At 28.7% G+C, this 57,671-nt stretch carries 56 protein-coding genes (2 of these 56 cut by a window edge); 52 read left to right on the forward strand and 4 right to left on the reverse strand.

What is annotated here, in order from left to right:
* The 4 genes from pknB to BM027_RS07300 all read left to right on the forward strand — a co-directional run.
* A protein-coding gene (gene pknB, locus BM027_RS07285) for a Stk1 family PASTA domain-containing Ser/Thr kinase (protein WP_090090220.1) crosses the window boundary here: on the forward strand, positions 1 to 1,224 show its 3' portion. The gene continues 693 nt to the left of window position 1, outside the view; the window shows 1,224 of its 1,917 coding nt (coding positions 694-1,917); its start codon lies beyond the left edge, outside the window; its stop codon occupies positions 1,222 to 1,224.
* A gap of 116 nt (positions 1,225 to 1,340) precedes the next feature.
* Positions 1,341 to 2,213, forward strand: coding sequence for a ribosome small subunit-dependent GTPase A (gene rsgA, locus BM027_RS07290; RefSeq protein ID WP_090090223.1), 873 nt, complete (start codon positions 1,341 to 1,343; stop codon positions 2,211 to 2,213).
* Positions 2,207 to 2,851, forward strand: a complete 645-nt coding sequence (gene rpe, locus BM027_RS07295; RefSeq protein ID WP_090090226.1) for a ribulose-phosphate 3-epimerase — start codon at positions 2,207 to 2,209, stop codon at positions 2,849 to 2,851. The genes rsgA and rpe overlap by 7 nt, the downstream gene beginning before the upstream one ends.
* Before the next feature lie 7 nt (positions 2,852 to 2,858).
* Positions 2,859 to 3,494, forward strand: coding sequence for a thiamine diphosphokinase (locus BM027_RS07300; RefSeq protein WP_090090229.1), 636 nt, complete (start codon positions 2,859 to 2,861; stop codon positions 3,492 to 3,494).
* 296 nt (positions 3,495 to 3,790) lie between these two features.
* Here BM027_RS07300 and rpmB read toward each other — a convergent pair whose 3' ends face one another.
* On the reverse strand, positions 3,791 to 3,982 hold the full coding sequence (gene rpmB / locus BM027_RS07305) for a 50S ribosomal protein L28 (protein WP_090090232.1): 192 nt from the start codon (positions 3,980 to 3,982) through the stop codon (positions 3,791 to 3,793).
* Between the two features lie 199 nt (positions 3,983 to 4,181).
* Between rpmB and BM027_RS07310 the strand changes: the two genes are divergently transcribed.
* The 6 genes from BM027_RS07310 (at position 4,182) to BM027_RS07335 (ending at position 9,990) form a co-directional block, all read left to right on the forward strand.
* Entirely contained in the window at positions 4,182 to 4,532 is a 351-nt protein-coding gene (locus BM027_RS07310) for an Asp23/Gls24 family envelope stress response protein (protein WP_090090235.1), read from the forward strand.
* A gap of 13 nt (positions 4,533 to 4,545) precedes the next feature.
* Positions 4,546 to 6,180 carry a DAK2 domain-containing protein gene (locus BM027_RS07315; RefSeq protein ID WP_090090237.1) on the forward strand — a complete coding sequence of 545 codons (1,635 nt, stop codon included), beginning with the start codon at positions 4,546 to 4,548 and terminating at the stop codon, positions 6,178 to 6,180.
* Between the two features lie 121 nt (positions 6,181 to 6,301).
* A complete protein-coding gene (recG, locus tag BM027_RS07320) occupies positions 6,302 to 8,335 on the forward strand; it encodes an ATP-dependent DNA helicase RecG (RefSeq protein ID WP_090090240.1) in 2,034 nt (677 codons plus the stop codon).
* Positions 8,336 to 8,397: 62 nt separating this feature from the next.
* Positions 8,398 to 8,955, forward strand: coding sequence for a 16S rRNA (guanine(966)-N(2))-methyltransferase RsmD (rsmD, locus tag BM027_RS07325; RefSeq protein WP_090090243.1), 558 nt, complete (start codon positions 8,398 to 8,400; stop codon positions 8,953 to 8,955).
* A gap of 1 nt (position 8,956) precedes the next feature.
* Positions 8,957 to 9,436 carry a pantetheine-phosphate adenylyltransferase gene (coaD, locus tag BM027_RS07330; protein ID WP_090090246.1) on the forward strand — a complete coding sequence of 160 codons (480 nt, stop codon included), beginning with the start codon at positions 8,957 to 8,959 and terminating at the stop codon, positions 9,434 to 9,436.
* An 11-nt stretch (positions 9,437 to 9,447) separates the two neighbouring features.
* Entirely contained in the window at positions 9,448 to 9,990 is a 543-nt protein-coding gene (locus tag BM027_RS07335) for an ATPase (protein ID WP_090090249.1), read from the forward strand.
* On the opposite strand, the gene ylbJ is transcribed toward BM027_RS07335, so the two are convergent.
* Together ylbJ and BM027_RS07345 are read right to left on the reverse strand one after the other, a co-directional pair.
* Positions 9,970 to 11,142 carry a sporulation integral membrane protein YlbJ gene (ylbJ, locus tag BM027_RS07340; RefSeq protein WP_090090252.1) on the reverse strand — a complete coding sequence of 391 codons (1,173 nt, stop codon included), beginning with the start codon at positions 11,140 to 11,142 and terminating at the stop codon, positions 9,970 to 9,972. The genes BM027_RS07335 and ylbJ overlap by 21 nt on opposite strands.
* A 351-nt stretch (positions 11,143 to 11,493) precedes the next feature.
* Positions 11,494 to 12,690: a nucleotidyltransferase gene (locus tag BM027_RS07345; RefSeq protein WP_090090255.1), complete on the reverse strand. Its 1,197-nt coding sequence runs from the start codon at positions 12,688 to 12,690 to the stop codon at positions 11,494 to 11,496.
* 300 nt (positions 12,691 to 12,990) lie between these two features.
* Here BM027_RS07345 and pta point away from each other — a divergent pair, with 300 nt between their 5' ends.
* From pta to BM027_RS07440, 20 genes are all read left to right on the forward strand, one after another.
* On the forward strand, positions 12,991 to 13,992 hold the full coding sequence (gene pta, locus BM027_RS07350; protein ID WP_090090258.1) for a phosphate acetyltransferase: 1,002 nt from the start codon (positions 12,991 to 12,993) through the stop codon (positions 13,990 to 13,992).
* A gap of 22 nt (positions 13,993 to 14,014) precedes the next feature.
* Entirely contained in the window at positions 14,015 to 15,217 is a 1,203-nt protein-coding gene (locus BM027_RS07355) for an acetate kinase (RefSeq protein WP_090090261.1), read from the forward strand.
* A 143-nt stretch (positions 15,218 to 15,360) separates the two neighbouring features.
* Positions 15,361 to 15,867: a YceD family protein gene (locus tag BM027_RS07360; RefSeq protein WP_090090264.1), complete on the forward strand. Its 507-nt coding sequence runs from the start codon at positions 15,361 to 15,363 to the stop codon at positions 15,865 to 15,867.
* Positions 15,868 to 15,869: 2 nt separating this feature from the next.
* Positions 15,870 to 16,052 (forward strand): 50S ribosomal protein L32, encoded by a 183-nt coding sequence (gene rpmF, locus BM027_RS07365; protein WP_090090266.1) that lies wholly within the window; start codon positions 15,870 to 15,872, stop codon positions 16,050 to 16,052.
* Between the two features lie 109 nt (positions 16,053 to 16,161).
* Positions 16,162 to 17,163, forward strand: a complete 1,002-nt coding sequence (gene plsX / locus BM027_RS07370) for a phosphate acyltransferase PlsX (protein ID WP_090090268.1) — start codon at positions 16,162 to 16,164, stop codon at positions 17,161 to 17,163.
* 273 nt (positions 17,164 to 17,436) lie between these two features.
* Positions 17,437 to 17,667 carry an acyl carrier protein gene (gene acpP / locus BM027_RS07375; protein ID WP_090090271.1) on the forward strand — a complete coding sequence of 77 codons (231 nt, stop codon included), beginning with the start codon at positions 17,437 to 17,439 and terminating at the stop codon, positions 17,665 to 17,667.
* Positions 17,668 to 17,833: 166 nt separating this feature from the next.
* Entirely contained in the window at positions 17,834 to 18,532 is a 699-nt protein-coding gene (gene rnc / locus BM027_RS07380; protein ID WP_090090274.1) for a ribonuclease III, read from the forward strand.
* Positions 18,525 to 19,547 (forward strand): elongator complex protein 3, encoded by a 1,023-nt coding sequence (locus tag BM027_RS07385; protein ID WP_090090277.1) that lies wholly within the window; start codon positions 18,525 to 18,527, stop codon positions 19,545 to 19,547. The genes rnc and BM027_RS07385 overlap by 8 nt, the downstream gene beginning before the upstream one ends.
* 177 nt (positions 19,548 to 19,724) lie before the next feature.
* Complete coding sequence (locus BM027_RS18355; protein WP_207647594.1) at positions 19,725 to 19,823, forward strand: DUF4044 domain-containing protein; 99 nt, start codon at positions 19,725 to 19,727, stop codon at positions 19,821 to 19,823.
* A 12-nt stretch (positions 19,824 to 19,835) separates the two neighbouring features.
* Positions 19,836 to 23,393, forward strand: a complete 3,558-nt coding sequence (gene smc, locus BM027_RS07390; RefSeq protein ID WP_090090280.1) for a chromosome segregation protein SMC — start codon at positions 19,836 to 19,838, stop codon at positions 23,391 to 23,393.
* Positions 23,394 to 23,411: 18 nt separating this feature from the next.
* Positions 23,412 to 24,320 carry a signal recognition particle-docking protein FtsY gene (ftsY, locus tag BM027_RS07395; RefSeq protein WP_090090283.1) on the forward strand — a complete coding sequence of 303 codons (909 nt, stop codon included), beginning with the start codon at positions 23,412 to 23,414 and terminating at the stop codon, positions 24,318 to 24,320.
* A gap of 105 nt (positions 24,321 to 24,425) precedes the next feature.
* Positions 24,426 to 24,755 (forward strand): putative DNA-binding protein, encoded by a 330-nt coding sequence (locus BM027_RS07400; protein WP_090090286.1) that lies wholly within the window; start codon positions 24,426 to 24,428, stop codon positions 24,753 to 24,755.
* Between the two features lie 13 nt (positions 24,756 to 24,768).
* The gene (ffh, locus tag BM027_RS07405) at positions 24,769 to 26,118 is read left to right on the forward strand and encodes a signal recognition particle protein (protein ID WP_090090288.1); all 1,350 of its coding nucleotides are present in this window, start codon (positions 24,769 to 24,771) and stop codon (positions 26,116 to 26,118) included.
* Positions 26,119 to 26,159: 41 nt separating this feature from the next.
* Positions 26,160 to 26,405 carry a 30S ribosomal protein S16 gene (gene rpsP, locus BM027_RS07410; RefSeq protein WP_090090291.1) on the forward strand — a complete coding sequence of 82 codons (246 nt, stop codon included), beginning with the start codon at positions 26,160 to 26,162 and terminating at the stop codon, positions 26,403 to 26,405.
* A 49-nt stretch (positions 26,406 to 26,454) separates the two neighbouring features.
* Positions 26,455 to 26,682 carry a KH domain-containing protein gene (locus BM027_RS07415; protein ID WP_090090293.1) on the forward strand — a complete coding sequence of 76 codons (228 nt, stop codon included), beginning with the start codon at positions 26,455 to 26,457 and terminating at the stop codon, positions 26,680 to 26,682.
* A gap of 441 nt (positions 26,683 to 27,123) precedes the next feature.
* Positions 27,124 to 27,621: a ribosome maturation factor RimM gene (gene rimM / locus BM027_RS07420; RefSeq protein WP_090090296.1), complete on the forward strand. Its 498-nt coding sequence runs from the start codon at positions 27,124 to 27,126 to the stop codon at positions 27,619 to 27,621.
* Positions 27,611 to 28,324 (forward strand): tRNA (guanosine(37)-N1)-methyltransferase TrmD, encoded by a 714-nt coding sequence (gene trmD / locus BM027_RS07425; protein ID WP_090090299.1) that lies wholly within the window; start codon positions 27,611 to 27,613, stop codon positions 28,322 to 28,324. The genes rimM and trmD overlap by 11 nt, the downstream gene beginning before the upstream one ends.
* A gap of 124 nt (positions 28,325 to 28,448) precedes the next feature.
* A complete protein-coding gene (gene rplS, locus BM027_RS07430) occupies positions 28,449 to 28,799 on the forward strand; it encodes a 50S ribosomal protein L19 (RefSeq protein WP_090090303.1) in 351 nt (116 codons plus the stop codon).
* A gap of 468 nt (positions 28,800 to 29,267) precedes the next feature.
* Positions 29,268 to 30,134: a ribosome biogenesis GTPase YlqF gene (gene ylqF, locus BM027_RS07435; protein ID WP_090090305.1), complete on the forward strand. Its 867-nt coding sequence runs from the start codon at positions 29,268 to 29,270 to the stop codon at positions 30,132 to 30,134.
* Complete coding sequence (locus tag BM027_RS07440) at positions 30,118 to 30,945, forward strand: ribonuclease HII (RefSeq protein ID WP_090090308.1); 828 nt, start codon at positions 30,118 to 30,120, stop codon at positions 30,943 to 30,945. The genes ylqF and BM027_RS07440 overlap by 17 nt, the downstream gene beginning before the upstream one ends.
* Positions 30,946 to 31,124: 179 nt before the next feature.
* Here BM027_RS07440 and BM027_RS07445 read toward each other — a convergent pair whose 3' ends face one another.
* A complete protein-coding gene (locus BM027_RS07445; protein WP_090090310.1) occupies positions 31,125 to 31,493 on the reverse strand; it encodes a YraN family protein in 369 nt (122 codons plus the stop codon).
* A gap of 208 nt (positions 31,494 to 31,701) precedes the next feature.
* Here BM027_RS07445 and BM027_RS07450 point away from each other — a divergent pair, with 208 nt between their 5' ends.
* From BM027_RS07450 to BM027_RS07555, 22 genes are all read left to right on the forward strand, one after another.
* Positions 31,702 to 33,219 (forward strand): YifB family Mg chelatase-like AAA ATPase, encoded by a 1,518-nt coding sequence (locus BM027_RS07450; protein WP_090090313.1) that lies wholly within the window; start codon positions 31,702 to 31,704, stop codon positions 33,217 to 33,219.
* A 16-nt stretch (positions 33,220 to 33,235) separates the two neighbouring features.
* Complete coding sequence (gene dprA / locus BM027_RS07455) at positions 33,236 to 34,294, forward strand: DNA-processing protein DprA (protein WP_090090315.1); 1,059 nt, start codon at positions 33,236 to 33,238, stop codon at positions 34,292 to 34,294.
* A gap of 49 nt (positions 34,295 to 34,343) precedes the next feature.
* Positions 34,344 to 36,431: a type I DNA topoisomerase gene (gene topA / locus BM027_RS07460; protein WP_090090318.1), complete on the forward strand. Its 2,088-nt coding sequence runs from the start codon at positions 34,344 to 34,346 to the stop codon at positions 36,429 to 36,431.
* A 193-nt stretch (positions 36,432 to 36,624) separates the two neighbouring features.
* Positions 36,625 to 37,401, forward strand: coding sequence for a GTP-sensing pleiotropic transcriptional regulator CodY (gene codY / locus BM027_RS07465; protein ID WP_090090321.1), 777 nt, complete (start codon positions 36,625 to 36,627; stop codon positions 37,399 to 37,401).
* Positions 37,402 to 37,682: 281 nt separating this feature from the next.
* Positions 37,683 to 38,384 (forward strand): 30S ribosomal protein S2, encoded by a 702-nt coding sequence (gene rpsB, locus BM027_RS07470; RefSeq protein ID WP_090090324.1) that lies wholly within the window; start codon positions 37,683 to 37,685, stop codon positions 38,382 to 38,384.
* Between the two features lie 243 nt (positions 38,385 to 38,627).
* Positions 38,628 to 39,539, forward strand: a complete 912-nt coding sequence (tsf, locus tag BM027_RS07475; protein WP_090090326.1) for a translation elongation factor Ts — start codon at positions 38,628 to 38,630, stop codon at positions 39,537 to 39,539.
* 89 nt (positions 39,540 to 39,628) lie between these two features.
* Entirely contained in the window at positions 39,629 to 40,342 is a 714-nt protein-coding gene (pyrH, locus tag BM027_RS07480; RefSeq protein ID WP_090090328.1) for a UMP kinase, read from the forward strand.
* Positions 40,343 to 40,352: 10 nt separating this feature from the next.
* Positions 40,353 to 40,910, forward strand: coding sequence for a ribosome recycling factor (gene frr / locus BM027_RS07485; RefSeq protein WP_090090331.1), 558 nt, complete (start codon positions 40,353 to 40,355; stop codon positions 40,908 to 40,910).
* 138 nt (positions 40,911 to 41,048) lie between these two features.
* The gene (locus BM027_RS07490; protein WP_090090334.1) at positions 41,049 to 41,807 is read left to right on the forward strand and encodes an isoprenyl transferase; all 759 of its coding nucleotides are present in this window, start codon (positions 41,049 to 41,051) and stop codon (positions 41,805 to 41,807) included.
* 16 nt (positions 41,808 to 41,823) lie between these two features.
* On the forward strand, positions 41,824 to 42,618 hold the full coding sequence (locus tag BM027_RS07495; RefSeq protein ID WP_090090336.1) for a phosphatidate cytidylyltransferase: 795 nt from the start codon (positions 41,824 to 41,826) through the stop codon (positions 42,616 to 42,618).
* 718 nt (positions 42,619 to 43,336) lie between these two features.
* A complete protein-coding gene (locus BM027_RS07500) occupies positions 43,337 to 44,308 on the forward strand; it encodes an AI-2E family transporter (protein WP_090090339.1) in 972 nt (323 codons plus the stop codon).
* Between the two features lie 67 nt (positions 44,309 to 44,375).
* On the forward strand, positions 44,376 to 45,533 hold the full coding sequence (gene dxr, locus BM027_RS07505) for a 1-deoxy-D-xylulose-5-phosphate reductoisomerase (RefSeq protein ID WP_090090342.1): 1,158 nt from the start codon (positions 44,376 to 44,378) through the stop codon (positions 45,531 to 45,533).
* Positions 45,534 to 45,549: 16 nt separating this feature from the next.
* Complete coding sequence (locus tag BM027_RS07510; RefSeq protein ID WP_090090345.1) at positions 45,550 to 46,560, forward strand: M50 family metallopeptidase; 1,011 nt, start codon at positions 45,550 to 45,552, stop codon at positions 46,558 to 46,560.
* Between the two features lie 12 nt (positions 46,561 to 46,572).
* On the forward strand, positions 46,573 to 47,622 hold the full coding sequence (gene ispG, locus BM027_RS07515; protein ID WP_090090347.1) for a flavodoxin-dependent (E)-4-hydroxy-3-methylbut-2-enyl-diphosphate synthase: 1,050 nt from the start codon (positions 46,573 to 46,575) through the stop codon (positions 47,620 to 47,622).
* Positions 47,623 to 47,740: 118 nt separating this feature from the next.
* The gene (locus BM027_RS07520) at positions 47,741 to 52,090 is read left to right on the forward strand and encodes a PolC-type DNA polymerase III (RefSeq protein ID WP_090090349.1); all 4,350 of its coding nucleotides are present in this window, start codon (positions 47,741 to 47,743) and stop codon (positions 52,088 to 52,090) included.
* 264 nt (positions 52,091 to 52,354) lie between these two features.
* Positions 52,355 to 52,816: a ribosome maturation factor RimP gene (gene rimP / locus BM027_RS07525; RefSeq protein ID WP_090090354.1), complete on the forward strand. Its 462-nt coding sequence runs from the start codon at positions 52,355 to 52,357 to the stop codon at positions 52,814 to 52,816.
* A gap of 17 nt (positions 52,817 to 52,833) precedes the next feature.
* On the forward strand, positions 52,834 to 53,991 hold the full coding sequence (gene nusA / locus BM027_RS07530; RefSeq protein WP_090090357.1) for a transcription termination factor NusA: 1,158 nt from the start codon (positions 52,834 to 52,836) through the stop codon (positions 53,989 to 53,991).
* Between the two features lie 13 nt (positions 53,992 to 54,004).
* The gene (gene rnpM, locus BM027_RS07535) at positions 54,005 to 54,271 is read left to right on the forward strand and encodes an RNase P modulator RnpM (RefSeq protein WP_090090360.1); all 267 of its coding nucleotides are present in this window, start codon (positions 54,005 to 54,007) and stop codon (positions 54,269 to 54,271) included.
* Entirely contained in the window at positions 54,264 to 54,584 is a 321-nt protein-coding gene (locus tag BM027_RS07540; protein WP_090090362.1) for a ribosomal L7Ae/L30e/S12e/Gadd45 family protein, read from the forward strand. The genes rnpM and BM027_RS07540 overlap by 8 nt, the downstream gene beginning before the upstream one ends.
* A gap of 19 nt (positions 54,585 to 54,603) precedes the next feature.
* Entirely contained in the window at positions 54,604 to 56,679 is a 2,076-nt protein-coding gene (infB, locus tag BM027_RS07545; protein ID WP_090090365.1) for a translation initiation factor IF-2, read from the forward strand.
* 15 nt (positions 56,680 to 56,694) lie between these two features.
* A complete protein-coding gene (gene rbfA / locus BM027_RS07550; protein ID WP_090090368.1) occupies positions 56,695 to 57,045 on the forward strand; it encodes a 30S ribosome-binding factor RbfA in 351 nt (116 codons plus the stop codon).
* On the forward strand, positions 57,045 to 57,671 hold the 5' portion of the coding sequence (locus BM027_RS07555; RefSeq protein WP_090090370.1) for a DHH family phosphoesterase. It continues 351 nt past the right edge of the window; the window shows 627 of its 978 coding nt (coding positions 1-627); the start codon lies at positions 57,045 to 57,047; the stop codon falls past the right edge of the window. The genes rbfA and BM027_RS07555 overlap by 1 nt, the downstream gene beginning before the upstream one ends.

Below are 57,671 nucleotides of genomic sequence, written 5' to 3' on the forward strand. Positions count from 1 at the left end.
CTTAATTCTAAAATACCAGATAGTTTGAATAAATTAATATTAAAGTGTATGGAAAAGGATCCTAATAAAAGATATCAAAGCGCAAAAGAAGTTATAAAAGATCTTCAAAAAATAAAGGAAAATCCAAATGCAATTATAGATAAAGTGGTTGATGATCAACATACAATAATAATGTCGGCAGTAACTGAAGAGATATCAAAGCAGTCTAGTAAGAAAGATTCTAAAAATGAAGAGTCAGAGTTTTATGATGATGATTATGATGACGAAGAGTATGATTATGATGACGAAGAAGCACCAAAAAAGAGTGTTAATAATAAAAAGGCTATGAAACTTATAATAGCAATTGGAGGAGTAGTTCTTTTAATAGCTTTAGTAGTTGGTATAGTTACATTTTTCAGTGCCACAGGTATTGGAAAAGAAGTAGAAATACCAGATATAGTAGGGAGTACTATAGAAGATGCAAAAACTAAACTTACCAATATAGATTTAGTTTTAGTAGAAGCGGGTACTGATAAGAGTGATAAACCAGAGGGTACAATTCTTGAAATAGACCCAAAAGCTGGAACTAAGGTTAAGACAAAAAGCAAGGTTAGAGTTATTGTAAGTTCTGGAGAAACAAAACTTAAAATGCCTGACTTACGAGAAGATGATCTAGATACAGCTAAAAAGAAATTAGAGTCACTTAAATTAAAAATAGATAGTAGTACAGAAGAATATAATGATGATATATCAAAGGGACAAATAATAAAACAACAACCAAATGCAGATGCAGAAATAACTACATCTACAAAGATTACAGTAGTTGTAAGTAAAGGACCTCAAATTAGATTATCAACTGTTCCTAATGTAACAGGATTAAGTTCAGATGAAGCAAAAACTGGATTGGAAAAGGCTAGATTAAGAGTTTCAACAGTAGAAAAAGTAACTGAAAATGAAGCGGAAGATGGTAAGGTATTAGCCCAATCTATTGATGGCAATAGTAAAGTGGAACAAGGTACCACTGTTAATATTACAGTGGGAAAATATGTAAAACCTAAAGAGAATCCAGTTGTAAAACCAGAGGAAACTCCAGGAACTACTACACCTAATACTCCAGGAGGAACTACACCTAATACCCCAGGAACTACTCCACCAACTAATCCTAATGAACCTACTCCACCAGTAGATAGTAACAATAAAGATAAGCCTGTTCAAGGACAGATTACACCTAAGAAACCACAGTAATGATAAAGGAGAGGCACTGGTTATAATACCACCTCTCTTTTTTTAATAAAAAAGTTGAATTTATAATATAATTTTGTTTATTATAGTAAATAGGAATTTGAATTATGGAGGAATGTATGAAAGGAAAAATAATAAAAGGAATAGCTGGATTTTACTATGTAAAAGTTGATAAAGATTTAATAGAATGTAAAGCACGTGGAAAGTTTAGACATAAAGATATTAAGCCAATGGTTGGAGATAACGTTACTATTAAAATTGAAAATGGAAAAGGTGTTATTGAAGATATTAGTGAAAGAACTTCTAAATTAACTAGGCCAGCTGTTGCTAATATATCTTTAGCATTTGTTGTATTTGCAGTTAAAAACCCAGATATAAATTTTGATTTGTTAAATAGATTTTTAGTCTTATGTGAATATAATAATATTGAGGCTATAGTTTGTTTAAATAAAGTAGATTTAGTATCTGAAGAAGAAAGGGAAGACATTAAAAAGAAAATTAATGATATTGGATATGAGGTTTTATACATAAATGCCAAAAAAGGCTTGGGAATAGAAAGTCTTAAAGAAAGAATTAATGGAAATATAACAGTCTTGTGTGGACCTTCAGGAGCAGGAAAATCAACGCTAATTAATAATCTTGTAAATAAAGAACACATGTTAACTGGAACTGTTAGTGAAAAGATAGGAAGAGGAAAACATACGACAAGACATAGTGAACTTATAGATGTAGCAAATGGATATATTGTAGATACTCCTGGATTTTCAACATTAGAAATAAAGGATTTAATGGACAAAGAAGATCTTAAATATTGTTTTCCAGAATTTGAAGAGCATAATGAATGTTGTAAATACAGAGGATGTTTACATTATAAAGAGCCTAAATGTGTTATAAAAGAAGATGTTGAAGACGGTAAAATTAATAAATATAGATATCAATTTTATATAAGAACATTAGAAGAAATAATAGAGGGGGAGAAAAATAAATGGTAAAAGTTGCACCATCAATATTATCAGCAGATTTTTCAAAGTTAGGAGAAGATATAGAAAGAATAGATAAGGCAGGAGCAGAGTTCATACATATAGATGTTATGGATGGATGTTTTGTACCGAATATATCATTTGGATTTCCTGTAATAAAATCAATAAGAAATAGAACTACTAAAGTTTTTGATGTACATTTGATGATAGAGAATCCTTCAAAGTACATAGATGAATTTATTGGATCAGGAGCAGATCTTATAACTGTTCACTATGAAGCAGATAAACATATAGACAGAACAATTCAATATATTAAATCACAAGGTAAAAAAGCTGGAGTTTCTTTAAATCCAGGTACTCCAACCATGGTGTTAAAAGATTTAATACCTCAATTAGATATGGTATTAATAATGAGTGTAAATCCAGGATTTGGAGGACAAAAATTTATACCATATACTTTAGAAAAAATTAAAGAGGTAAAAGAGTTAAGCGAAAAATTGAATCCATCATTATTAATAGAAGTTGATGGTGGAATTGATCAATACAATGTTAAATCTGTCATTGAAGCTGGAGCAAATGTAATAGTTGCTGGATCAGCAGTGTTTAGAGAAGGCAAGATAGAGGGAAATATAGAAGCTTTAAGGGGGTAAGTACACATTGAGAGTAATAATTGTAAGTGGAGGAAATCCACCTTTAAAAAAGCTTTTATGTAAGTATATTAAATGTGATGATTTTATTATAGCTGCAGATAAAGGGGGAGAGTGTCTTTATAATTACAAAATCACCCCTAATGTGCTTCTTGGAGATTTTGATTCTATGAGTAAAGAAGTTTTAGAAAAACTTAAAATTAAAGTAGATGAAGTTATGGAATTTGCACCAGAAAAGGATTTCACTGATACAGAAATTGCACTTATAGAAGCAATTAAAAGAGGTGGAGATGAAATATATTTATTTGGTGCAACTGGTACAAGAATTGATCATATGCTTGGTAATGTAGGACTTCTTTTAAGTGCTAAGAAAAAGGGAGTGCATTTAGAAATCATAGATAACAATAATAGAATATATTTATCAAATAAGAAAATGAAATTATTTGGGAAGTGTGGTGAAAATATATCATTCCATGCTTTATCTGATGTAGTAAAATCGCTTAAGATAAGTGGGGCTAAATATATGTTAGATGCATATGATATGACATTATTAGATCCAAGAGCTATATGTAATGAATTTTTAGATACGCCCATTGAAATTGAGTATGAAGAAGGAGAATTGTTAATTTTACATTCTTTTGATTAAGAGATTATAAAAAATAATAAATTTGTATTCTTGTATATTTGAAGTATTATTTTAAATGTTAAAATAATAGGAACATTTTTAGGTGTGATTGAATATTAATATAGTAAGATAAAAATTTACTTTATAGTAATGTTCAGGAGGGCTAAAATGAAAATAGTAGCATTTAAATTACCTAGGTTTTTTTCAAGTATAATAAAATTTTTTAGAAAAAAAAAATAGAGTATACATATGACTCTAAGGCATATGAAAGAAAATAAAAAATGCAATTGGGATAACAATTGCATTTTTTATTTGAACTATATTGCTCTTTGAACCTTACCGGATCTAAGGCATCTTGTACATACATGAACAGTTTTTGGTGTTCCGTTAACTAAAGCCTTTACCTTCTTTATGTTAGGAGCCCAAGTTCTCTTTGATTGACGATGTGAATGGCTAAATTGTACACCTGATACAACACCTTTATCACAAATTTCGCATCTTCTTGCCACTAGAAAACACCTCCTTATATTGTAAACATAATTATCTTCAATAGGACAGAATGAATTATATCATATAAAGTATAAAATATGCAAGTTAATTTTATAAAGAAAAGATATTATTTGTGTTATTTTTAGATATATTTCTTGAATAAAATACCTTTCTAATATAGAATATATAATAAGCATATAATGTTTAGGAGGAATAGCAATGGTTGGATTTTCAAATGAAAATGGTAATATAAATTATTCTGAAGAAGTCTTAGCTAAGATTGTTGGATTATCAACAATGGAATGCTATGGTGTAGTTGGTATGGTTTCTAAAAATGCTACTGATGGATTTTGGGAACTTATTCGTGTAGAAAATTTAAGTAAAGGTGTAAAAATAAAATTAGTAGAAGATGATAGATTACAAGTAGAGTTATTTGTTATGGTTGAATATGGAACAAAGATATCTGTTATATCTAATAACATAATTCAAAAAGTTCGTTATAGTGTTGAAAATTACACAGGACTAAAGGTTTCATCAATAACAGTAAATGTGCAAGCGGTAAGAGTCTAGGAGGTTAAATTAGATGGAATTTAAAAAAATTAATGGCCATGATTTTTATAACATGGTTGTAAATGCTAGTAATAGGTTATTAGAACAAAGTGATTTTGTAAATGCTTTAAATGTTTTTCCGGTGCCTGATGGAGATACTGGAACAAATATGTCAATGACTTTTAAAGCAGCGGTTAAGGAAATAGAGAATGTATCGTCTAATTCTATTGGAGAAATGTCTAAAAAATTAGCTAAGGGTGCTTTGATGGGAGCTAGAGGAAACTCTGGAGTTATTCTATCCCAAATATTAAGAGGTATTTCTAAAGGATTGGAAGGCAAAGAAGAAGTTGATGCTACCGAATTTGCAATTGGATTTTATGAGGGATCAAATGCTGCATATAAGGCAGTTATGAGACCGACAGAAGGTACTATACTTTCAGTAATAAGAGCAGCTTCAGAAGCAGCTGTTGCATCAGATGCTGAAGATATAATATCTTTAATGGAAGAAATAAATAAAGAAGCAAAAATAATGCTTGATAGAACTCCAGAATTACTACCAGCTTTAAAGAAGGCCAAAGTAGTTGATTCAGGTGGAATGGGTCTTTATATCATACTTAAAGGTATGCTTGAAGCTTTAAAAGATGGAATTCAAGCAGAAATACAAGATATAAAGATAGGTTTAGCAGATACAAAAGTTGGAGCGCAATCTACTGAAGAAGTTGACATTAAATTCGGATATTGTACTGAATTTATAATACTTGGAGATTCAAAAAAATCAAATGAGTTTAGAGACAAAATTGAACCTCTTGGAGATTCTATGATTGTTGTAGGATATGAGGATGTAATTAAAGTTCATATTCATACCAATGATCCAGGATTGGTTTTATCTCATGCAGTAGCTGTAGGTGAGTTATCAAAGATTAAGATTGATAATATGAGAGAAGAACATAGAGAATTGCTAAGTGACTTAGATTCAACTGAAAATATAGAAGAAGCTTCAGAAGTTGAACATAAAAAGTATGCATTTATAACAGTTGCAATGGGTGATGGAATTGTAAAGATATTCAAGGATTCTGGCGTTGATTATGTCATAGAAGGTGGGCAAACAATGAACCCATCAACTCAAGATATATTAGATTGCATAGAAAAAATAAGTGCAGATCATATTTTTATAATGCCAAATAATAAAAATATAATTATGGCAGCTAATCAAGCATCAGAAATCTCAGATAAGAATATAATAGTAATACCTACAACAACTATTCCTCAAGGAATTGCATGTGTTACTATGTTTAATCCAGAATCGGAAGTAGATCAAAATGTTGAAGAACTAAATGATGTTATCAATTCAGTTAAAACTGGATCTGTAACTTATGCTGTGCGAGATACTGAAATTGATGGAATAGAAATTAAAGAAGGAAATATGTTAGGTCTAGTAGAAGGTAAAATAAAACACGTAGGAGAAGATACAATATCTGTTACAAAAAAAGTTTTACAAGATATGTTAGATGATGAAAGTGAATTAGTTACCATTTATTATGGGGAAGAAATGGAAGAAGATAAGGTTAATGAATTTGTAAGTGAGCTAGAAAACGAATATCAAGATTTAGATATTCAATGTTACAAAGGAAATCAACCTTTATATTATTTTTTAATGTCAGTAGAGTAATATAATTAAATTTAAATTATTTGATGATTTTGTTTAAATATGAAATTAAATAGAGAAAATATAGATATTAGAGAATTTTTAAAAGCACCTTAATTGGTGCTTTTTTTGGAGGATAAATTTAATGGATATATATAGCAATATTTCTTCATTGAAGGGAGTAGGACCAAAACTAACAGAAAAATTAAATAAATGCAGTATTTTTAACATTTTAGATCTTTTATTATATTTTCCAAGAGATTATGAATTTGTTAATGGTAATATGTCATTTGATGAAATAATAGATGATGAGAAGCAGATATTAAGATGTAAGGTTGCAAGAATAAAAGGTGATATTAGAACCAAAACAGGTAAAACTTTAACTGTAATAGAATTTGATTATTGTGAGCATAAAATTTATGGGAAATGGTTTAATCAACAGTATATAAAGAATACTATTTATAGAGGAAATATTTATAATTTAATGGGTAAATTTAAGAAAATTGGAAAAACTCTCGAAGTAATTAATCCAACTATAGTATGTGAGGAAGCATTGGAAAATAGAATTTTACCTAAGTATCCACTCAAAGGAGACATAAGCAACAAATTAATTGAGAAATTAATTAATAGCATTATTTCTTCTATAGAAATAAAAGAAAATTTACCAAATCAAATACTAAACAAATATGCATTAATATCATTAAATGATGCAATAAAAGATATACATTTTCCAAATGATAAAAATAGTTTGGAAAAAGCCAAACTTAGGCTTAAATTTCAAGAGTTATTTACTTATTCTTTAAAATTATTGTTAATAAAATATAAACTTAAGGGAAACAAAGATGGTATATCTTTTGAATGGACGAATGAACTAAGGAATTTTAAAGAGAAAATACCATATAAGCTTACTAGTGCTCAAACAAAAGTAGTTAGGGAAATTTTAAGAGATCAAAAATCTGAAAGTTCAATGAATAGATTAGTTCAAGGTGATGTTGGAAGTGGTAAAACGATAGTTGCGCTAATTGCAATATTTAATATTATAAAAAATGGATATCAATGCGCATTCATGGCACCAACAGAAATTCTGGCAACCCAACATTATGAAGAATCTATTAAACTTTTTGAAGGCTTTAATATAGAAATAGAAATATTGACAGGAAGTACTTCTTTAAAAGAAAAGAAGAGAATCAAGCAAAGAATTAAAGATGAAAAACCAATATTAATCATAGGTACTCATGCACTTTTCCAAGATGATGTTGAGTTTAGTAAATTAGGACTTATAATTACTGATGAGCAACATCGCTTTGGCGTGGAACAAAGGAGTAAATTAATCAATAAAGGGAAGCAAGCAGACTGTTTGGTAATGACAGCTACTCCAATTCCTAGAACATTAGCTCTTTATTTATATTCTGATTTAGATGTATCTATAATTGATGAATTACCACCAGGCAGAAAGAAAATAGAAACAAGATTTTATCAAGATAATAATAGAGATATAGGATATGAACTAGCACTTAAAGAAATAGAAAAAGGAAGACAAATATATATTGTTTGTCCACTTATTGAAGAAGACGAAAAAGAGCAATTAAATTCTGTTGAGACTTTATATAATAAGCTAAATCAAGGGATATTTAAAAATTCAGGCGTTGAAATACTTCATGGAAAGATGAAAGCAATTGAAAAACAAGATATTATAACTAGATTTAAAAATAATGAATTTAAAGTTCTAATTTCTACAACAGTAATTGAAGTAGGCGTTAATGTACCGAATGCATCAGTAATGATAGTGGAAAATGCAGAAAGATTTGGGCTAGCACAACTTCATCAATTAAGAGGAAGAGTTGGAAGAGGAGAGTATGCTTCATATTGCATTTTGATAGCTAAAGCAAAGAGTAATATAACTAAGAAAAGAATGATGATAATGACAGAGTCTTGTGATGGCTTTTTTATATCAGAAGAGGATTTAAAGTTAAGAGGTGCTGGAGAAATGTTTGGAAGAAAACAAAGTGGTGATGAAGGCTTTATATTAGCTGATTTATATGAAGATATAAATATATTGAGAGCTGCAAAAGCTGAAGCCACTAATATACTAAAAAGTAATTCTAAAGATAATTTTGAACTAATAAATGAAATGCAAAAAAACTTAGAAAAAAGCAGTAAATACATTTGTTTTAATTAAATTGAATTATTATATACAAATGTGTTAATATATTTAGTATATACCGTTAAGGAGGAATACTTTTGAGAATAATATCAGGAAAAGCAAGAGGACGTAAATTAATACCTCCAGCAACAATGGAAACTAGACCTACATTAGACAGAGTAAAAGAAGCTATGTTTAGTATGATTCAAGGATACATACCTAATGCAGTTGTTGTTGATGTGTTTGCAGGGACTGGCAGTTTAGGATTAGAGTCAGCAAGTAGAGGATCGAAGGAAGTTTATTTAATAGATAAAAGTTCCGTAACATTTCCACTTTTAAAACAAAATATAGATAATCTTAAGTTTCAAGATTTTTGTTTTCCATTAAATATGGATTCATATGAGGCTTTAAAAAGATTAGCTAAAAAAGGAATAAAATTTGATATAATTTTTATAGATCCACCATATTGCAAGGAAATGATTCCAGAAGCTATGAAAATAGTTAAAAAAGAGGATATGTTAAGTAGAGATGGCATAATTGTAACTAAAATTGATACAATAGAAGAAATTTATGATGGATATGAAGATATAATGTTAACAAGAAGTAAAAAATATGGAAATACAACTATATGTTTTTATAAGTATAAGGAGGACTAACATGAAAGTGGCTGTTTACCCAGGAAGCTTTGACCCTGTGACGAATGGACATCTGGATATTATACAAAGAGGATCAAAGGTTTTTGATAAACTTATCATAGGTGTTTTAGTCAATGTTGAAAAAAAAGGACTTTTTGAAATAGAAGAGAGAGTAGAATTAATAAAGAGAGTAACAAAGCACTTAAGCAATGTGGAAGTTATTAGTTTTAATGGACTTTTAATAGATTTTCTAAAAAAAAGCAAAGCACAAATTATTTTAAAAGGACTTAGAGCTGTATCTGATTTTGAGTATGAATTTAAGATGGCTCTTATGAATAATAAGTTAGATCCTAATATTGAAACTGTTTTCATGATGACATCAGCAGAATATTCATATTTAAGCTCTTCATCAGTAAAACAAGTAGCTAAATTTGGAGGATGTATTGAAGGTCTTGTACCGAAAGAAATTATTTCAGATGTAATTATTAGGAGTAAAATTTAAGGAGTGGTATTATGGAAAAAATGGATGTAAATATTATGGAGCTGTTAGAATATTTACAAGATTTAGTTGATAATTCACCTAAAGTACCTATAAGTGGAAAAATAATGGTTGATAAGAAAGAAATTCTTGAAGTAGTTGATCAAATAATAAATTATTTACCAGACCAATTTAAAAAGGCACAATGGGTTATGAATGAAAGAGAAAGAATTCTTGGAGAAGCTAAAAAAGAATATGATTCAGTTAAAAAAGAAACTATGGTAATTATGAGACAAAATGTTGAGAGTCATGATATCGTTAAAGAAGCTAAAATAAGGGGACAAGAAATCATAGCCTCAGCACAAAGAGATGCTAAGGCAATAAGATTAGGTTCAAGAGAATATTCAGATGAAATTTTATCCCAACTTGATAGAGAGATAGAAGCTCAAAAAGAAATATTAATAAAGGGACTTCAAGGTAGTTTTGAAACAGTAGCAAAAGATGTAGATGGAACTTTAACAAGTGCATGTACAACAATAAGGGATAATATAAAAGAATTAAGAGGAATGAAAAAATAAAGAATATAACATTTTAAATATTAAAGTTAAAAATATTAATATAAATACTGGCAAAAAGTATATATATGCATTTGTGCCTGAAGTTATTCCTAAAGTAGAGGTTGTAATACTTGTTGGTATAATTTTTACAAGTAAATATGTTATTATGAAACTAAAAATTCCTTGAACAAACTTTAAAAATATATATTTAGAATAGGAGATTTTAAAGTTATTCATAAAAGCGCTTATTTGTGCAATTCCAGATAAGCCTGAAAAAGAGCATAAAAAGCTGATTATACCTAATTTGATAGGGATTGAAATATTTAAATTAGAAACTAGACTACATCCGTTAGTCATTTCTATGCTACCTAAAAATAATGAAAATAAAGTTCCAGCTTTTATGTTTAGTAAGGTTTCAATAAACTTAAATATATAATTTATATAGGAATTATTTTTTATAAGAGATATTATAACGGAAAACATGACTATAAAGCCTCCTATTGTTATAGTTGTAGTTATTCCGTTTTCAATTGCATTTTTTATCGCTTGACCAAAATTTACTTTTTTTTGTTTTATAGAACTAGAGGTTTCAATTTGCCTTGATGTTCTATTTTTTTTTGTTATAAGTGCTATAAAAATAGCAGATAAATAATTGCCTGCAAGCAATAAATAACCTAAACTAGGATTACCTAAAAGAGCTGAACCTACAGAACCAATTAAAAATAATGGCCCAACATTTGATGCTACATTTAAAAGTCTTTGGCATTCATCTTTATTAATATGACCTAAAGAATATAGATCAACTGAATACTTTGCACCTAATGGATAGCCACATAAAAAACTAGCAACAATAGGAAAGGAACAAGCTTTTGATAATCCTAATGGCTTACAAATCAATGGACCAAGAATCTTTGAATAAAGTGTTATACCATCATAGAATATTAGCAAATTACAAGTCACTAAAAATGGAAATGTAGATGGAACTATAGCTGTATACCATAATTTACAGCCAACTATAGCGGCAGCTGTACATTGCTTTATATTTAGGATGAAAAGTAATATAAATATAGAACAGAGTATACATAATATGAAATTTTTTTCGATATTTAGCTGTTTTATGAAAAGAACAATAAGTGCAATAATTAAAAACCATAAGATAATAATACAATTCATGAAATCACTCCAATCTTTAGTATTTATCTGATAGCTAGTATCCTGTAACACTATTTTGATATAAAATTATATTTTCAATGGCTACACAATCCTAGATAAGTTCTTCTAAGAACAGTAGAGTAATCATTATGGATGAATTACAATTGAATTTAAGAAGAACTTTAGGCATTTCCCAAGAAATAACTAGTCAATTTTCTTGTCTTTTTTGTACTATATTGCGTCAGTAAAGGCAGTTAATAACAGTAGTATTAATTGCCTCCACTTCTTTGTCTAGTTCAAAAAATCCTAAGAATTTTTGACTAGTTATTTATTTTGCAATGCCTTATATCCTTATAGTTATGTTAAATATTGTTATATTATGATAGGGCTAGTTAAATAATCTTGCATAGGATTTATTTTATTATTTAAAATGGAATAAGCTTTTGTTCCTAAAATATCAATTTTCATATGATCATTTATATTTTTTTTAGGGAGTTTAGTAATTATATCAATAGAACTACTCTTTTTTATTCTTTTTAAAATTTTTTTACCATTAGAATTGAATCCAAGCACTCTGCAATAAGGAGTTGATTTTTTTGATAATTTCAATAAATCATATTCTTCAAGATTTAAAAATGATTGAGTTAGTATTCTATTTATTCTAGTATACGTATATCTTTTACTTTTAGATTTTAATATTAATTCATTTAAAGAATTTGAATTTATTACTTCTTTTAAAATTTTATTATCTAAACCTTCTGATATGTCAGGTAGATTGCTAAGAGAATTGCCATTCATCAATAATTTATACTTAATATACTTAAACATATCCTCTTCAAATACAAAGCTATAATGTGAAGAAGATAAATCATTTAAAATATCATAACTTTCTTTAGGAAGATCCTCTTTTAAATCTCTTATATCTCCTTTTTTTAAATGATTTCGTATTGAGGTTGCTGATGAAAATGTAGAACTTAAGCACTTGTCATTATATTTTGAACCTTCTCTTTTTAAAGTAATAGGGATTATTGAACTATGTAATGACTTTAAAGCTTTAATATATTCAATACCTAAAATGTTATTTGAGTTTGAAATTATCTTTAAGATATCATCACATTTCAAATATTCACTTAAAGCATTAGCCCTACTTGAATGAAAAGGAAGGCCTAAACTTAAATAATTTTTTAACAAAAATTTATATTTTTCTGGTTCAAATGCCAATACATTTGATATATCTTCCAAGATTTTGACATTTCCTTCTTCGCTTCCAAAGTATATATTGTCAATTATATTTAATGAATTTAACAAAGATATACCTCCAAAAGCAAAATGTTCAGCAGATGACAATGAATACACTAATGGAAGTTCAATTATTAAATCGATACCATTTCTAAGAGCCATTTCAGTCCTCTTCCACTTATCTATAAAAGCAGGAACACCTCTTTGCATAAAATTACCACTCATAACACAAACAATACCATCTGATTGAGTATCTAATTTACATTTATTTAAATGATATTCATGTCCTTTATGAAAGGGATTATATTCTGTAATTATTCCTGTAATCATAATTTAAACACTCCTTATAAAAGATAATATAAAAATATTATATCATATGAAAGTTAATGAATTTTTTTTCGTTAAATAATTATCAATAATAAAAAGCAATATTACATAGAATAAAAATATTAATAAAATAAAAAATAATATTATCAGATAATTTTGAGTATTTCAAATCAAATAACTTCTATTTTATAATCAAATTTAGTTGAAAAAACTAGTGATAAAGTAGTATATTAAGATAATAAAGGAAAGTAGTGTATTAATATAATTAAAAAAGATAAGACACTTGAAAGGGGAATGTTTTATATGGAACTTATGGAAAAGATATGGAGTAGAGCTAAATCTGATAAGAAAAATATAGTATTAGCGGAAGGAAATGAGCAAAGAAATATTACTGCAGCACAAAAAATAGTTGAATTAGGTTTAGCTAACCCGATTTTAATTGGAGATAGAGAAGAAATATTAAAAAAAGCAAATGAAATAAATGTAGATATATCTAAGGTTCAAATAATAGACCCTAATGACTCAGACAAGCTACAAGAATATATAGAGAGTTTTTATGAACTTAGAAAAAATAAAGGAATGACAATGACAAAGGCAGAAAAGATAGTTAGAGATCCACTTTACTTTGCAACAATGATGGTAAAATTAGATGATGCAGATGGAATGGTATCAGGAGCGGTACACACCACAGGAGATTTACTTAGACCAGGATTACAAATTATAAAAACAGCACCAGGTGTATCTGTTGTTTCAAGTTTCTTTATAATGAATATTCCAGGATCAAATTATGGGGTAGATGGTACTTTAATATTTGCAGATTGCGCAGTTAATCCAAATCCTGATGAGGATCAATTAGCGGCAATAGCAATAGCAACAGCTGAAACAGCTGAAAGACTTTGCAAAATAGAACCTAGAGTAGCAATGCTATCATTTTCTACAATGGGAAGTGCCGATAACGCTATGGTAGATAAAGTTAGAAATGCAACAGAAAAAGCAAAAGCATTAAGACCAAATTTATTAATAGATGGAGAATTACAATTAGATGCTGCAATAGTTAAAAAAGTAGCAGATCAAAAAGCTCCTAATAGTGAAGTAGCTGGAAGAGCTAATGTACTAGTGTTTCCAGATTTACAGTCAGGAAATATAGGATATAAATTAGTTCAAAGATTTGCTAATGCAGATGCTATAGGACCTGTTTGTCAAGGATTTGCAAAACCAATAAATGATTTATCAAGAGGATGTAGTGCAGATGATATAGTAAATGTTGTTGCATTAACAGCAGTTCAAGCACAAAATGTTAAATAATTTAAAAGGAGATAGAACAATTATGAAAGTATTAGTTATAAATTGCGGAAGTTCTTCATTAAAGTATCAACTTATTGATATGACTACAGAAGAAGCGCTAGCAGAAGGTCTTGTTGAAAGAATAGGAATTGAAGGATCTATATTAACTCAAAAGGTGACAGGGAGAGATAAGTATATTGTTAAAAATCCACTTAATGATCACCAAGATGCAATTGAACTTGTTTTAAAGAGCTTAGTTGATGAAAAATTTGGAGTTATAAAATCAATGAATGAAATAAGTGCAGTTGGTCATAGAGTTGTTCATGGAGGAGAAAAATATTCTAACTCAGTATTAGCTGATGAGACAGTTATGAAGAATATAGAAGAATTTATTAAATTAGCACCCCTTCATAATCCACCAAATATAATTGGAATAAAGGCTTGTAAAGAACTTATGCCAAATACTCCTATGGTTTGTGTATTTGATACAGCATTCCATCAAACTATGCCAGAAAAAGCATATATATATCCATTACCTTATGAATTTTATGAACAAGATCATATAAGAAGATATGGTTTCCATGGAACATCACATAAGTATGTAGCAAATAAAGTTGCAGAAGTTATGAAAGAAAAGATTGAAGAATTAAAGATTGTAACTTGTCATTTAGGAAATGGAGTTAGTATTACAGCTGTTGATGGTGGAAAATCAGTAGATACTACTATGGGCTTTACTCCTCTTGCAGGAACTATAATGGGCTCTAGATGCGGAGATATTGATCCTGCAATAGTTACTTATTTAGTTAAAGAAAAAAAATATAGTATTGATGAAGTTAATGAAATATTAAATAAAAAGTCAGGTATTTTAGGAGTTTCTGGAGTTGGAACTGATTTTAGAGATATAAGAAGTGCTATTGGAAATAATAATGATAGAGCAATTCTTGCAACAGATATTTTTGGATATCACATAAAGAAACAAATAGGTGCATATGCAGCAGTTATGGGTGGAATAGACGCTATTGTATTTACAGCTGGAATAGGAGAACACGCACCGGAAGTTAGAATAAGAGCATTAACAGGACTTGAATTTATAGGTATAAAACTTGATGAAGAAAAAAATGATAATCAAAATGTTGGAAATGGACTTGTGATTTCAAGTGAAGATTCTAAAGTGAAAATATTTGTGATTCCTACTAATGAAGAATTAATGATTGCAAAGGAAACTTTAGCATTAATACAAAAGTAATTTAATAATAAATACCTTGACTTTTTAAGGCACAGTTTATATAATAAATTGTGTTTGCTTAACAAATATATGTGCTAAGGAGTGAAGTAAGGGCTTGTTACATAATCATAATTATTTGTATTATGTAGAGAAGTTCTATAATTATGAAAGTACGCGTTTCAGATCTTATTTCAAGAAAAGAAAGAAGCAAAGAAATTGATTACAAGTTTCAAATACATAAATTTGAATTTGAAGGAGATGTAATTAATGCAGTAGATCCTTGTGAAGTACTGGGAGCTATTACATCAGATAAAGACATAGTAACGATGAAAGCTAAAGTGAAAGTTACTTTAGAAATGATTTGTTCAAGGTGTTTAGATACCTTTATCTATCCAATAGATATTGATATAGAGGAGAGGTTTACAAATAATAAAGATCTTCAAAATGAAGATGTTATTATTGTACTTGATGACGTTTTAGACATCACAGAAATTGTTGAAACTAATATAATTTCAACCTTACCGATTAAAAGACTTTGTAAGGACGACTGCAAGGGACTTTGTCAAGAATGTGGTACTAACCTTAATTCAGGAAATTGTTCTTGTGATAAAGGTAATGTAGATATTCGATTCGATGTCCTAAAAGGTTTGTTCAACAATAAGGAGGTGTAATTATGGGAAATCCTGCAAGAAAGTGTTGTAGTGCAAGAAGAGATTCAAGAAGAGCTCAAACTTTTAAAGCTAGCTTACCTGGTATAGTTGAGTGCCCTCAATGCCATGAAATGAAGCTTGCTCATAGAGTATGTAAAAACTGTGGATTCTACAAAGGTAGAGAAGTTGTATCTTCAGAAAAATAAAAAGAAAGTCTTATGACTTTCTTTTATTTATATATAAGACATTTTAAAGAAAATATTAATTTAGTATTTTCTTTAAAGTGCCTAATGAAATAGAAGAGAGGTTGTGCTTATGAAGATAGCTATTGATGGAATGGGTGGAGATAATGCACCTTCAGCTGTTATAGATGGGATTATACAGGCAGCAAAGGAATATAATGAAATTACATTTTATATTACTGGTCCTAAAGAACAAATTATCTCAGAACTCTCAAAATATGATTATCCAAAAGATAAAGTAATAATAGTTGATGCAAAAGAAATAATATCAACAAATGAACATCCTGTAATGGCCTTAAGAAAAAAGAAAGACTCTAGTATAGTTAAGGCTTTGAACTTAGTTAAGGATGGTACATGTGATGCAATAATTTCAGGTGGAAGTACAGGAGCCTTTTTAGCAGGATGTACATTAATTATAGGAAGAGTTAAGGGGGTAGAAAGACCAGCTTTAGCACCTATAATGCCAGGTAGAAGGGGCAACTTTATGATTGTGGATGTAGGAGCAAATGTAGATTGCAAACCGGAATATTTAGTTCAATTTGGTAAAATGGGAAAAATATATTATAAAAATGTTTTTAATAAAGAAAATCCAACATTAGGACTTATAAATATTGGAGCAGAAGAAGAAAAAGGTAATGAACTTACAAAGGCTACTTTTAAACTTTTAAAAGAAGATCATTCTATTAACTTTAAAGGAAATGTAGAACCTAGGGATATACCAACAGGAGATACTAATGTTTTAATAAGTGATGGGTTTGTAGGGAATACAGCTTTAAAAATGTATGAAGGATCAGCTTCTAATCTTTTAGAAATGATAAAAGATGAAATATTAAAGGCAAATATTATTCCTAAAATAGGAATAATATTTTTAAAACCTCTACTTAAAAATATTATGAAAAAATTTGATTATAAAGAATATGGTGGAGCACCCTTTCTTGGAGTTAATGGTATTTGCATAAAAGCTCATGGGAGTTCTGATGGGAAAGCTTTTAAAAATGCTATTAGGCAAACAAAGATTTTTCATGAAAAAGGTGTATTAGAAGATATAAAAAAAGAATTTTCTAATCAAACATAAATTTTATTGATATAAGGTATCTGCCAATAAATAACTAGTCAGTCTTCTTGCCTTTTTTGTACTATACGGTATCAACAAATGTAGCTAATAACAGTAGTATTAACTGCATTCAATTCCTTGTCTAGTTCAAAAAATTCTAAGGATATTTGACTAGTTATTTATTTTATAATACCTAAAGTATTATAAAATAATAGACTTAAATACCTAAATTCATGTTGACGAGTAGGATAATATATAATATTATCTAAATGTAGAGTTTTGGAGGTGAAATAAATGTTTGAAAAAATTCAAAAAATTGTAGCAGATAAGTTAAGTGTCGATTTACAAAGTATTACCATGGACTCATCATTTATTGAAGATTTAAATGCTGATTCATTAGACATAGTTGAGCTTATAATGTCTTTAGAAGATGAATTGGATATGGAAATACCAGATGAGGATGTTGAAAACTTTAAAACTGTTGGAGATGTCGTTAACTATGTAAAATCTAATCACGAAGAATAAAATAATCCCGCATATACGCGGGATTTTATTTATAAATAGTTTATTCTTGAATTTGTTACATTAGGAATTATAAAGAGCTAATACACCAGTAGTACTGAATGTTTGGCTTATTATTTTTTTAATATCTTAGCAAATTGAAGAATAAACTTCAAGGAGTGTATATATAATGAACAAATACAAAATTAATGATATAGAAGAAAACTTAGGAGTTTATTTTAACAATCCATCATTGATAAAGACTGCATTAACTCATAGTTCGTTTGGAAATCAATTTAAGGATGCTAAATATAATGAGAGACTTGAATTTTTAGGAGACGCTGTACTGCAACTTTGTATTACAGAACATCTTTTTAATAAGTTTAAAGATAAGTCAGAAGGTGAATTAACAAAGATAAGAAGTTTAATAGTTTGTGAAAATTCACTTTATGAAATCGCAAAAAAGTTAAATCTTGGTGAGTATATACGTATGAGTAAAGGCGAGGAACTTACTGGAGGAAGAGAAAGAATTTCTATACAAGCTGATGCTGTTGAAGCTGTAATTGCTGCCGTTTATTTAGATAAAGGTAATGGATTTGCACAAGATTTTATATTACTTCACTTTGAACAAATAATAAATAAAGCAATAAATAATGAGATAATATTAGATTTTAAGACAAAACTTCAAGAATTTCTTCAAAAAGATGGAGAAATTTTAATTCAATATGAAGTGGTTAATCATGAAGGACCACCGCATAGAAGAAAATTTTTTACTAACGTGAGCATAGATGGAAAAGTGATGGGAGAAGGTTCTGGATATAGTAAAAAAGAAGCAGAACAAAATTCAGCGAAAGAAGCTTTGAGAAGATTAGGAAATATTGATGAGTAAAAATTATTATATTATACCTATATTTGTGCCACATGAAGGGTGCCCTCATAACTGTGTATTTTGTAATCAAGATAGAATAACAGGAGTTACGGATACAGTTACACCAGATATAGTAAGAACAATAATAAATGAATATTTAGAAACTATAAAGAATAAACAAGCAACTATAGAAGTTTCATTTTTTGGTGGAACCTTTACAGCTATAAAAGAGCAAAAGCAAAAAGAACTTTTAGCTATTGCTAAAGAATATAAAAGCAATGGGCTTATAAATAAGATAAGGCTTTCTACAAGGCCAGATTATATTGATGATTATATTTTAAGTTATTTAAAGGAGTATGGGGTTGATATAATAGAATTAGGAGTTCAGTCATTAGATGAAGGAGTTTTGAAAAAATCTGGAAGAGGTCATGGAGTGCTAGATGTTAAAAATGCATCACTTTTAATAAAAAAGTATGGTTTTACTTTAGGGCATCAAATTATGCCAGGATTACCAGGAGATACATTTGAAAAAGATATAAAAACAACTAAGTTATCTATTGAAATGAAACCAGATATTTGTAGAATATATCCAGCCTTAGTTATAAAAGATACTCCGATGGAAGAAATGTATAATAGAGAAGAGTACATACCTTATTCATTAGATGATGCTGTTGAAGTAAGTAGAGGCATGTATGAGTTATATAAAAATAATAATATAAATGTAATTAGAATAGGACTTCAACCAACTGAAAGTATAAATGAAGGAGCTGATATAATAGCAGGACCTTTCCATCCAGCTTTTAGAGAACTGGTTGAAGGAAGTTTAATTTCGAATTTAATTGTTAAAAACATAGGAGAGCAAAACAAATTACAAATTGATGTAAATCCTAGAGATTTAAGCAAGCTTTACGCAAATAAAAAGAAATATTTCAATATGCTAAGAAATAAAGAAATTATAGTAAAGCAAAATCCAGAAGTACCAAGAGGCAAGATACATCTATTAACTAATGATAAAAATTTAATTATACAATATTAGCGAGGGGAAACTCTCGCTTTTTATTTAAATGAAAATAATAATGCATATTCAAAAAAACAAAGAATGTAAGAATAGTTCTTTATAATATTTGGATAATTGCTTAATCAAAATATGATCATTTATTGATATTTTATTATGTTTAATATAAAATTAATAAGAAATAAGGAGTGTTGTTATATGAAGAAAAAGACTAGAGAAAAGATGAAGGTTGCAATGGTTATTTTTATTGTTTTAATTTTCATTATAGGATTATTACCTGCAGTACTTTTGCTATAAGGAGTGGGATGAGTGTTTTTAAAATCACTAGATATAAGAGGATTTAAGTCCTTTGCTGATAAGACGGAATTAAAGTTTAACAACGGAGTAACAGCAGTAGTAGGACCAAATGGTAGCGGTAAGAGTAATATTTCAGATGCGGTAAGATGGGTTCTTGGAGAACAAAGCATTAAGATATTAAGAGGAGGGAAAATGGAGGACGTAATCTTTGCAGGGACACAGTTTAGAAAACCTGTAGGATTAGCACAAGTATCTCTAACTCTAGATAATAGTGATCAAAAACTTACAATGGAATATAATGAAGTTACTGTATCTAGACGAATATTTAGATCAGGAGAATCTGAATATTTAATTAATAATAAAAAATGTAGACTTAAGGATGTAACAAATCTTTTTATGGATACAGGTATAGGTAAAGAAGGATATTCTTTAATTGGGCAAGGGAAAATTGAGTCTATATTAAGTGGAAAACCTGAAGAAAGAAGAGCACTCTTAGAAGAAGCGGCAGGAATTGTTAAGTTTAAAACTAGAAAAGAAGAAGCCGAAAAAAAGTTATTTAATACAGATAATAATCTAGTTAGAATAAGAGACATAATATCGACTTATGAAGAGAGAATAGAGCCACTAAGAATTGATAGAGAGAAAGCACTTAAATTTAATGAGATTTCTTATGATTTAAAGAAAAATGAAGTTTCTCTTTTAGTTAAGTATATAAAAACGAAAGAAGAAGAGCTTAAATATTTTGATGAAGAAATAAATAAGAAAAATTATCTTATTGAAGCAAAAAAGAAGGAGTTAACTTTTCAAAAAAGTGAACTTAAAGTATTAGAAGAAAACATAGAGAAGTTAGAAGATGAAACTAAGAAAGAAAAGAATTCATATTACGAGATTAAGGATTTAATTAATGAGGATTCTAAAAATATTGAGTTAAGTAAAGAAAGAGTTAAGAATCTTAAAGAAAAGATTAGTAAGAATGAAAATGATATTGAAACTATTTTATTAAAAATTAACGAATTAAATGAATCAAAAGATATTATAAGTAAATCTTTAAGTAGTAAATTAGATAATCAAAAAACTAAAGATGAAGATGTTGATAACTTAGAAAAGTGTCAATTTACTTTCTTGGAAGAATTAAAAGACATGGATCAAGAGCTTAATCAATTAAAAGAAGGCGAATTCGAACTTTTAAGAAATAATTCAGATATAAAAAATAAAATAACATTAATAAATAGAGATATTATGTTAAGAGAAGAGAAAAAACTTGAATTAAAAAAATCATATGAATCTATAAAACACAATATAGCTATTAATGGTGCCACCTATGATAAATTAGTAGATAATATAAATAGTGATAAAAACAATATAAAATTGATAGAAAAAATTATATATGAAGATAAAAGTACGAAAAATTCATTAACTAATATATTATCAAAGAAACAAACTGAGTTTGGAAAATTAAATAATATTTTAACTAAACTAGAAGCAAATAAAAATATGCTTGAGAGTTTAGAAAAACAATATGAAGGATATAATAAGGCAGTTAAACACTTAATGGATGGAATCCATAAAGAAAAAATTATGAATGTGCAAAATACTAAGGTATTAGGAGATGTTTTTAAAGTTTCTAAACAACATGAAATAGCTATAGAAATAGCATTAGGAGCAGCCATCTCTAATGTTATTACCGAAAATGAAGAGGGCGCAAAGAAATTAATCAAATACCTAAAAGATAATCATTTAGGAAGAGCTACATTTTTGCCTTTAAACATAATAAAAGGTAAGAAATTGATTTTAGATAAGAAACTTACTGAAGCAACTGGATATATTGGACTCGGAAGTGATATAGTTTTATATACACCACAGTATAAAGATATACTAGAGTATGTGTTAGGACGAACTATAATATGCAAAGACATGGATTCTGCTTTAAATATAGCACGAATTGGAAATTATAGATATAAAATAGTTACATTAAGTGGAGAAATAATAAGCCCTGGAGGTGCTTTAACAGGGGGAAGTTTATATGCTAAGCACAATAATGTACTTAGTAGAAAAAGAGAAATTGAAGAATTATCATCTCAAATAAAAGCAAATCAACAACAATGTAATGTGTATGCAAAAGAAACATATGACTTAAAAGAAAAAATTAAAGATTTAGATGAAGAACTCTTAAATAAAAAAGATGAGATTCATTATAAAAATATAGAGATAACCAAAAGACAAGGCGAAGCTCAAAGACTTCAAAATGATACTAATAAGTTTAAGGATAATTTGGAAATAACTAATAATGAGATTCAAAGGATTTCAAATGAAATAGTTAATTTTAATAATAACCTTGAAAATAAAAAAATAGAAATTAAGTTGGTTGAAAATAAAAATATATTTAATAAAGATAGAAGTTTAAAATTAGAGGAATTAATAAAAGAAAAATCAAAAGAAATTAATGATAATAATGATAAAATTACTGAGGGAAAAATTTATAAAGCTACTTTAAACGAAACTATTCAAGGAGAAAAAAATGAACTCTTAAGAGTAAAAAAAGAACTTGAGTATTTATTTGAAAAAGATAAAGTTTTATGCAAGGAAAATGAGCAAAGTAAGTATAGTGTTAATAAGTTTGAATTAGATATTGAGAATAAGCTAAATAATATAAAAGGCAATAACAATAAAATTAAAGAATTAGAAGAAATATTTAAAGACAAAGAGATGCTAAAAGAAAAGATAAAGCAGGAATTTCAATTAAAAGATAACTTAATAAATGATATGTTTGATATGATAAATATAAAAGAGAAAGATCTTAATAAAAAAGAAATTATAAAAGCAAAGAAAGAAATAGAAAAAGATAATTACTATAAGAAACTTAATGAAGAATTAGAACTAACATATGCAGAAGCTTTAGATGTTGCAGAAAATGTTGAAGATGAAGAAAAGATTAGAGAATTAATTCGTAACTTAAAGTCAAGTATAACATCACTTGGTACAGTAAATTTAGCAGCTATTGAAGAATATGAAGAGGTAAAGGAAAAATTTGAATTTATGTCTTCACAAGAACAAGATTTAGAAAATGCTAAAGAAGAATTAAAAGCTGTTATTCAAGAAATGACAATTAAGATGAAAGAGTTATTTAAAGAAAATTTTAGGATTTTAAATTATAATTTCAATCAAACTTTTAAAGAATTATTTAAAGGTGGAAGTGCAGAGCTTATTTTATCGCATGGAGATGAACTTACTTCCAATATTGATATAAATGTAGAACCACCAGGTAAAAAACTACAAAATATAAATTTAATGTCTGGTGGAGAAAAAGTTTTATCTGCTATAGCTCTAATGTTTGCTATATTAAAAATGAAGCCAACACCATTTTGTATATTAGATGAAATAGAAGCAGCATTAGATGATGCTAATGTATATAGATATGCAGAATTCTTAACTAAGTTTTCAAAAAATACTCAATTTATAGTTATAACACATAGAAAAGGAACAATGGAGGTTAGTGATATTATATATGGAGTTACAATGGAAGAGAAAGGCATATCTAAAGTTGTATCTGTAGATTTATCAAATCATTAAAATTAGGAGGAATCAAATTTGTTTGGAAATTTGTTGAATAAACTAAAAGAAGGATTAACTAAAACTAGGGACGGATTAACTGATAAAATAAATGAAGCTTTAAATATAGCAATAGCTATAGATGAGGATTTGTATGAGGAGTTAGAGGAAATACTAATAACATCTGATATAGGTATGGATACTACCATGGATATCATAGAAAGATTAAGAAATAAAATTCGTAAGGAAAAAATAAATGATCCTAAAGAAGTAAAACCTGCTTTAAAGGAAGTAGTAAAAGAAATTCTGATTGAGGGTGATTATGAAGAAGATGATGATGAAAAAAAAGTTATGCTTGTAATTGGTGTTAATGGAGTTGGTAAAACTACTTCAATAGGAAAGCTTGCAGCTAAAAATAAAAGAAGTGGTAAGAAAGTATTACTTGTTGCAGCTGATACATTTAGAGCAGGTGCTATAGATCAATTAGAGGTTTGGAGTAAAAGAGCTGAAGTTGATTTAATAAAACATCAAGAAGGATCAGATCCAGCAGCAGTAGTGTTTGATGCAATAGAAGCTTCAAAGGCTAGAAATACAGAATTATTGATATGTGATACTGCAGGCAGATTGCATAATAAGAAGAACTTAATGAATGAATTAGAAAAGATAAATAGAATAATAGATAGAGAATTACCAGATGTTAAAAAAGAGACATTACTTGTATTAGATGCTACGACAGGACAAAATGCAGTAATTCAAGCAAAGCAGTTCATGGAAGTATGTCCTATTGATGGTATCATATTAACTAAATTAGATGGGACTGCAAAAGGTGGAGTAGTAATTTCTATAAAACAAAGTTTAAACATTCCTGTTAAATATATAGGTGTTGGAGAAGGGATAGATGACCTTCAAGAATTTGATGCAGAAAGCTTTGCAGAAGCTCTAATATAGGAGTAGATATTTAGGTATTATTAAAAAATATATGCCTGTTAAGTAAAAGTACTTGACAGGCATAAAAAATCCTGTTAAAATTTCTCTTGTGGGTAAGGTGATTATATGGAAGATAGAGTTGAAATTTCATTGTTTATGGATTTATATGGTTCATTACTAACTGAAAAACAACGTGACATTATGGAATTGTATTATAACGATGATTTATCTTTAGCTGAAATAGCTGAATTAAGTAAAACAAGTCGTCAAGCGATTCATGATTTGATTAAAAGATGTTACAAACAACTTCTATCATATGAAAGTAAGCTTAACTTACTTCAAAAGAGTATAAAAAGAGAAAAAGATATTATGAATTTTTTAGAAGAACTAAAAGAAAAATATTCAATTGATAATGATGAATACTTAAGTTTAAAAGAAAAGCTAGAAAATTTATAAGGAGGGGGTAAACATGGCTTTTGAAGGTTTAGCAGAAAAGTTACAGGAAACTTTTAAAAAGTTAAAAGGTAAAGGGAAGCTAACTGAAAAAGATATAAAAGAAGCCATGAGAGAAGTAAAGCTTGCCTTATTAGAAGCAGATGTTAATTATAAAGTTGTTAAAGGGTTTATTTCAAATGTCAGCTCCAAATGTGTTGGAAGCGAAGTACTTGAAAGTTTAACTCCAGGCCAACAAGTTATTAAAATAGTTAACGAAGAACTTACTAATCTTATGGGTGGAAGTGAGAGTAAAATTAATTACTCGAGTTCAGGTTCTACAGTTATTATGTTAGTTGGTTTACAAGGAGCAGGTAAAACTACAATGTGTGGTAAACTTGCATTAGAACTTAGAAAAAACAATAAAAAACCATTGTTGGTTGCATGTGATGTTTACAGACCTGCAGCAATAAAGCAATTAGAGATTGTAGGAAAGCAAATTGAAATTCCAGTATTTTCAATGGGTGATAAGGTTAATCCAGTAGATATTGCAAAAGCTGGTATATCTCATGCTAAGGACAATGGTAATAATGTTATTATTATAGATACAGCTGGTAGACTTCATATTGATGAAGAGCTAATGAAAGAACTACAAGATATTAAGGAAAATGTTAATCCTTCAGAAATACTTTTAGTTGTTGATTCTATGACAGGTCAAGATGCTGTAAATGTTGCACAAAGTTTTAATAATGATTTAGATGTAACTGGAGTTATCTTAACTAAGTTAGATGGTGATACTAGAGGTGGAGCAGCTTTATCAATCAAAACTATGATTGATAGACCAATTAAGTATATTGGTACGGGCGAAAAAATGAATGATTTTGAAGTTTTCCATCCAGATAGAATGTCTTCAAGAATTCTTGGTATGGGTGATGTTTTATCACTGATTGAAAAAGCTAAATCAGCTATTGATGAAAAAGAAGCTGCTGATTTAGGAAAAAGAATGTTAAATCAAGAATTTAACTTTGAGGATTACTTGATGGCTATGGATCAAATGAAAAAGCTTGGACCTTTAAACAAAATTTTAGAGATGATTCCAGGAATGAATTCTAAAGAGCTTCAAGGAGTAGATTTTTCTAAAGGTGAAGAAACAATGAGTAAGACAAAAGCTGTAATTCAATCAATGACAGCTAAAGAAAGAAAAAATCCTAGTCTTATAGCTCATGCATCTTCAAGAAAGAAAAGAATAGCTGAAGGATCAGGTACAACGATACAAGAAGTTAATAAACTCATGAAAAGTTATGAAATGATGAAAAAGAACATGAAACAGATGAAATCATTTCAGAAACAATCAAAAAAGGGGTTATTTGGAAAAATGCCTTTCTAGAGTTAAATAGATAGTTAATTTTTGAAGGAGGTGAAATTAAAATGGCAGTTAAAATAAGATTAAGAAGAATGGGAGCTAAGAAAGCACCTTTCTACAGAATAATAGTTGCAGATTCAAGAAGTCCAAGAGATGGTAAATTCATCGAAGAAATTGGATACTACAATCCAATAACTGAACCAGCAGAAGTTAAAATTAGCGAAGAAAAAGCTAATAAATGGTTACAAAACGGAGCACAACCAACAGACATAGTTAAGAAGCTTTTTGTTAAAGCAGGTCTTAGCAAGTAATTTTTTGGAGGTGAATTCTATAATTAGTACATACTAATTATAGACGTTTATGAAGGAATTAGTTGAGTTTATAGCTAAGTCCCTTGTTGATGATCCAAACCAAGTTATAGTTAACGAAATAATAGGAGAGCAATCTATAATATTAGAGTTAAAAGTAGCGCCAGAAGATATGGGTAGAATCATTGGTAAGCAAGGAAGAATAGCAAAAGCTATTAGAACAGTTATAAAAGCTACAGCAGTTAAACAAAATAAACGCGTTATAGTAGAAATTATTTGAAAATTAAGAGTTAGGGTTGAACCTAACTCTTTTTAATATATCTTAAGCATTTAAAATAATCGCTTTGTTTTAAAATCGTGTTGACATTGTAATATAAAGCTCATGGACAGTGAAATTTACTTTAAGAACTCTAAAATGAATATTAGTCCTATTAATGCATGCTCCCAATCAAAGATTGTGACAAGCAATTAATAGTAAGACTAAAAGGAAACTCGACTCATGTACATTCGCTGAGTAAGTTCAAGTAACAAAATATAAAATGCTCACAGAGAAAGTTTGAGGAACCAAATATAAAATTTGGACTCTCACTTTTTGACATTCACTTAAGAGTTCTACAAAGCAAATTTCAATGCCAGTTCACTACTATATAACAATATCAACACTCTTTTAAAACATAGCCCAAATAATAAATTAAAACTTTATTAGTAAGGAGTGAAAATATTGGAAGAATTATTTAAGATAGGGCAAATCATAAATACTCATGGAATTAAAGGAGAAGTAAAGGTATACCCGTTAACTGAGGATGTACAGAAATTTAAGAAGCTTAAAAATGTATTCGTAGATGGTGTAGAAAGAAATATCTTAAGTGTTAAGTTTCAAAAAGATAGAGTTATCTTAAAAATAGAAGGTATAGATTCTATGAATGATGCTGAAACTTATAAACAAAAGTATCTTGAAATACCAAGAAGTGCTGAAAAGCCACTTGAAGAAGATACATATTATGTTACAGATTTAATAGGATGTATAGTATATGATACTGAAAATGTAGAACTTGGAGAGATATTTGAAGTACTTAGCACTCCAAATAATGATGTATATTGGATTAAAGAACCTAAGGAATTATTAATACCTGTATTGAAAGATATTGTTTTAAGTATTGACATAAATGAAAAGAAGATAGTAATTAAACCGGTTGGGCAGTGGCAGGATGAAAATTAGTATACTTACCCTTTTTCCAGAAATGTTTTCAATTTTTAATTATAGCATTATAGGAAGAGCTCAGGAAAGTAACATAATTAACTTTGATATATTAAATATAAGAGATTATACTTTAAGTAAGCATAAGAAGGTAGATGACTATCCTTATGGTGGTGGAGCAGGTATGGTTATGGCTCCTCAACCTATTGTAGATACTATAAAATGTGCAAAAGAAAATAATAAAGGAAAAGTGATTTTTTTAGGTCCAAGAGGAAAAACTTTTAATCAGAAGATAGCAAGAGATTTATCAAATGAAGATGAACTGATATTTTTGTGTGGTCATTATGAAGGAATAGATGAACGAGTATATAAGCACATTGATATGGAAATTTCATTAGGAGATTTTATTCTCACAGGTGGAGAAATGGCGGCAATTCCTGTTATAGATTCTGTATTACGCCTTATTCCAGGAGTACTTGGGAAGGAAGAAAGCTTTATTGAAGAATCTTTTTCTGACGGATTATTAGAATACCCTCAATATACTAGGCCAGATGAATTTGATGGAGAAAAGGTTCCGGATGTACTTTTATCTGGTCATCATGAGAATATAAGAAAATGGAGAAGGCTACAATCATTAAATATAACAAAGAGTAAAAGACCAGATTTATATAAAAAAAATACTCTAACCAAAGAAGATAAAAAACTTTTAGAAAAACAAAAATAAATAATTTTTGTTGAAACATATAAAAATATATGTTAATATTAAACTTGTGCTAGTACGGGCGTTCCTCTGTCACATGTGAATTATGTTAAGAACGTCAAATTATCTTTTAAGGAGGGAATGCACAATGAATGAAATAATAAGAGCTATTGAAGCTGAACAACTTAGAACTGACTTACCAAACTTTAAGGTTGGTGACAATGTAAAAGTTTATGTTAAGATTACAGAAGGTACAAGAGAAAGAGTTCAAATGTTCGAAGGTACTGTAATCAAGAAACAAAATGGTGGATTAAGAGAGACTTTCACTGTAAGAAGACTTGCTGGTGGATATGGAGTTGAAAGAACATTTCCAATGCATGCACCAATAATTCAAAAAGTTGAAATCTCAAGAAAAGGTAGAGTAAGAAGAGCTAAACTTTACTACTTAAGAGATAGAGTTGGTAAGGCTGCAAAAGTTAGAGAATTATTAACTAGATAATTAAGGCAAAAAGAGGGACTGATTCAGTCCTCTTTTTTTCTATATAAGGTATATGAAAGAAAATAATAAGTCAAAGATGCGACGTATATTTCGTTCTTCGAACTTTCACACCGTGCAATCTATGATTTTGTGTGAATCACTTACTCAGTGAGTGTATACGAGTCGAGCTTCCTTATGATGCAAAAATAGACTAGCTGACTTACTTGTTATTTATTTTAATATGCCTAAGTAAAAAGTACACTCAAAAGGGGGCTTGATGCTCCCTTTTATTTTCTATATGAGAATGTAAAGTATAACTTTTATTTTTTACAATTAATTTTAAATGTTAAATTAAGATAATCATGTATTGGTAATTCTGTATTTTTTCAATAGATTGTTACATGTTTTGTTTTTAAAATATATATTGTAGAATGTATTTAGTCTAAAGCTTTTTCGAATTATATAAAAAAATTAAGGAGGAGTCGTAAAATGGCAATTAACTGGTTCCCAGGGCATATGAAAAAGACTCAAAGAGAAATAAAAGAAAATTTAAAGTTAGTTGATGCTGTTATTGAAATAAGGGATGCTAGAATACCAAGAAGCTCAGCTAATCCTGATATCGATAATTTATTGCAAGGTAAACCAAGGATTATACTTTTAAATAAAAGCGATCTAACAGAAGATAGGGTTACTAAGCAATGGATTAAATATTTAACAAAAGATGATATTAAGGTATTAGAAGTAAATTGTTTAAAGGGTGATGGAATAAAATCTATAAAACCAGCATTGTTAGCTCTTTTAAAAGAAAAGCATGATAGATTAAGAGCAAAAGGTATGGTTAATATAACTACAAGGGTTATGGTGGTTGGTATTCCAAACGTAGGTAAATCAACTTTCATTAATAAGATGGCAAGGAATAGTACAGCTAAAACAGGAGATAAACCAGGAGTTACTAAAAGTAAGCAATGGATAAAAACAGCTATAGGAATAGAGCTTTTAGATACACCAGGAGTATTATGGCCTAGATTTGAAGATGATGAAACAGCTTTAAATCTAGCATTTACAGGTGCTATAAAAGATGAAATTATGGATATAGAGGAACTCTCATATAAACTTGTTGAAAGATTACAAATGTATTATGCGACTAAATTAAAAGAAAGATATAAGATACCAGAGATTTTTGAAAATCCAGTAGATACTTTGGATGCTATAGCAAGAAAAAGAGGAACTTTAATTTCTGGTGGTGGAATTGATTATAATAGAATAGCAGTTATTTTACTTGATGAATTTAGAGCTGGAAGAATAGGAAAGATATCGCTAGAACGTCCGAGTGTTGAAAATGAAAAACTTTCTTAATTGTGATATAAGCGAATTATCATTTAAAAAAGTTAAAGATGAAATAAGCAATATTTCCATAGCTAAAAATTATAAGTGTAAACAACTAATTGATATTATTGAGATTTTATTAAATGATAAGAGAAAGAATGTATCTTCATTAGGAAAGCATCTTCAAAAAGAATTAAATGCTTATTTAGGTGAAGTTGAAAGAGTAAATTCAATGTACGAATTTGATAAATCTTTTGAAGGTTATAAGTGTGTAGCAGGTGTAGATGAAGTTGGAAGAGGACCTTTAGCTGGACCAATTGTTGCATGTGCTGTTGTTTTAGACTTAAATATTTTAGAAGAAGATTTAATTTTATATCTAAATGATTCTAAAAAATTAAACTCAGCTAAGAGAGAGGAACTTGCAGAAGTTATTAAAGAAAAAGCATTAGCATACAATATAGGAATTTCATCAAGTTATGAAATTGATGAAAAAGGAATATCTTTTTCAAATAATAAGATTTTTTTAGATGCTTGTAATTCTTTAAAAGTAAAACCGGATTTAGTTTTGTCAGATGGATATCTAGTTAAAAATATAAAAATTGATAATAAAGCTGTTATAAAGGGAGATACAAAAAGTGCATGTATTGCAGCAGCATCTATACTTGCTAAAGTCTATAGAGATGAGCTTATGAAGGAATATGCTTTAAAATATCCGTATTATGATTTTGAAAATAATATGGGATATGGAACTCAAAAACATATAGATGGACTGAAGAAATATGGAAAGTGTGCTATACATAGAGATAGCTTTTTAACTAAAATATTATCAAACGATTTTTAGGCTTAGATAGAGTTTACCTTTAATGTACATATACGTTCATAAATGTTTTAGAAGAGCTCATAAAAGAGAGTACAGTACTTATTTCCAGAGTTTAAAAGAGAAAAATATTAGCTATTAGAATAAAAATACCATTTAGAAGTGTTTAATAAACATTTCTAAATGGTATTTTTTTAATGCGCCTAAAGTCTAAATGAATCTTTTATATGATTTATTTTAAATGATGAATTAATAGTATTTAAATACACTTCAATAATATCAAATCGTACATTATTATTATTAAATTTTTTATAAGCAATATATGAGTTAGTAACTTTTATAATAGAATTTTGCTTATGAATAGATACAGCTTCTCTTGGAGTTCCATAATTATAGTTATATCTACCTTTTACTTCAACAATTATTAAAAGGTCATCTTTTAAACATATAATATCTATTTCACCTAAGAAATTTCTGAAATTACATTCTAATATTTTATAGCCATTTTTAAATAAATAATCTTGAGCTAATTTTTCACAGTGATTACCTATTTCTTTGTTTAATTTCTTCATTATTTATCACTCCTAATAAGGTGTTTTAAGGAAATACCTTGTTTGAATGTATTTAACATAATTTTGATTTGTTATAATAGTGATTTCTTATAATTGTGCCTAACTTAAAATATAGTAAGAGTATTAACATTAATAAATAAATTAATCAATTTTAAAATAATAGGATTAATAAAGCAATCTGTGTCTATAATCTTAATGGGTGATTTATATGGCAGTAAAAATAATAAGTGCGACACATAATGGGTTAGAAGGTTTTTTAATTGAAGTAGAGGTTGATATATCAAAGGGTTTACCCATGTTTTCAATTGTAGGACTCGCCGACACTTCAGTTAAAGAAGCTAAAGAAAGAGTTAGAGCGGCAATATTAAATAGTGGATTTGAATTTCCTTTAGGAAGAATAACTATTAATTTAGCACCAGCGGATGTTAAAAAGATAGGATCACTTTTAGATTTACCTATTGCATTAGGGATACTTATGGCATCAAGTCAACTAAAAGATAATAAAATAAGTAATTATATAATATTTGGAGAATTATCTTTATCTGGTGAACTTAAAGGTATTAAGGGAACAATACCAATAATAATTCAAGGTATTAAAGAAAATGTTAATAAATTTATTTTTCCATTTGAAAATTTAGAAGAAAGTTATTATTTTGAAGAAGGGGAGTATTATCCTTTTAAAACATTAAATGAAGTAATTTCTTATATTACATACAAGGATTTACTTCCTTACAAAAATGTTAATAAAATAAACGAAGATAAAAGAACAGACTTATTGGATTATGGTGAAGTTATAGGGCAATATTCATCTAAAAGGGCATTAGAAATTGCAGCTGCAGGTAATCATAATATACTTCTTTACGGAGAACCGGGATCTGGGAAAACAATGCTTGCAAAAGCTTTAACATCTATACTTCCACCATTATCTAAAGAAGAATTAATAGAGATTGCAAAGATATATAGTGCATCAGGACTTATGACAAAAAATTCGATTTTAAAGCGCCCATTTAGAGCTCCACATCATACAACAACAAGAATTGCATTAACTGGTGGAGGGAGAGAAATAAAGGCGGGAGAAATAACTTTAGCACATAACGGAGTATTGTTCCTAGATGAGATACTAGAATTTAGAAAAGAGGTATTAGAGTCATTAAGAGAGCCACTAGAAGAAAAGCAAATTAATATAAATAGAATTAGTGGAAGTTATACAATGCCGGCTGATTTTTTGTTAGTAGGTGCTTTTAATCCTATTGAGAAAAAAGAAGATGAAATAGCAGGCGATGTTTTATATTCAGGTTATCAAACAAGAAAATATTTTAATAAATTTTCAAGTGCATTATTAGATAGAATAGATATATTAAATTTTGTTCCAAGACTTAAGTATGATGAGATTGAAAAAAGAAAGGATGCCTATAATTCTAAAATTATGAAGCAAAATGTCCTTAAAGCTAGGGAGATTCAAGAAACTAGATTTAAAGATACTAAATATAAATATAATTCAGATATAAAAGGAAAAGACATTTTTGAGATATGTAGAATGAGTGAAAAGTGTAATGATATATTAAAACATTATTATAACACTTCTAGTGTATCATTAAGAGGATATGGAAAGGTAATAAAATTAGCAAGAACCATAGCTGATATAGAAAATAGCAAAGATATATTAGAAGGACATATTTTAGAAGCTTTTAGTTATAGAAAAAATATTAATGGAGAAATTATATAATAAAGGGAGAATTAATATGATAGACTATGAGTTATGGTTAATATTATTAGATATTACAAATTATCAAAAAATAAAATTGATAGAACAGTATGAAACTGAAGAAAATATATATAATAATTTTGAGGATATTGTAAAAGAAAATAAGGTTTTAGAAAAAAAAATTAAAAATTTTGAAAAGAATGATTTATTATATGAAGTTTTAGCTTTAAAGGAATCATTAAAAAAAATTGGAGTAGGATATATAACCTACTCCAATCCTTTATATAAAGAGAAGTTAAAGCAAATTAAGGAGGTTCCATATTATCTGTTTTATAAAGGAAATATTGATCTTATAAATAAGAAATCTTTAGCAATTGTAGGAGCTAGAAAATTCTCTAATTATGGATTAGCAACAACAAAGGTCTTGACAAAGGAGATTATTACTAATAATATAGCGCTTATAAGCGGTGGAGCAAGAGGTATAGATTCTATTGCACATAAAACTGCATTAGAAAATGATGGTAATACAATTGTAGTATTGGGTTGCGGAATAGATATAGTATATCCACCAGAAAATAAAGCATTATTTTCTAAGATTGTTGAAAAAGGATTAATTATTTCTGAATTTCCAATTGGAATGCCACCGTTGAAATACAATTTCCCATTAAGAAATAGAATAATTAGTGGGCTAAGTGATGGAGTGATAGTTATAGAAGCTACTGAAAAAAGTGGTTCTTTAATAACAGCTAGAAAAGCCCAGGAACAAAATAAACCAGTTTTAGTAGTTCCAGGTTCTATCTTATATAAAGGAGCAGCAGGAACGAATAAGTTAATTAAAGATGGGTGTGATATTTTAACAGGTGTAGAGGATCTAAAGCAGTTTTTTGATGGAAATTATATAAATATAACACCTATGCAAATTAAACCTGAAAAAAGTGAAATTCTAGATATTATAACAGATTCTCCAGTACATATTGATAATATATTAAAAAACAGTTCAGTTGACAGAGGGGCTTTATATGCGTTATTATTTGAAATGCAAATAAAAAATGAGATAATTTGCCTTCCTGGTAATTACTATATAAAAATAATTTAAAGAATTTAGGGGGTGAGTACTTCATAAAAATTTTTATGAAGTTATAACTATGGGTCAAAAACTTGTAATCGTTGAGTCGCCGGCAAAAGCAAAAACAATCGGCAAATATTTAGGAAAAAATTATATTGTTGAAGCTTCTATGGGGCATGTTAGAGATTTACCTAAGAGTAGATTAGGTGTTGATATAGAAAATAACTATACTCCCAAATATATAACTATTAGAGGAAAAGGGGAACTAATAGATAAGTTAAGAAAAGCTGCTAAAAAAGCAGATAAAGTATACTTGGCAACTGACCCTGACCGTGAAGGGGAAGCTATTTCTTGGCATTTAGCTAATATTTTAAAAATTTCTGAAGAAGAAAGTTGCAGAATAGTATTTAATGAAATTACTAAAACAGCTGTTAAAGGGGCCATAAAACAAGCCAGACAAATAGATTTGGATTTAGTAGATGCACAACAAGCTAGAAGGATACTAGATAGACTTGTGGGATATGAAATAAGTCCAATCTTATGGAAGAATGTAAAATGGGGTCTTAGTGCAGGAAGAGTGCAATCAGCAGCATTGAAATTGATATGTGATAGAGAAGAAGAAATTAAAGCTTTTATACCTAAAGAATATTGGTCAGTTGATTGTGTGTTGAAAAAAGAAAGAAAAAAATTCCCAATAAGAATGTCAACATATAAAAATAAAAAAATTGAGATTAATACTGAAGAAGAGGCATTAAAAATAATAGAAGATCTTAAAAATGATAAGTTTATTATAAAAGCAATAAAAAAAGGAAATAAGGTTAAAAATCCATTACCACCATTTACAACAAGTACACTTCAACAAGATGGAAGCAAAAAGTTGAATTTTATGACCAAAAGAACAATGTCAGTAGCTCAAGGTCTGTATGAAGGTGTAGAGGTAAAGGGATATGGAACTGTGGGTTTAATCACTTATATGAGAACAGATTCTGTAAGAATTTCAGAAGAAGCTCAAGGAAATGCTAAGGAATTTATAGAGTCTAGCTATGGCAAGGAATATTTACCTAGTTCACCTAGGATATATAAAGGAAAGAAGAATATTCAAGATGCACATGAAGCTATAAGACCTACATATGTTGAGATTACTCCTGAAATTGCAAAGCAAAATTTAACTTCAGAACAATACAAGTTATATTCATTAATATGGAATAGATTTGTAGCAAGTCAAATGGCATCATGTAACCTTAATACAAATTCAATTGATATATTAAATGGAGATTATAAATTAAAAGCATCTGGATCTACAATTGCATTTGATGGTTTTATGAAATTATATGATTATTTAAATGAAGATGATGAAAAAGCAGTAACATTGCCAGATTTAGAAGAAGGTGAAGAATTAAAATCAGATTCTATTGAAGGAAAACAACATTTTACTCAACCGTCTCCAAGATATACGGAAGCTTCTTTTGTTAAATTGTTAGAAGAAAAAGGTATAGGAAGACCAAGTACGTATGTGCCTACTATTTCAACTCTTTTAGGGAGAACTTATGTGGTTCGCGAAAAGAAAAATTTAATTCCAACAGAACTTGGATTTATAGTAAACAATATAGTTAGTGAATATTTTAAACAAATAGTTGATGCGGATTTTACAGCAGAAATGGAAAAGAAACTTGATAACGTAGAAGAAGGTAGTGAAAATTGGACTAAAATAGTTGAAGAATTTTTTACTCCTTTAAAGTTTGCAATTGAAAAAGCAGAAAAAGAAATATCTAAGATAGTTATTGAAGATAAAGTTAGTGATGTTAAGTGTGATAAATGTGGACGTATGATGGTAATTAAACATGGAAGATATGGGGACTTTTTAGCCTGTCCAGGCTATCCAGATTGCAAAAATGCTAAGCCGATAGTTGAAGAATTAGATGTACCTTGTCCAGAATGCGAAAAGAAGATTGTTGTTAAAAAGAGCAAAAGAGGAAAGAAATTCTTTGGGTGTTCAGGGTATCCGGAGTGTACATTTGTAAGTTGGTATGAACCAGTAAAAGAAAAATGTCCTAAATGTAATTCATATATGGTGTTAAAGTATTCAAAGAGTAAAGGAAAATATGTTAAATGTTCTAATCAAGAGTGTGATTATACTAAAGAAGTAATAGAAGAAAAGCCTGAATAATATAAAGATAAAATATATTTTAGTATAATTTTGTTGAATTAGACAAAATACTGTTGTAAAGCTATATTTAATATGATAGACTAGAGTTATTATTAACTTACAATAAAATTCATTAAATTAAGAATTTTCAAAAAATTATATTCTGTTTGTAATAATCGAATATTTTTGTGAGGTTAACAAGGAGGATAAAGTAATGTCGTCATTATTAAATAAAACTAGAATGTTAAATAAAATTCTACAAAAATCAGGAACAGAACCAGTGGCATTTCAAGATATATGTACACTTTTAAGTGAAGTGCTTGAATGTAACGCTTATATAATAAACAAAAAAGGTAAAGTTTTAGGATATACTTTTTCTCAAAGCTTTGAATGTGAAGCTATGAAGAAAAAGGTAATAGAGGATAAAAGATTTCCAGAAGATTATAATCTTACTTTATTGAAAGTCAATGATACTTTAGCTAATCTTCCTAATGAAGGTAGATGTGTATTTGAAGAAATTGGAGATTGTAAAGCTAAAGGAAAAATTTCGACTATAATACCTATAATAGGTAGTAGAGAAAGACTAGGAACACTTATATTAGCTAGATTTGGAAAAAATTTCACTGATGATGATTTAGTTTTAGTAGAATATAGTGCTACTATTGTAGGGATGGAAATGTTAAGAGCTATGCAAGATGAAATTGCAGAACAAACAAGAAAAAAAGCTGTTGTTCAATTAGCAATAGGAACTCTTTCTTATTCAGAATTAGAAGCAGTTGAACATATATTTGAAGAATTAGATGGAAGTGAAGGATTGTTAGTTGCTTCAAAGATTGCTGATAAAGTTGGAATAACTAGAAGTGTTATTGTAAATGCTTTAAGAAAATTTGAAAGCGCAGGAGTAATTGAATCTAGATCATTAGGAATGAAAGGTACTTATATTAGAGTATTAAATGAGAAGTTATTAGATGAATTACAAAAGATAAAATAAGATTTAATTTAATAAAATATATAGTTTATATTAAATTAAGACAAGTTATATAGTTGTGTAAGATAAAAGAAGTCAAATTATTTGGCTTCTTTTATCTTTATATTAAGTTATTTTATTAAAATATGATAAAAAATAAATTTTTTATTGATACCTTAAATACCTTATGTTATACTATTTAAGGTAACAAATACACACATTATCCAATTTGTAAATTAGGTGCCCTTTTTAGGGAAGGTTTATGAGTAGAAGATAATGGAGGTAAAAACCAAGGAGGTAATAAAATGTCAGTAATATCAATGAAACAATTATTAGAAGCAGGTGTACATTTTGGACACCAAACAAGAAGATGGAATCCTAAGATGGCTCCATATATTTTCACAGAAAGAAATGGTATTTATATCATAGATCTTCAAAAGACAGTAAAAAAGGCTGAAGAAGCTTATAACTTCATTAAAGAAGTTGCTACTGAAGGAAAAGATGTACTTTTTGTTGGAACAAAGAAACAAGCTCAAGAAGCTATTAAAGATGAAGCTATAAGAAGTAGTATGCACTTTGTAAACAACAGATGGTTAGGTGGAATGTTAACAAACTTCACAACTATCAAAGCAAGAATTAAGAGACTTGCTGAAATAGAAACAATGCAAGAAGATGGAACATTCGAAGTTCTTCCTAAAAAAGAAGTTATAAAGTTAAAGGCAGAAATGGAAAAGCTTGAAAAAAATCTTGGTGGTATCAAGAATTTAGATGCAAGTAATATAGGAGCAATGTTTATAGTTGATCCAAGAAAAGAAAAGAATGCTATTTTAGAAGCAAAAATTCTTGGAATACCTGTAGTTGCTATTGTAGATACTAACTGTGATCCAGAAGAAGTTGACTATGTAATTCCTGGTAATGATGATGCTATAAGAGCTGTTAAGTTAATAACTGCTAAAATGGCTGATGCTATCATGGAAGGTAGACAAGGCGAAGAATTAGCTGAATAATTTAGATAATTAGATAAATGGAAGACAAAACAAGTTGTTTGTTTTGTCTTCTGCTATAAATGATAAGAGTTACCTTTATCTGAGAGTACCATTAATTAGGCTTACTTTTATATAAAGGAAGTTATAAGAAGTGTGATATGTTCTTAGATAAGTTCTTCTAAATTTAGATTAGAGAAAAGTTTATAAATAAAAAAACTCTGACTAAATAAAAAAGTCACTTGATAATTAAGGAGGAATTTAATAATGATAACTGCAAAATCAGTTAAAGAATTAAGAGAAAGAACTGGCGCAGGAATGATGGACTGCAAGAAAGCCTTAACAGAAACAGATGGTGATATTGAAAAAGCTATCGAAGTATTAAGAGAAAAAGGACTCGCAGCTGCAGCTAAGAAATCAGGAAGAGTTGCTGCTGAAGGTTTAGTTAAAACATATATTACAGAAGATAATAAAAATGGAGCTATTGTTGAACTTAACTGTGAAACAGATTTCGTTGCTGCAAATGAAGATTTTATAGCATTTGCTGACTCTTTAGCTAAAGTAGCTGTTACAACTAATGCTACAACAATAGAAGAGTTTGTTAATGACAAAATTGATGGTGAATCTACAATTTCTGAAGGATTAACAGCATTAATCGCTAGACTTGGTGAAAACATGACTGTAAGAAGATTTGTTAAATTCTCATTAGAAAATGGTGTGGTTAAGAGCTATATCCATGGTGGTGGAAGAATTGGAGTTTTAGTAGAAGTTGCTTGTAATACTGAATCAGCTATAGTTGAAGAAGTTGCAAAAGAACTTTGCATGCAAATTGCTGCTGCAAATCCATTATTCTTGTCAAAAGAAGAAGTAGATCAAGATGCAATTGAAAAAGAAAAAGAAATCTATAGAGTTCAAGCTTTAAATGAAGGAAAACCAGAAAAAATTGTTGAAAAAATGGTTATGGGAAGAGTTCAAAAGTATTATAAAGAAGTTTGTCTTCTTGAACAACTTTGGGTTAAAGATGGCGATAAGTCAATAAGCAAATATCTTGCAGAAAAATCTAAAGAGGTTGGTTCTTCGATTACAGTTAATAAGTATGTTAGATACGAAAGAGGAGAAGGAATCGAGAAGGTTGAAGAAAACTTTGCAGAAGAAGTTGCTAGACAAATAGGTAAATAGAAAAATAGAAAAACTAAAGAGGACACCTTGTGTTCTCTTTTTTTAAAGAAACAAAATCATTGCTAAATAATAATTGGAGGTAGTTTTAGATGACAAATTGTAAATACAAGAGAGTAATTTTAAAGCTTTCAGGTGAAGCATTAGCAGGAATCAGTGGATTTGGACTTGATTTTAATGTGGCTAAAAGAATAGCTTTAGAAATCAAAGAATTAGTTGATATGGGAATAGAAGTTGGTGCTGTAGTTGGAGGCGGAAATATCTGGAGAGGTAGAAGCGGAGAAGGTATGGATAGAACTACTGCAGATTATATGGGCATGATGGCAACATGTATTAATGCTTTAGCACTACAAGATTCTTTAGAACAAGTAGGAGTAAAAACAAGAGTTCAAACTGCTATAGAGATGAAAGAAATCGCAGAACCTTTTATTAGAAGAAGAGCAATGAGACATTTAGAAAAAGGAAGAGTTGTTATTTTTGCAGCCGGAACAGGAAATCCATATTTTTCAACTGATACTACTGCTGCTTTAAGAGCTGCTGAAATTGAAGCAGATGTAATTCTTTTAGCTAAAAAAGTTGATGGAGTTTATGATAAAGATCCACAAAAGTATCCAGAAGCTAAAAAATATGATACACTATCATATATAGAAGTTTTAGATCAAGGATTACAAGTAATGGATTCAACAGCAACTTCATTATGTATGGATAACCAAATTCCAATACTTGTATTTGGACTAGACGAACCAGGAAACATTAAAAGAGCAATATCTGGTGAAAATATAGGAACTTTAGTAACAAAGAAATAGGAGGATAATCATGATTAAGGATATCATTAAAAATGCAGAAGTAAAAATGGGAAAAACTATATCTGTGTTAGAATCAGATTTAGGAACTATGAAAGCAGGAAGAGCTAATCCAAGTATGCTTGACAGAATTCAAGTAGAGTACTATGGAAGTATGTGTCCATTATCACAAGTAGCAAACGTTTCTGCTCCAGAACCTAGAGTATTAATGGTAACACCATGGGAAAAACCACTATTAAAGGATATAGAAAGAGCAATTTTGAAATCAGACTTAGGTTTGAATCCTTCAAATGATGGATCAGTAATTAGATTGGTTATAGCTGAACTAACTGAAGAAACTAGAAAAAATCTTATAAAAAGAGTAAAGAAAACAGGAGAAGAAGCCAAAGTAGCAATTAGATCAATAAGAAGAGACGCTAATGAAAAGACAAAAGCATTAAAAAAAGATGGCGATATATCAGAAGATGAAACTAAAAAAGCTGAAGATGATATTCAAAAGAAAACAGATGCTATTATAAAAGAAATAGATAATATGATAGCTGTAAAAGAAAAAGAGATTATATCAATTTAAATCTCAAAAAGCCTGCTATTTAGCAGGCTTTTTCATTAAATGAGAAAGTAAATAACTATATTTACTTTCTCAAACTTACTCACTTAAGGCAAATGTGAGTGAAGTTTCCTTTAAATTGTTAATTTCAGGGGGATAAATATGTTAGATATATTTAAATTTAAAAAAGATTCTCAAAAAGAATTTGTTTTGGACATAAATAAAATACCAGCACATATTGCTATAATAATGGATGGAAATGGACGCTGGGCTAAAAAAAGAAAATTACCTAGAAGTATGGGACATAAAGCTGGAGTTGAGACTATTAGAAAGATAGTCAAAGAATCAAAAAGGCTAGGAGTTGGTTACTTAACTTTATATGCATTTTCAACTGAAAATTGGAAAAGACCTAAAGATGAACTAAGTACTTTGATGCAACTGTTAGTTTTATATTTAAAAAAAGAAGTAGATGAACTCAATAAAAATGGAGTGAAGATAAATGTACTTGGAGACATTAGTAAATTTCCTATAGAGTGTCAAAATGAGTTGAAGCGAGCTGTGAAAATAACAAGTGAGAATGTTGATATAAATTTGAATCTTGCATTAAATTATGGTGGAAGAGATGAATTAGTTAGAGCAGTTAAACTTATTGCAAATGATTTAGAAAAACAAAAAATAAAAAATGAAGATATTAATGAAGAGTTAATATCAAATTACATATATACTAAAGGTATGCCAGATCCAGATTTGATTATTAGACCTTCTGGAGAAAAAAGACTTAGTAATTTTTTATTATGGCAATGTGCTTATTCAGAATTTTGGTATTCTGATATAGCTTGGCCTGACTTTACAAAAGAGGATTTACAAAAGGCAATATTTGATTATCAAAATAGAGATAGAAGATTTGGTGGAATAAAATAAAAGGAGTGATTATTTTTTGAAATCTAATAATAGGTATTTAGGTGCACTTATGATTGCTCCGTTTATAATATTTGTTTTTCTTGGAGGAATTTATCTTAAATCCTTTGTTCTTTTATTATCAGCAATAGGACTTTGGGAATTTTATAGTGCATTGAAGAAAAAAGAGTTTAAACCATTATCATTAATAGGATATGCACTTCTTATAATATATTATATTTTAAACAATGATTTTAACAGCATGATGTATATTACTGTAATTTCTGTGTTTATTTTACTTATTATACCTGTTGTGAATTTAAAGTATACTTTTATAGATGTTTCTCTAACATTGTTAGGGTTTATTTATGCAGGTATTTTATTTAGCTTTTTATATTTAGTTAATATAAAACCTTCAGGACAATTTTTAGTGTGGCTTATATTTATAGGCTCATGGATGACTGATACAAGTGCATTTTATTGTGGAAAATTTTTAGGTAAAAATAAACTTTGTCCTAAAGTTTCACCCAAAAAAACTATAGAGGGTTCTATAGGAGGACTTTTAGGCTCAGTTTTATTTTGTGGAATTTTTGGTATTATTGTTAATAAGTACGTGGCTATTATGCCATTGTATCATTACTTTATTATAGGGGCGCTATGTGGAGTATTTAGTCAATTTGGAGATTTAGTTGCTTCTTCAATTAAAAGATATTGTGGAATAAAAGATTATAGTAATCTTATTCCTGGACATGGTGGAATACTTGATAGATTTGATAGCATAATTTTTTCATCAACAGTAGTATTTTATTATTTAACATTTGTAGTTTCAATTTAGGTATATTAAAAAAATAACAAGTAAGTCAGTTAGTCTATTTTGCGTCATAAGGAAGCTGGACTCGTAAAGGGGTATCTCGTTTTAAGAAAAAATATATGTCGCATTTTGACTTGTTATTTTTTTTCATATGCTTTAATTAAAGAATTCTTTAATAATGTTAATAGCATAATGAATGAAAGTTATACACTTGTAGTGTAACAATAAAATGAATGTAAAATAGAAATAAAAGAAAGATATATATCATAAAATATCTGGTGAAGTTTTATGATATAAAGCATAATAAAAAAGCTAAGAATTTTTTAATATATATATATAATTAATAGGGAAATTAGATAATTTATTAACATATTATCTTGTTTTAATATAATGGTAATAAATTTAATAATTTCATATATTGTCAAGAATATAAAGACGATAATTAAATTGAAGGACTCACAAGAGTTCTTTTTTTATCTTTTGCTATGTTTTAAGTGAGAATAAAAAATTGTATATTTTGTTGCTCGAACTTACTCAGTGAATGCATATGAGTAAAATTTCCTAAGTGAAGTTAACCGTGAATGAGCTTTATATTACAATGTCAATATTATTTTAAAACATAGATTTATCTTTAGAAACATGTCTATATTTATAAAAATACATTTAATATTTTAAATGACTTTAATATATTATGGAACATTTAAAAAGTATTTAAAGCATATATTATAAAAATGCTTTAAGGATGGTGAATAATATTTTAAAAAAATATAAAAAGATTTTATCATTAATAATATTACTCTTAGTAATGCTTATAACAACATACATTATAAAATATTATTTTAAACCATTTTTGTCTATGATTATTATGTTTTTAATAGCTAATCCGGTGTATAAATTTATGATTAAAATAAATATTCCAGATAAGATAGCTGGTGCATTAAGTATTGTAATAATAAATATTTTATTGATTTTAATTCTTTTGTATTTAGGTAGTGGAATTTTTGATATATTCCAAAAAATATATTTAACTAATATTGAGAACATAAATAAGTTTATTCAAGATATATATTCTGCTTTGAATTTAGATATCAAAAACATTAAAATAGGGAAAAGTGTGCTTTCTATAATTAATCAAGAAAGCATAAGAAGAGGTGCACTAACAACTGGAGAGGGTGTTATTGCATACTTTATAGGAAATATATCTGCTTTTTTTGTATTAGTAGATAGAGAAAAGTTAAGGGAGTTAATTCTTATACTGTTTCCTAAGGATATAATGCTAAAAATAAAAAAACAAAAAGAAAACTTTAGTCAAATGTTTATAATAGAAATTATCTTAGTATTAATATCTACTTTAGAAATTATAATTGGTTTTTCAATACTTAGAATATCAAATCCATTTATTTTAGGAATTTTATGTGGTGCTTTAGACATATTACCTTATGTAGGAACTATAATTGTATTTATTCCAATTATAATATACAATATTATAATGAAGAATTTTCTACTCGCATTTGGACTTATGTGTTTATATATATTAGTTCAAGTAATAAGGGAAATTTTAGAAGCAAAATTTTTGAGTGATAAACTAGATATACACCCCTTATTAGTATTAATTTCTATATATATTGGGGTAGAAGTTTTTGGGATTTTAGGTATATTAGTTGGACCAATGTATAGTATTTTAGCAAAAGAAATAATTTATAGTTCTAGTTAAGGCATTGTAAAATAACGCTGTTTTATTAGTGTTTCAATGTCAGTAATACAGTTTTAGGAGGATGAAAATGAAGAGACTCTCTATATTAGGTGTAACAGGTTCAATTGGAACCCAAACCTTAAACGTAATTAAAAAATCAAAAGGGGAATTAAAGCTAATTGGTGCGACAGCTAATTCTTCGGTGAATAAAATAATTGAAATAATTGATGAGTTTAATCCTCCATATGTAGGAATGATGAATCTAGAGTGTGCAGATGAAGTTAAAAAATATTGCATAGAAAATGATAAACAAACTACGGTTTTTTCAGGAATTGAAGGTCTTAATAAAATAGCTTCACTAGATGAAATTGACATAGTAATGACATCTTTAGTTGGTATGATAGGGTTGGAACCTACTTTAGAAGCTATAAAAGCAAAAAAAGATATAGCGTTAGCAAATAAAGAAACCTTGGTTGTTGCAGGAGAGCTTGTTATGAGTGAAGCTAAAAAGTATGGAGTTAAGATACTTCCTGTAGACTCAGAGCATAGTGCTATTTTTCAATCTTTAAGAGGAAATGATTTAAGAACGCTTAAAAAAATAATATTAACTGCATCAGGTGGCCCTTTTAGAGGGAAAAAATTAGAAGATCTAAAAAATATACAGGTAGAAGATGCACTAAAGCATCCCAAATGGAATATGGGAAGAAAAATATCTATAGATTCTGCAACCTTAATGAATAAAGGTTTGGAAGTAATAGAAGCGCATTGGCTTTTTGATTGTGATTATGAAAATATACAAGTAGTAGTACATCCTGAAAGTATTGTACATTCAATGGTTGAATATAGTGATGCAAGTATTATTGCACAATTAGGTGCACAAGATATGAGATTACCAATACAATATGCACTTAATTATACAGAACGAAAAAATTTAATTGCAGATACTTTAGATTTTTATGAAGTATCAAAATTAACCTTTGAAAAACCTGATTTGCAAACATTTAAGCCGTTATTATTAGCATATAAAGCAGGAAAAATAGGAGGACTTATGCCAACTATTTTAAATGGAGCTAATGAAGCAGCAGTAGAATTATTTTTAAATAAGAAGATAAAATTTTTAAACATAGCAGATATTATAGAAAAATCAATGGAAGTATTTAAAAGTGAGATAGATAAACCTTTAACACTAAAAAATATAATTGATTTAGACAAAAGAGTTAAAGAATATGTAGTAAGTAGCATATAGGGAAGGATGGAATAGAATGTATATAGTTTTAGCAATATTAGCTTTTGGAGTTTTAATAATAGTTCATGAATTTGGACATTTCGCTTTAGCAAAATTAAATGGAGTAAAAGTTGATGAATTTTCAATTGGTATGGGACCAAAGATATTATCTAGACAAGGCAAAGAAACTAAGTATTCACTAGGAATTTTTCCAATAGGTGGATATGTAAAAATGATGGGTGAAGAAGAAGATGTTGAGGATGAAAGAAGTTTTTCAGCTAAATCACCACTAAGAAGAATAAGTATTATAATTGCTGGAGCAATTATGAATTATATTTTAGCTATAATTATATTCACTTGTACTTTGCATAATTTTGGATATGCATTGCCAGTAGCAGCAGGAATTGAACCTGGAACTCCAGCGTATGAAGCAGGATTACAAAATGGAGATGAAATATTAAAAATTGACAAATCTAAAGTATTTTCAACTATTGATGTTACTTCTGAAGTACTTTTGTCAAAAGGGAATTCTATGGATTTTTCAATAAAAAGAGATGGAGAAATTAAAAGTGTTACAGTAACTCCACAAAAAAATGCAGAAGGAAATTTAAAAATTGGACTTGGTTTTGAGACAGAAAAAAATCATACATGGGGATCTAGTGTAAAACAAAGCTTTAGACAAACTACATCATTGGTTTCTGTAACTTTTAAGGGGCTTAAGACGATATTTACCGGAAAAGCAAATCTTAAAACTGATGTAGGTGGACCTCTTACAATAGTTAAAATGTCAGCAGCAACAGCTAAAAGTAGTATTTGGGATTTGGTAAATTTTGTAGGTTATATAAGTGTTAATTTAGCTGTATTTAATATGTTACCATTTCCAGCATTAGATGGCGGTTGGACTGTAATTTTATTAATTGAATTAATAACAAGAAGAAAAGTTCCAGATAAGATTGTAGGGACATTAAACTATTTAGGATTTATTGTGCTGATAGGACTCATGATTTTGGTAACCATAAAGGATATTATATTCCCATTTAAGTTTTAGGAGATGGATGTAATGGAAAGAAGAACTTCAAGAAAAGTTAAGGTTGGAAATACATATGTTGGAGGAGATGCTCCAATTACTGTTCAATCTATGACTAATACGGATACAAGAGATGTGGAAAACACATTAAATCAAATAAATTTATTATATAAAGCAGGTTGTGACATAGTAAGATGTGCGGTGTTAGATTTAGAAGCAGTAAAAGCCTTAAAAGAAATAACTGAAAAATCACCAATACCAGTAGTAGCTGATATACATTTTGATTATAAGTTAGCATTACAATCAATTGAAAGTGGAGTATCTGCATTAAGAATTAATCCTGGAAATATAGGAAGTATTGAAAGAATTAAAGCAGTCGCTAATGCATGTAAGGAAAAGCAAATACCAATAAGAATAGGTGTTAATTCTGGTTCTTTAGAAAAAGATATTTTAGAAAGAAACGGAAAACCAACAGCAGAAGGGTTAGTTGAAAGTGCTTTAAGGCATGTCAAAATACTAGAAGAATTGGATTTTTACGATATAGTTATTTCAATAAAGTCTTCAAATGTAAACATGATGATAGATTGCTATAGGTTAATGAGTGAAAAATGTAATTATCCTCTTCATTTAGGTGTTACAGAAGCAGGAACTGTTTATAAGGGAACAATTAAATCAAGTATAGGAATAGGAACTCTTCTTGCAGAGGGGATAGGAGATACTATAAGGGTATCTTTAACTAGTGATCCTGTTGAAGAGGTGAAAGTTGGATTAGAAATTCTTAAAGCTTTAGGACTTAAAAAAGGTGGAGTTAATTTTGTGTCTTGTCCTACATGTGGAAGAACACAAATAAACCTTATTAAGATTGCGAGTGAAGTTGAAAAAAGACTTGAAACTTGTGATAAAAATATTAAAGTGGCAGTTATGGGTTGTGTTGTAAACGGACCTGGAGAAGCTAGAGAAGCAGATATTGGAATTGCAGGAGGAAAAGGTGAAGGAATTATATTTAAAAAAGGCCAGATAATAAAGAAAGTGAAAGAAGAAGAATTAATAGATGCACTTATGGATGAAATAAATAATCTTTAGAAGTTCAAAAAAGACAATAATACTGACTAGTTAGTTATTTGAAGATGACTAAAATATAAGTTGCATTTTTAGAGGGATATAAATCCCTCTATTTATTTGTAGAAAGGAGAGTGGTTCTTTGAGTCAAGAATTCATACAGAAGTTAACAAAAGAAATAAATAAGAATGAATCGTTAGAAGACAAACAGATACAGCTTTTGAGATTCCAGTTTTATAAAAGAAGTGGTATTCTTAAAGTTATATTAAAATCAATGGAATCACTAAATAGCCAAGAAGAAGAAAAGTTAAAAAGATTAATTATAAAGAATTTAGGTTTTGATATAAACATAGAACTTCTATGTTATAAAGATGTAACTAATGTATCATTAGAAGAAATTAATGAGAAGCATTGGTTTAATGTTGCTGAAGAGATAGCTAAAAAATTTCCATTATGTCGTCCTATGTTATATTCCCAAAATAGAAAAATTGAAAATAACATGATAAATATATACTCTGGAAATCAAACATTGTTAAATCATGTTTTAAATAAAAAAATTAATTTATTATTAGCAACAAATATTAATGATATTTTTAATGTTTGTACTAAAGTGAATTTTAAGTTTGATGATACTTTATTAATAAATGAAGAATATGAAACTACGAAAAAACAAGAAAATCTTAAAATAATAAAAGAAGTTATGAATAATAGAGAAGTATACAAAGAAAATAAACCTAACAATACTTCACAGAATAATGATAAAAAAGATAATTACTATAAGAGGAATGAGAATAAAAGCGATTATTCATCATATAAGAAAGAACCTAAAGATGAAAATACTATTCTTGGAAGGTCTATCAAGATTGAAGCTACAAGTATAAAGGATATAGATGAAACAACAGGTTATGTTGCAATAATTGGAGAAGTATTTAAAACTGATATTATTGAAACAAAGACAGGAAAAACTATTCTAACATTTTATGTTACAGATTATACTAGCTCAATTACAGTCAAGTGTTTCCTAAAGTCACAAGATAAAGAAAGTGTCCTAGATGAGGTTAAAAAAGGGCTCTACTGCAAAGTTAGAGGAGAAGCTGTGTATGATACATATGCTAGAGAAGTTGTAATAATGGGTAGAGACATAGCTAAAATGAAGAAAATTAATAGAATGGATGGAGCAAGGGAAAAGAGAATAGAATTACATTTACATACTAATATGAGTAGTATGGATGGAATAACATGCGCATCTAAACTAATTGAAACAGCTTCCAAATGGGGTCATGAGGCAATTGCAATAACAGATCATGGCGTAGTTCAAGCTTATCCAGAAGCACAGACTGCTTCAAAAAAGAATAAAATAAAAATACTTTATGGAGTGGAAGGATATTTAGTTGATAATGGAGTTCCAATTGTAATAAATGAAAAAGGAAATTCATTAGAAGACACATTTGTGGTTTTTGATATAGAAACCACAGGTTTTTCACCAGTTAATGATAAAATAATAGAGATTGGTGCAGTTAAAATTAAAAATGGAGAAGTTATAGATAAATTTAGTTGTTTTGTTAATCCAGAAAGAGATATTCCTTATAAAATTACTGAGTTAACAAGTATAAATAGTGATATGGTAAAGAATGAAGAAAATATTCAAAATGTACTTCCAAAATTTATGGAGTTTTGTGGAGAATGTGTAATAGTAGCTCACAATGCTTCGTTTGATACAGGATTTATAAAGAAAAACTGCAGGGATTTAGGAATCATGTTTGACTTACCAATAATGGATACAGTTACCTTAGCTAGATTTTTATATCCTGAATTAAAGAAGGTTAAACTAAATATAGTTGCAAAATATTTAGGGATTTCGCTAGAAAATCATCATAGAGCAATAGATGATGCTAAAGCAACAGCAGAAATACTTCTAAAGTCCTTTGAAAAGATACAAGAGGATTATGAAATACAAGATTTGAGGTCATTAAATGAATTGTTTTTGTCAAAGGTTGATATAAAAAAACAACCAACGTATCATATAATTATTTTAGCTAAAACTCAAGAGGGATTAAAAAATCTTTATAAATTAGTATCAGAAGCTCATATAAATAACTTTTTTAGAAGACCTAGAACGCCTAAAACTTTACTTTCTGAAATGAGAGAAGGACTTATAATAGGTTCAGCTTGTGAAGCAGGAGAATTATATAGGGCTATTTTAGATGGGCGTAGTGATCAAGAATTAAAAGAAATTATAGAGTTTTATGATTACTTAGAGATTCAGCCTATTGCAAATAATAATTTTCTTCTTGTTAAAGGATCAGTAAGAGATGAAGAAGAACTGAGAAATATAAATAAAAGAATATATAGATTAGGTAAAGAATGTAACAAACCAACTGTTGCTACAGGTGATGTTCATTTTTTAAATCCTAACGATGAGGCTTTTAGGAAAATAATTATGGCAGGACAAGGATTTAGTGATGCTGATAAACAGCCTCCCCTTTATTTAAAAACAACTGAAGAAATGTTAAATGAATTTTCTTATTTAGGAGAAGACATTGCAAAAGAAGTTGTTATTTATAATCCTAAAAAAATATCAGATAGTATTAATGTTTTAAAACCTATTCCCGATGAAACTTATCCACCTAAAATAGAAGGTGCTGAAGAAGATATTAAAAATATGACTTTGAAAAAAGTTCATGACATATATGGAGAAGTTCTTCCAGAGGTTGTTCAAAAGAGACTAGATAAAGAACTTAATTCTATAATAAATAATGGATATGCTGTACTTTATCTAATAGCTCAAAAGCTTGTTGCAAAATCTACAGAAGATGGATATTTAGTTGGATCAAGAGGATCTGTTGGATCTTCATTTGTAGCTACTATGTCAGATATTACTGAAGTTAATGGATTACCACCACATTATGTTTGTACAAAATGTAAAAAATCAGAATTCTTTTTAGATGGTTCGGTAAGTTCTGGAGCTGATTTGCCAGACAAAAATTGCCCGGACTGCAATATTCCATATAAAAAAGATGGTCATGATATACCATTTGAAACATTTTTAGGCTTTGAAGGTGATAAAGAACCTGACATTGACCTTAACTTTTCAGGTGAATATCAAGGCGTTGTTCATAGATATACAGAAGTTTTATTTGGTAAAGGACATACATTTAAAGCTGGTACAATAGGAACTGTTGCGGAAAAAACTGCATATGGATATGTAAAAAAATATCTAGATGAGAGAGAAATTAGAGCATCACAAGCTGAAATAGAAAGGCTTACAATGGGATGTACAGGAATAAAAAGAACTACAGGACAACATCCAGGTGGAATTATGGTTGTACCTTCAGATAATGAAATTTATAATTTTTGTCCAATTCAGCATCCAGCAGATGATAATGATACGGATATTGTAACTACTCATTTTGACTATCATTCAATAAGTGGTAGATTATTAAAATTAGATATATTAGGGCATGATGATCCTACTGTGCTTAGAATGTTACAAGATTTAACGGGGTTAGATCCTAAGACAATACCTTTAAATGATGAGAAGGTTATGAGTCTTTTTATATCACCTGAAGCTTTAGGTGTTACAAAAGAAGAATTAGAATGTGAAGTTGGAAGTTATGGACTTCCTGAGTTTGGAACGAAATTTGTAAGGGGAATGCTTGTGGATACTCAGCCTAAAAGTTTTGCAGATTTAGTTAGAATATCAGGATTATCACATGGTACGGATGTTTGGCTTAATAATGCACAATATTATATAAAAGAAGGATTTACCACACTGAAAGATTGTATAGCAACAAGAGATGATATTATGGTTTATCTGATGTATAAGGAATTACCACCAAAAGTAGCATTTACTATAATGGAAAAAGTTAGAAAAGGAAAAGGTCTTTCAGAAGATGATGAGAAAATAATGAAAGAACATAAGGTTCCTGATTGGTATATTGATTCATGTAAAAAAATAAAGTATATGTTTCCTAAAGGTCATGCTGTTGCTTATGTAATGATGGCAGTTAGAATAGCATATTACAAAGTGTATTATCCACAGGCTTATTATGCTACTTATTTTACAGTTAGAGCAGATGACTTTGATGCTGATTTAATATGTAGTGGAGAAGGTGCAATTCATAATAAGTTGCAGGAATTATATGAATTTGGTAATAAAGCAACAGTAAAAGACAAAGGACTTATTACAATATTGGAGCTATCATTTGAGATGAATAAAAGAGGAATAAAATTTTTAAGAGTTGATTTATATAAATCAGAAGCAACTAAGTTTATAATTGAAGGTGAAATGCTTAGACCTCCATTAAATGCACTCCAAGGTGTTGGAGATAATGCTGCAAAGAGTATAGTACAAGAAAGAGTAAATGGAGAATTTATTTCAAAAGAAGATTTGAGATTAAGAGCAAAGGTTTCAAAGACTGTAATAGAAACTTTAAGTAATCATGGATGTTTAGAAGGACTATCTGAAACAAATCAATTATCTTTATTTTAATGACCATTTATTGTTTTTTTAATGCTTAAAGGTTAAGATTTGACAGTTTTACGTATAAGCCCTTGTATTGTATTATCGTTTGTGATATGATGTAAGTAGTTTTTAATGGAAATAGATTAAAAAAGTGAGTGGGAAGGTTTGCCCGCTCTTTCTGTTTGTAACGCAACTACTTTAGATAGTTGCGTTTTTGATTACAAATTTATAATTAAAAACAAAATATGTATGCACATTAAAAATTGAATATTGAAAGGGAGGTTTAGAGAATTGAAGAAAGATATTTTAATTGAAAAGATTGAAGCATTGGTAAAACCAATTACTTTAGAATTATCATATGAGTTATATCATGTAGAATATATAAAAGAAAATGGAGAATTCTATTTAAGAATCTATATAGATAAACCAGAAGGAAATATTTCACTAAGTGATTGTGAAGCTGTTTCTAGAAGAGTTAGCGAAACATTAGATGTAGAAGATCCAATTGAAGGTTCATATTATTTAGAAGTTTCTTCACCAGGGCTTAATAGAGGTCTTTATAAAGAAGAACATTTTAAAAAGTTTATTGGAAGAGAAGTATTAGTAAGATTTAATGGTTCCTTTAATGGAATGAAAAATATAAAGGGAATATTAAAAGATATAGTAGAAGATTTTATAATAGTTGAGGCAGAAACAGAAGTTAAAGTCCCACATGAAAAAATAAAATGTGCAAATTTAGAAGGGGAAATATAACGAGGAGGATATAAGAAATGAATGAAGAGTTTATAGGCGCTCTTAAGGAGATAGTAAAGGAAAAGGGAATCTGTGAAGATTTACTTTTTACAACTATTGAAGATGCTATGGTTGCAGCATATAAAAAGAATTATGCAAATTTAAATACATCTGCACAAAATGTGAAAATAAGCATTAATAGGGAAAGTGGTGAAATTCACGTATATGCTCAAAAAGTAGTAGTTGATGAAGTATATGATGAAGTAACCGAAATTTCATTAGAAGAAGCAAAAGAATTAAATCCTAAAAACGAAGTAGATGATATTGTGGATTTAGAAGTAACTCCTAAAAATTTCGGAAGAGTAGCAGCTCAACTTGCTAAGCAAGTAGTTACACAAAGAATTAAAGAAGCTGAAAGAAACATAATATATGATGAATATAAACAGCAAGAATTTGACATAATAACAGGAACTATACTAAGGAAAGATAAAGGCATGGTTTTTGTTACTTTAGGTAAATTAGAAGGAATAATTGGACCGAATGAACAAATGTCAAATGAAGAATATAAATTTAATGAAAAATTAAAATTATATATAGTTGAAGTAAAAAATACTTCAAAGGGAGCTCAAATTCATGTATCTAGGACTCATCCAGGACTTGTAAAGAGATTATTTGAACTTGAAGTTCCAGAAATCTTTAACGGGGTAGTTGAGATTAAAAGTATTTCAAGAGAAGCAGGTTCAAGAAGTAAAATTGCAGTTTATTCTAATGATGAAGAAGTAGATCCAATGGGTGCTTGTGTAGGACCTAAGGGAGTAAGAGTACAAAATATAGTTAATGAACTTAGAAATGAAAAAATAGATATAATTAAATGGAGTAAAGATCCAGGAGAATTTATCTCTAATGCTTTAAGTCCAGCAAAAGTATTAAGTGCTGAAGTTGATGAAAACACTAAATCTGCTAGAATAGTAGTAGATGATAATCAACTTTCTTTAGCAATTGGTAAAGAAGGTCAAAATGTAAGACTTGCAGCAAAACTTACAAATTGGAAAATAGATATAAAAAGTAAATCACAAAAAGAAGCTTTAGATGCAGAAGAAGAAAGACTTTTAAATAATGAGGATTTAGTTATAGACGAAGAGGTTGTAACAGATTTAAGTGAAATAGAAAGTCAAAGTGAAGAAATAGAAGAATAGAGAGGTGCTTTTAATGAAGGTTAAGAAGATTCCTCTAAGGATGTGTACTGGTTGCATGGAAATGAAGCCAAAAAAAGAATTAATCAGGATAGTTAAAAGCCCTGAAGGGGATATCTCAGTTGACTTAACTGGCAAAAAGTCTGGAAGAGGAGCGTATATCTGTAAGGATATAACGTGCTTTGAAAAGGCATTTAAAGCTAAAAGGTTAAGCAGAAACTTAGAAAGTCCTATAAGTGAAGAAATTTATGAAAGACTAAAGGATGAAATAGGAAATGAATAAGTTTTTTAATTTTTTAGGAATTGTAAAAAAGTCAGGAAATTTACTGCAAGGATATAGTAAATGTGATGATTTAAGAAATAAAACAAAAATCTATTTATTTATAATATCTAATGATTTATCAGAGTCGTCTAAAGAAAAATTTAAAAAACATTGTAGTCAAAAAAATGTACCATATATTGAAAATTTCTCCAAAGAACAATTGGGTATTCCACTTGGTCGTGATGAGATTATGATTTTAGGAATTCTAGATAACAATATGGCAAAGAAATTACTAACATTATATGAGGAGGAGACGAAATATATGAGTAGATAATAATAACGGGGGTGACTTTATGTCAAAAATAAGAGTATATGAATTAGCAAAAGAGCTTAATATAAGTTCGAAAGATTTGATAACTTTACTAATGGATGAATTTGGTGTTGAAGTAAAAAACCATATGAGTACTATTGAGGATGAAGAAGCTAAATTAATAAAAGAATTAATTGCAACAAAATCTTCTGATAACGAAGAAACATCTTCAAAAGAAGAGTCAAAGACTTTAGTTGATGAGTATGAAGAAATTTTAGCTGATGAACTTAATAAAGGACAAAAGAAAAAGAAAAAATTAAAAAGAGAAGATAAGGATGAAGGTAAAGAAAATATGGATGAAATTCAAATGATGATTGAAATCGGAGAAACTATTACTGTTAAGGAATTAGCTGAAAAGCTAAATAAACCTTCAAATGATGTTATTAGAACATTAATCTTCTCAGGTGTTATGGCTGGCATAAACCAAGAAGTAGATTATGCAACAGCTGAAAAAGTATGTGCAGAATATGAAGTATTAGTAACTAAAAAAGAGATTAGTGAAGAACTTGAAGTTGTTGAAATTGAAGAAGATGAAGAAGAAAATCTTTCAAAGAGACCACCAATAGTAACAGTTATGGGTCATGTTGACCATGGTAAGACATCATTACTTGATGCTATAAGAAAAGCAAAAGTTACTGATTCAGAAGCTGGCGGAATTACTCAACATATTGGTGCTTATACAATTAAGTTAAATGGAGAAGAAATCACATTTTTAGATACTCCAGGACATGAAGCATTTACAGCTATGAGAGCTCGTGGAGCACAAGTAACAGATGTTGTTATATTAGTTGTTGCAGCGGATGATGGTATTATGCCTCAAACTAAAGAAGCAATTGATCACTGTAAGGCAGCTGGAGTACCAATAGTTGTTGCAATAAACAAAATTGATAAACCAGGTGCAAATCCAGATAGAGTTAAACAAGAATTAACAGAACATGGATTAGTAGTAGAAGAGTGGGGTGGAGATACTATATGTGAAGAAGTATCTGCAAGAGAAAACTTAAATATTGATAAGCTACTTGAAATGGTTCTTCTTACAGCTGAAATGCTTGAACTTAAAGCTAATAAAGATAGAAAAGCAAAAGGAACTGTAATAGAGGCTAAACTTGATAAAGGTAGAGGTTCAGTTGCAAGTTTATTAGTTCAAAACGGAACTTTACATGTTGGAGATTCAATCATGGTTGGATCTACATATGGTAGAATAAGAGCGATGTTTGATGATAGAGGTAAGAAGATTAAATCTGCAGGCCCATCAATTCCAGTAGAAGTACTAGGACTTTCAGAAGTTCCAGAAGCTGGAGATAGATTCCACCAAGTAAAAGATGAAAAGACTGCTAGAATAATGGCTGATGCAAGAAAACAAAAGGAAAAAGTTCAATCATTAATGAGCAATCATAGAGTTTCATTAGAAGATTTATATAACCAAATAAGAGAAGGAAAAGTTAAAGAACTTGCAGTAATAGTTAAAGCAGATGTTCAAGGTTCTGTTCAAGCTATTAATCAATCTTTAGAAAAACTTTCAACTGATGATGTTAAAGTAAGAGTAATTCATGGCGCTGTTGGTGCAATTACAGAAACTGATATAACTTTAGCAACTGCTTCAAATGCTATAGTTATAGGATTTAATGTAAGACCAGATAATAATGCTATAGCTCAAGCTGATAAAGAGGGCGTAGATATAAAAACTTATAGAATAATCTATGATGCGATTGATGATATTAAATCAGCTATGATAGGTATGTTAGAACCTGAATATAAGGAAGTTATATTAGGAAGAGCAGAAATAAGAGAAACTTACAAGATTTCAAATGTTGGAACAATTGCTGGTACGTATGTATTAGATGGTAAGCTTCAAAGAAATGCTGAAACAAGAGTTATAAGAGATGGAATAGTTATTTTTGAATCTACTTTATCATCATTAAAGAGATTTAAAGATGATGCAAAAGAAGTTAATGCTGGGTATGAATGTGGTTTAACTGTAGATAAATTTAATAATATTAAAGAAGGCGACATCATTGAATGCTTTATGATGGAGGCAATTAAAAGAAAAGAGCTATAAAAGAGGTGATAGAAAGTGCCAAACTATAGAGGCGGAAGAATTAATGAAGAATTCAAAAGAGAAATTAGTAGCATACTTCAAAATGAAATAAAAGATCCAAGACTTACAGCTATGATTTCGGTAACAGATGTTAAGGTTACTAAGGATTTAAGATATGCTAAGGTATATGTAAGTATCTTTTCTAAAAGTGATGATGAAAAGAAAAGTAATTTTGAAGCATTAAAGAGTGCTAGTGGATATATAAGAAAAACTATAGGCCAAAGAATAAATCTAAGACACAACCCAGAAATAATATTTGAATTAGATGACTCAATCAATTATGCTATGCATATTGATGAGTTAATTCATAAGGTAAAAGACAAATAATGTCTATTACAAGCATAAAGGAAGAAATAGTAAAATCAAAAAAGATTGGATTATCTTTTCATACATCTCCTGATGGAGATGCTATAGGAAGTACGTTATCACTTCTTAGGGCAATTAGAAGTATAGGAAAAGAGGCTTATATTATTTCAAGAGATGTTATCCCAGATAACCTCTCTTTCCTTGCTTTATCTGAAGAAATCGATGGTAATACATTAGAACCAGATTCTAATACAGATTTAGTAATTGTATTAGATTGTGGGAATATTGATAGAATTTCCGCACATTTAGATAACTATGATGGAAAAATAATTAATATAGATCATCACTTATCTAATGAACAATATGGATTTATAAATTATGTTGATCCTACATGTGCAGCTACAGCGGAAATATCATATTTATTAATAAAGGAATTAGGAATTGATTTTAATAAAAAAACTTCTTTAGAAATAGATATAGCTAAATCTATTTATACATCTTTAGTAACAGATACGGGTTCTTTTAGACACTCAAATGTGACAAAGAGAACTCATTTAATAGCTTCAGAGGTTATAGAATTAGGAATAGATAATAGTAAAATTCATAGTAATCTTTTTGATAATAAAGATTTTAATAAAGTAAAATTA

It is taken from the genome of Clostridium uliginosum (assembly GCF_900112485.1).
Lineage (GTDB): Bacteria > Bacillota > Clostridia > Clostridiales > Clostridiaceae > Clostridium > Clostridium uliginosum.

What these genes read in the sequence shown, in the direction of transcription:
- rsgA (WP_090090223.1), top strand. Translation starts at nt 1,341, where the DNA reads ATGAAAGGAAAAATAATAAAAGGAATAGCTGGATTTTACTATGTAAAA.
- rpe (WP_090090226.1), top strand. Translation starts at nt 2,207, where the DNA reads ATGGTAAAAGTTGCACCATCAATATTATCAGCAGATTTTTCAAAGTTA.
- BM027_RS07310 (WP_090090235.1), top strand. Translation starts at nt 4,182, where the DNA reads ATGGTTGGATTTTCAAATGAAAATGGTAATATAAATTATTCTGAAGAA.
- BM027_RS07315 (WP_090090237.1), top strand. Translation starts at nt 4,546, where the DNA reads ATGGAATTTAAAAAAATTAATGGCCATGATTTTTATAACATGGTTGTA.
- recG (WP_090090240.1), top strand. Translation starts at nt 6,302, where the DNA reads ATGGATATATATAGCAATATTTCTTCATTGAAGGGAGTAGGACCAAAA.
- coaD (WP_090090246.1), top strand. Translation starts at nt 8,957, where the DNA reads ATGAAAGTGGCTGTTTACCCAGGAAGCTTTGACCCTGTGACGAATGGA.
- BM027_RS07335 (WP_090090249.1), top strand. Translation starts at nt 9,448, where the DNA reads ATGGAAAAAATGGATGTAAATATTATGGAGCTGTTAGAATATTTACAA.
- ylbJ (WP_090090252.1), bottom strand. Translation starts at nt 11,142, where the DNA reads ATGAATTGTATTATTATCTTATGGTTTTTAATTATTGCACTTATTGTT.
- BM027_RS07345 (WP_090090255.1), bottom strand. Translation starts at nt 12,690, where the DNA reads ATGATTACAGGAATAATTACAGAATATAATCCCTTTCATAAAGGACAT.
- pta (WP_090090258.1), top strand. Translation starts at nt 12,991, where the DNA reads ATGGAACTTATGGAAAAGATATGGAGTAGAGCTAAATCTGATAAGAAA.
- BM027_RS07355 (WP_090090261.1), top strand. Translation starts at nt 14,015, where the DNA reads ATGAAAGTATTAGTTATAAATTGCGGAAGTTCTTCATTAAAGTATCAA.
- BM027_RS07360 (WP_090090264.1), top strand. Translation starts at nt 15,361, where the DNA reads ATGAAAGTACGCGTTTCAGATCTTATTTCAAGAAAAGAAAGAAGCAAA.
- rpmF (WP_090090266.1), top strand. Translation starts at nt 15,870, where the DNA reads ATGGGAAATCCTGCAAGAAAGTGTTGTAGTGCAAGAAGAGATTCAAGA.
- plsX (WP_090090268.1), top strand. Translation starts at nt 16,162, where the DNA reads ATGAAGATAGCTATTGATGGAATGGGTGGAGATAATGCACCTTCAGCT.
- acpP (WP_090090271.1), top strand. Translation starts at nt 17,437, where the DNA reads ATGTTTGAAAAAATTCAAAAAATTGTAGCAGATAAGTTAAGTGTCGAT.
- rnc (WP_090090274.1), top strand. Translation starts at nt 17,834, where the DNA reads ATGAACAAATACAAAATTAATGATATAGAAGAAAACTTAGGAGTTTAT.
- BM027_RS07385 (WP_090090277.1), top strand. Translation starts at nt 18,525, where the DNA reads ATGAGTAAAAATTATTATATTATACCTATATTTGTGCCACATGAAGGG.
- BM027_RS18355 (WP_207647594.1), top strand. Translation starts at nt 19,725, where the DNA reads ATGAAGAAAAAGACTAGAGAAAAGATGAAGGTTGCAATGGTTATTTTT.
- BM027_RS07400 (WP_090090286.1), top strand. Translation starts at nt 24,426, where the DNA reads ATGGAAGATAGAGTTGAAATTTCATTGTTTATGGATTTATATGGTTCA.
- ffh (WP_090090288.1), top strand. Translation starts at nt 24,769, where the DNA reads ATGGCTTTTGAAGGTTTAGCAGAAAAGTTACAGGAAACTTTTAAAAAG.
- rpsP (WP_090090291.1), top strand. Translation starts at nt 26,160, where the DNA reads ATGGCAGTTAAAATAAGATTAAGAAGAATGGGAGCTAAGAAAGCACCT.
- BM027_RS07415 (WP_090090293.1), top strand. Translation starts at nt 26,455, where the DNA reads ATGAAGGAATTAGTTGAGTTTATAGCTAAGTCCCTTGTTGATGATCCA.
- trmD (WP_090090299.1), top strand. Translation starts at nt 27,611, where the DNA reads ATGAAAATTAGTATACTTACCCTTTTTCCAGAAATGTTTTCAATTTTT.
- rplS (WP_090090303.1), top strand. Translation starts at nt 28,449, where the DNA reads ATGAATGAAATAATAAGAGCTATTGAAGCTGAACAACTTAGAACTGAC.
- ylqF (WP_090090305.1), top strand. Translation starts at nt 29,268, where the DNA reads ATGGCAATTAACTGGTTCCCAGGGCATATGAAAAAGACTCAAAGAGAA.
- BM027_RS07440 (WP_090090308.1), top strand. Translation starts at nt 30,118, where the DNA reads ATGAAAAACTTTCTTAATTGTGATATAAGCGAATTATCATTTAAAAAA.
- BM027_RS07445 (WP_090090310.1), bottom strand. Translation starts at nt 31,493, where the DNA reads ATGAAGAAATTAAACAAAGAAATAGGTAATCACTGTGAAAAATTAGCT.
- BM027_RS07450 (WP_090090313.1), top strand. Translation starts at nt 31,702, where the DNA reads ATGGCAGTAAAAATAATAAGTGCGACACATAATGGGTTAGAAGGTTTT.
- dprA (WP_090090315.1), top strand. Translation starts at nt 33,236, where the DNA reads ATGATAGACTATGAGTTATGGTTAATATTATTAGATATTACAAATTAT.
- topA (WP_090090318.1), top strand. Translation starts at nt 34,344, where the DNA reads ATGGGTCAAAAACTTGTAATCGTTGAGTCGCCGGCAAAAGCAAAAACA.
- codY (WP_090090321.1), top strand. Translation starts at nt 36,625, where the DNA reads ATGTCGTCATTATTAAATAAAACTAGAATGTTAAATAAAATTCTACAA.
- rpsB (WP_090090324.1), top strand. Translation starts at nt 37,683, where the DNA reads ATGTCAGTAATATCAATGAAACAATTATTAGAAGCAGGTGTACATTTT.
- tsf (WP_090090326.1), top strand. Translation starts at nt 38,628, where the DNA reads ATGATAACTGCAAAATCAGTTAAAGAATTAAGAGAAAGAACTGGCGCA.
- pyrH (WP_090090328.1), top strand. Translation starts at nt 39,629, where the DNA reads ATGACAAATTGTAAATACAAGAGAGTAATTTTAAAGCTTTCAGGTGAA.
- frr (WP_090090331.1), top strand. Translation starts at nt 40,353, where the DNA reads ATGATTAAGGATATCATTAAAAATGCAGAAGTAAAAATGGGAAAAACT.
- BM027_RS07490 (WP_090090334.1), top strand. Translation starts at nt 41,049, where the DNA reads ATGTTAGATATATTTAAATTTAAAAAAGATTCTCAAAAAGAATTTGTT.
- BM027_RS07500 (WP_090090339.1), top strand. Translation starts at nt 43,337, where the DNA reads ATGGTGAATAATATTTTAAAAAAATATAAAAAGATTTTATCATTAATA.
- dxr (WP_090090342.1), top strand. Translation starts at nt 44,376, where the DNA reads ATGAAGAGACTCTCTATATTAGGTGTAACAGGTTCAATTGGAACCCAA.
- BM027_RS07510 (WP_090090345.1), top strand. Translation starts at nt 45,550, where the DNA reads ATGTATATAGTTTTAGCAATATTAGCTTTTGGAGTTTTAATAATAGTT.
- ispG (WP_090090347.1), top strand. Translation starts at nt 46,573, where the DNA reads ATGGAAAGAAGAACTTCAAGAAAAGTTAAGGTTGGAAATACATATGTT.
- nusA (WP_090090357.1), top strand. Translation starts at nt 52,834, where the DNA reads ATGAATGAAGAGTTTATAGGCGCTCTTAAGGAGATAGTAAAGGAAAAG.
- rnpM (WP_090090360.1), top strand. Translation starts at nt 54,005, where the DNA reads ATGAAGGTTAAGAAGATTCCTCTAAGGATGTGTACTGGTTGCATGGAA.
- BM027_RS07540 (WP_090090362.1), top strand. Translation starts at nt 54,264, where the DNA reads ATGAATAAGTTTTTTAATTTTTTAGGAATTGTAAAAAAGTCAGGAAAT.
- infB (WP_090090365.1), top strand. Translation starts at nt 54,604, where the DNA reads ATGTCAAAAATAAGAGTATATGAATTAGCAAAAGAGCTTAATATAAGT.